The 56145-nt window shown below is 69.6% G+C and carries 58 protein-coding genes (1 of these 58 only partly in view); 27 read left to right on the forward strand and 31 right to left on the reverse strand.

The features are described from left to right. Positions 1-235 precede the first annotated feature (235 nt). Positions 236-1264 (forward strand): SIS domain-containing protein, encoded by a 1029-nt coding sequence (locus ACWCO2_RS03500; protein ID WP_450126113.1) that lies wholly within the window; start codon positions 236-238, stop codon positions 1262-1264. 60 nt (positions 1265-1324) lie between these two features. Here ACWCO2_RS03500 and ACWCO2_RS03505 read toward each other — a convergent pair whose 3' ends face one another. Both ACWCO2_RS03505 and ACWCO2_RS03510 read right to left on the reverse strand, forming a co-directional pair. Beyond that, complete coding sequence (locus ACWCO2_RS03505; RefSeq protein WP_450126114.1) at positions 1325-1954, reverse strand: CPBP family intramembrane glutamic endopeptidase; 630 nt, start codon at positions 1952-1954, stop codon at positions 1325-1327. Between the two features lie 266 nt (positions 1955-2220). Then, the gene (locus tag ACWCO2_RS03510; RefSeq protein ID WP_450126115.1) at positions 2221-3120 is read right to left on the reverse strand and encodes an alpha/beta hydrolase; all 900 of its coding nucleotides are present in this window, start codon (positions 3118-3120) and stop codon (positions 2221-2223) included. A 62-nt stretch (positions 3121-3182) separates the two neighbouring features. On the opposite strand from ACWCO2_RS03510, the gene ACWCO2_RS03515 reads away from it, so the two are divergent. From ACWCO2_RS03515 to yidC, 4 genes are all read left to right on the forward strand, one after another. Then, positions 3183-3737: a helix-turn-helix domain-containing protein gene (locus ACWCO2_RS03515; RefSeq protein WP_450126116.1), complete on the forward strand. Its 555-nt coding sequence runs from the start codon at positions 3183-3185 to the stop codon at positions 3735-3737. A 296-nt stretch (positions 3738-4033) separates the two neighbouring features. Then, positions 4034-4612, forward strand: a complete 579-nt coding sequence (locus tag ACWCO2_RS03520) for a DUF4232 domain-containing protein (protein ID WP_450126117.1) — start codon at positions 4034-4036, stop codon at positions 4610-4612. Between the two features lie 466 nt (positions 4613-5078). Then, the gene (locus ACWCO2_RS03525; RefSeq protein ID WP_450126118.1) at positions 5079-5852 is read left to right on the forward strand and encodes a hypothetical protein; all 774 of its coding nucleotides are present in this window, start codon (positions 5079-5081) and stop codon (positions 5850-5852) included. A gap of 267 nt (positions 5853-6119) precedes the next feature. Further along, positions 6120-7154 (forward strand): membrane protein insertase YidC, encoded by a 1035-nt coding sequence (yidC, locus tag ACWCO2_RS03530; RefSeq protein ID WP_450126119.1) that lies wholly within the window; start codon positions 6120-6122, stop codon positions 7152-7154. 160 nt (positions 7155-7314) lie between these two features. Here yidC and ACWCO2_RS03535 read toward each other — a convergent pair whose 3' ends face one another. After that, positions 7315-7947 carry a class F sortase gene (locus tag ACWCO2_RS03535; RefSeq protein ID WP_450126120.1) on the reverse strand — a complete coding sequence of 211 codons (633 nt, stop codon included), beginning with the start codon at positions 7945-7947 and terminating at the stop codon, positions 7315-7317. Next, positions 7944-9350, reverse strand: coding sequence for an MSCRAMM family protein (locus ACWCO2_RS03540; RefSeq protein ID WP_450126121.1), 1407 nt, complete (start codon positions 9348-9350; stop codon positions 7944-7946). The genes ACWCO2_RS03535 and ACWCO2_RS03540 overlap by 4 nt, the downstream gene beginning before the upstream one ends. 422 nt (positions 9351-9772) lie before the next feature. On the opposite strand from ACWCO2_RS03540, the gene ACWCO2_RS03545 reads away from it, so the two are divergent. Next, positions 9773-10561: a Bax inhibitor-1/YccA family protein gene (locus tag ACWCO2_RS03545; RefSeq protein WP_450126122.1), complete on the forward strand. Its 789-nt coding sequence runs from the start codon at positions 9773-9775 to the stop codon at positions 10559-10561. Between the two features lie 201 nt (positions 10562-10762). Here the strand turns inward: ACWCO2_RS03545 and ACWCO2_RS03550 are convergent, their stop codons facing one another. Both ACWCO2_RS03550 and ACWCO2_RS03555 read right to left on the reverse strand, forming a co-directional pair. Further along, positions 10763-11983 (reverse strand): acetyl-CoA C-acetyltransferase, encoded by a 1221-nt coding sequence (locus tag ACWCO2_RS03550; RefSeq protein WP_450126123.1) that lies wholly within the window; start codon positions 11981-11983, stop codon positions 10763-10765. 172 nt (positions 11984-12155) lie between these two features. Then, positions 12156-13076: an SGNH/GDSL hydrolase family protein gene (locus tag ACWCO2_RS03555; protein ID WP_450126124.1), complete on the reverse strand. Its 921-nt coding sequence runs from the start codon at positions 13074-13076 to the stop codon at positions 12156-12158. A gap of 239 nt (positions 13077-13315) precedes the next feature. Between ACWCO2_RS03555 and ACWCO2_RS03560 the strand changes: the two genes are divergently transcribed. The 3 genes from ACWCO2_RS03560 to ACWCO2_RS03570 all read left to right on the forward strand — a co-directional run bounded on the left by ACWCO2_RS03560 (position 13316) and on the right by ACWCO2_RS03570 (position 17095). After that, positions 13316-14683: a cystathionine beta-synthase gene (locus tag ACWCO2_RS03560; protein WP_450126125.1), complete on the forward strand. Its 1368-nt coding sequence runs from the start codon at positions 13316-13318 to the stop codon at positions 14681-14683. A gap of 102 nt (positions 14684-14785) precedes the next feature. Next, a complete protein-coding gene (locus ACWCO2_RS03565) occupies positions 14786-15850 on the forward strand; it encodes a hypothetical protein (protein WP_450126126.1) in 1065 nt (354 codons plus the stop codon). A 105-nt stretch (positions 15851-15955) separates the two neighbouring features. Continuing rightward, complete coding sequence (locus tag ACWCO2_RS03570) at positions 15956-17095, forward strand: cystathionine gamma-synthase (RefSeq protein ID WP_450126127.1); 1140 nt, start codon at positions 15956-15958, stop codon at positions 17093-17095. A 268-nt stretch (positions 17096-17363) separates the two neighbouring features. On the opposite strand, the gene ACWCO2_RS03575 is transcribed toward ACWCO2_RS03570, so the two are convergent. Beyond that, positions 17364-17606 (reverse strand): hypothetical protein, encoded by a 243-nt coding sequence (locus ACWCO2_RS03575; protein WP_450126128.1) that lies wholly within the window; start codon positions 17604-17606, stop codon positions 17364-17366. 184 nt (positions 17607-17790) lie between these two features. Between ACWCO2_RS03575 and ilvA the strand changes: the two genes are divergently transcribed. Beyond that, entirely contained in the window at positions 17791-19002 is a 1212-nt protein-coding gene (gene ilvA, locus ACWCO2_RS03580; RefSeq protein ID WP_450126129.1) for a threonine ammonia-lyase, read from the forward strand. Positions 19003-19075: 73 nt separating this feature from the next. On the opposite strand, the gene hppD is transcribed toward ilvA, so the two are convergent. Next, positions 19076-20221: a 4-hydroxyphenylpyruvate dioxygenase gene (hppD, locus tag ACWCO2_RS03585; protein ID WP_450126245.1), complete on the reverse strand. Its 1146-nt coding sequence runs from the start codon at positions 20219-20221 to the stop codon at positions 19076-19078. A gap of 215 nt (positions 20222-20436) precedes the next feature. Between hppD and ACWCO2_RS03590 the strand changes: the two genes are divergently transcribed. Further along, on the forward strand, positions 20437-20925 hold the full coding sequence (locus tag ACWCO2_RS03590; RefSeq protein ID WP_450126130.1) for an Lrp/AsnC family transcriptional regulator: 489 nt from the start codon (positions 20437-20439) through the stop codon (positions 20923-20925). Positions 20926-21037: 112 nt separating this feature from the next. On the opposite strand, the gene greA is transcribed toward ACWCO2_RS03590, so the two are convergent. Both greA and ACWCO2_RS03600 read right to left on the reverse strand, forming a co-directional pair. Continuing rightward, on the reverse strand, positions 21038-21526 hold the full coding sequence (gene greA / locus ACWCO2_RS03595) for a transcription elongation factor GreA (protein WP_450126131.1): 489 nt from the start codon (positions 21524-21526) through the stop codon (positions 21038-21040). Positions 21527-21717: 191 nt separating this feature from the next. Beyond that, on the reverse strand, positions 21718-22155 hold the full coding sequence (locus ACWCO2_RS03600) for a DUF4307 domain-containing protein (RefSeq protein ID WP_450126132.1): 438 nt from the start codon (positions 22153-22155) through the stop codon (positions 21718-21720). Positions 22156-22345: 190 nt separating this feature from the next. Here ACWCO2_RS03600 and mca point away from each other — a divergent pair, with 190 nt between their 5' ends. Next, on the forward strand, positions 22346-23227 hold the full coding sequence (mca, locus tag ACWCO2_RS03605) for a mycothiol conjugate amidase Mca (RefSeq protein WP_450126133.1): 882 nt from the start codon (positions 22346-22348) through the stop codon (positions 23225-23227). Beyond that, the gene (locus ACWCO2_RS03610) at positions 23224-23556 is read left to right on the forward strand and encodes a hypothetical protein (protein WP_450126134.1); all 333 of its coding nucleotides are present in this window, start codon (positions 23224-23226) and stop codon (positions 23554-23556) included. Before mca ends, ACWCO2_RS03610 begins: the two co-directional genes overlap by 4 nt. Before the next feature lie 52 nt (positions 23557-23608). On the opposite strand, the gene ACWCO2_RS03615 is transcribed toward ACWCO2_RS03610, so the two are convergent. Genes ACWCO2_RS03615 through ACWCO2_RS03630 form a run of 4 tightly spaced genes read right to left on the reverse strand, consistent with a single transcriptional unit; the run spans position 23609 to position 26124 of the window. Then, positions 23609-23743 carry a hypothetical protein gene (locus ACWCO2_RS03615; RefSeq protein WP_450126135.1) on the reverse strand — a complete coding sequence of 45 codons (135 nt, stop codon included), beginning with the start codon at positions 23741-23743 and terminating at the stop codon, positions 23609-23611. 6 nt (positions 23744-23749) lie between these two features. Then, positions 23750-25129 (reverse strand): xylulokinase, encoded by a 1380-nt coding sequence (gene xylB, locus ACWCO2_RS03620; RefSeq protein WP_450126136.1) that lies wholly within the window; start codon positions 25127-25129, stop codon positions 23750-23752. 33 nt (positions 25130-25162) lie between these two features. After that, positions 25163-25981: a DeoR/GlpR family DNA-binding transcription regulator gene (locus tag ACWCO2_RS03625; RefSeq protein WP_450126137.1), complete on the reverse strand. Its 819-nt coding sequence runs from the start codon at positions 25979-25981 to the stop codon at positions 25163-25165. 5 nt (positions 25982-25986) lie between these two features. Continuing rightward, positions 25987-26124 (reverse strand): hypothetical protein, encoded by a 138-nt coding sequence (locus ACWCO2_RS03630; protein WP_450126138.1) that lies wholly within the window; start codon positions 26122-26124, stop codon positions 25987-25989. A gap of 229 nt (positions 26125-26353) precedes the next feature. On the opposite strand from ACWCO2_RS03630, the gene ACWCO2_RS03635 reads away from it, so the two are divergent. From ACWCO2_RS03635 to ACWCO2_RS03645, 3 genes are all read left to right on the forward strand, one after another. Then, complete coding sequence (locus ACWCO2_RS03635; RefSeq protein WP_450126139.1) at positions 26354-26860, forward strand: DUF4232 domain-containing protein; 507 nt, start codon at positions 26354-26356, stop codon at positions 26858-26860. A 212-nt stretch (positions 26861-27072) separates the two neighbouring features. After that, positions 27073-29085 carry a thioredoxin domain-containing protein gene (locus ACWCO2_RS03640; protein ID WP_450126140.1) on the forward strand — a complete coding sequence of 671 codons (2013 nt, stop codon included), beginning with the start codon at positions 27073-27075 and terminating at the stop codon, positions 29083-29085. Between the two features lie 42 nt (positions 29086-29127). Further along, positions 29128-29628, forward strand: coding sequence for a GNAT family N-acetyltransferase (locus tag ACWCO2_RS03645; RefSeq protein ID WP_450126141.1), 501 nt, complete (start codon positions 29128-29130; stop codon positions 29626-29628). A 44-nt stretch (positions 29629-29672) separates the two neighbouring features. On the opposite strand, the gene trhA is transcribed toward ACWCO2_RS03645, so the two are convergent. Next, complete coding sequence (trhA, locus tag ACWCO2_RS03650) at positions 29673-30350, reverse strand: PAQR family membrane homeostasis protein TrhA (RefSeq protein WP_450126142.1); 678 nt, start codon at positions 30348-30350, stop codon at positions 29673-29675. A gap of 116 nt (positions 30351-30466) precedes the next feature. Between trhA and ACWCO2_RS03655 the strand changes: the two genes are divergently transcribed. Beyond that, on the forward strand, positions 30467-31243 hold the full coding sequence (locus tag ACWCO2_RS03655) for an isoprenyl transferase (protein WP_450126143.1): 777 nt from the start codon (positions 30467-30469) through the stop codon (positions 31241-31243). A gap of 61 nt (positions 31244-31304) precedes the next feature. On the opposite strand, the gene ACWCO2_RS03660 is transcribed toward ACWCO2_RS03655, so the two are convergent. Continuing rightward, positions 31305-31547 (reverse strand): hypothetical protein, encoded by a 243-nt coding sequence (locus tag ACWCO2_RS03660; protein ID WP_450126144.1) that lies wholly within the window; start codon positions 31545-31547, stop codon positions 31305-31307. 293 nt (positions 31548-31840) lie between these two features. Beyond that, positions 31841-32083, reverse strand: a complete 243-nt coding sequence (locus tag ACWCO2_RS03665; protein WP_450126145.1) for a hypothetical protein — start codon at positions 32081-32083, stop codon at positions 31841-31843. 247 nt (positions 32084-32330) lie between these two features. Here ACWCO2_RS03665 and ACWCO2_RS03670 point away from each other — a divergent pair, with 247 nt between their 5' ends. Together ACWCO2_RS03670 and ACWCO2_RS03675 are read left to right on the forward strand one after the other, a co-directional pair. Then, a complete protein-coding gene (locus tag ACWCO2_RS03670; protein ID WP_450126146.1) occupies positions 32331-33542 on the forward strand; it encodes a DUF885 domain-containing protein in 1212 nt (403 codons plus the stop codon). 512 nt (positions 33543-34054) lie between these two features. Further along, the gene (locus tag ACWCO2_RS03675) at positions 34055-35365 is read left to right on the forward strand and encodes a PhoH family protein (RefSeq protein ID WP_450126246.1); all 1311 of its coding nucleotides are present in this window, start codon (positions 34055-34057) and stop codon (positions 35363-35365) included. A 49-nt stretch (positions 35366-35414) separates the two neighbouring features. On the opposite strand, the gene ACWCO2_RS03680 is transcribed toward ACWCO2_RS03675, so the two are convergent. From ACWCO2_RS03680 to ACWCO2_RS03710, 7 genes are all read right to left on the reverse strand, one after another. Further along, the gene (locus ACWCO2_RS03680; RefSeq protein ID WP_450126147.1) at positions 35415-36854 is read right to left on the reverse strand and encodes a GuaB1 family IMP dehydrogenase-related protein; all 1440 of its coding nucleotides are present in this window, start codon (positions 36852-36854) and stop codon (positions 35415-35417) included. Between the two features lie 309 nt (positions 36855-37163). Further along, positions 37164-37718 carry a hypothetical protein gene (locus ACWCO2_RS03685; RefSeq protein WP_450126148.1) on the reverse strand — a complete coding sequence of 185 codons (555 nt, stop codon included), beginning with the start codon at positions 37716-37718 and terminating at the stop codon, positions 37164-37166. 158 nt (positions 37719-37876) lie between these two features. Then, on the reverse strand, positions 37877-38290 hold the full coding sequence (locus ACWCO2_RS03690; protein WP_450126149.1) for a DUF4288 domain-containing protein: 414 nt from the start codon (positions 38288-38290) through the stop codon (positions 37877-37879). Positions 38291-38302: 12 nt separating this feature from the next. Continuing rightward, entirely contained in the window at positions 38303-39811 is a 1509-nt protein-coding gene (locus ACWCO2_RS03695) for an ATP-dependent DNA ligase (RefSeq protein WP_450126150.1), read from the reverse strand. A gap of 104 nt (positions 39812-39915) precedes the next feature. Further along, complete coding sequence (locus ACWCO2_RS03700) at positions 39916-40191, reverse strand: hypothetical protein (protein ID WP_450126151.1); 276 nt, start codon at positions 40189-40191, stop codon at positions 39916-39918. A gap of 69 nt (positions 40192-40260) precedes the next feature. Continuing rightward, positions 40261-41655 (reverse strand): class II fumarate hydratase, encoded by a 1395-nt coding sequence (locus ACWCO2_RS03705; RefSeq protein ID WP_450126152.1) that lies wholly within the window; start codon positions 41653-41655, stop codon positions 40261-40263. A 160-nt stretch (positions 41656-41815) separates the two neighbouring features. After that, positions 41816-42574: a S1 family peptidase gene (locus tag ACWCO2_RS03710; RefSeq protein WP_450126247.1), complete on the reverse strand. Its 759-nt coding sequence runs from the start codon at positions 42572-42574 to the stop codon at positions 41816-41818. Between the two features lie 199 nt (positions 42575-42773). On the opposite strand from ACWCO2_RS03710, the gene ACWCO2_RS03715 reads away from it, so the two are divergent. Next, the gene (locus ACWCO2_RS03715) at positions 42774-43754 is read left to right on the forward strand and encodes an NAD(P)/FAD-dependent oxidoreductase (RefSeq protein WP_450126153.1); all 981 of its coding nucleotides are present in this window, start codon (positions 42774-42776) and stop codon (positions 43752-43754) included. A gap of 111 nt (positions 43755-43865) precedes the next feature. Here the strand turns inward: ACWCO2_RS03715 and ACWCO2_RS03720 are convergent, their stop codons facing one another. After that, a complete protein-coding gene (locus ACWCO2_RS03720; protein ID WP_450126154.1) occupies positions 43866-44612 on the reverse strand; it encodes a S1 family peptidase in 747 nt (248 codons plus the stop codon). Positions 44613-44815: 203 nt separating this feature from the next. Next, positions 44816-45853: a class II fructose-bisphosphatase gene (gene glpX / locus ACWCO2_RS03725; RefSeq protein WP_450126155.1), complete on the reverse strand. Its 1038-nt coding sequence runs from the start codon at positions 45851-45853 to the stop codon at positions 44816-44818. Between the two features lie 179 nt (positions 45854-46032). On the opposite strand from glpX, the gene ACWCO2_RS03730 reads away from it, so the two are divergent. Continuing rightward, the gene (locus tag ACWCO2_RS03730) at positions 46033-46617 is read left to right on the forward strand and encodes a DUF4245 domain-containing protein (RefSeq protein WP_450126156.1); all 585 of its coding nucleotides are present in this window, start codon (positions 46033-46035) and stop codon (positions 46615-46617) included. 404 nt (positions 46618-47021) lie between these two features. Here the strand turns inward: ACWCO2_RS03730 and ACWCO2_RS03735 are convergent, their stop codons facing one another. The 4 genes from ACWCO2_RS03735 to ACWCO2_RS03750 form a co-directional block, all read right to left on the reverse strand. Then, positions 47022-47276 (reverse strand): exodeoxyribonuclease VII small subunit, encoded by a 255-nt coding sequence (locus ACWCO2_RS03735; protein ID WP_270948896.1) that lies wholly within the window; start codon positions 47274-47276, stop codon positions 47022-47024. Continuing rightward, a complete protein-coding gene (locus tag ACWCO2_RS03740) occupies positions 47273-47680 on the reverse strand; it encodes a hypothetical protein (protein ID WP_450126157.1) in 408 nt (135 codons plus the stop codon). The genes ACWCO2_RS03735 and ACWCO2_RS03740 overlap by 4 nt, the downstream gene beginning before the upstream one ends. 14 nt (positions 47681-47694) lie before the next feature. Then, positions 47695-48921: an exodeoxyribonuclease VII large subunit gene (xseA, locus tag ACWCO2_RS03745; RefSeq protein ID WP_450126248.1), complete on the reverse strand. Its 1227-nt coding sequence runs from the start codon at positions 48919-48921 to the stop codon at positions 47695-47697. A gap of 159 nt (positions 48922-49080) precedes the next feature. Continuing rightward, entirely contained in the window at positions 49081-49518 is a 438-nt protein-coding gene (locus tag ACWCO2_RS03750; RefSeq protein ID WP_450126158.1) for a lipid droplet-associated protein, read from the reverse strand. 188 nt (positions 49519-49706) lie between these two features. Between ACWCO2_RS03750 and ACWCO2_RS03755 the strand changes: the two genes are divergently transcribed. Beyond that, positions 49707-50726, forward strand: a complete 1020-nt coding sequence (locus ACWCO2_RS03755) for a 4-hydroxy-3-methylbut-2-enyl diphosphate reductase (protein ID WP_450126159.1) — start codon at positions 49707-49709, stop codon at positions 50724-50726. Positions 50727-50807: 81 nt separating this feature from the next. On the opposite strand, the gene ACWCO2_RS03760 is transcribed toward ACWCO2_RS03755, so the two are convergent. Next, the gene (locus ACWCO2_RS03760) at positions 50808-51734 is read right to left on the reverse strand and encodes a DUF6542 domain-containing protein (protein WP_450126160.1); all 927 of its coding nucleotides are present in this window, start codon (positions 51732-51734) and stop codon (positions 50808-50810) included. A gap of 240 nt (positions 51735-51974) precedes the next feature. Between ACWCO2_RS03760 and ACWCO2_RS03765 the strand changes: the two genes are divergently transcribed. The 5 genes from ACWCO2_RS03765 to ACWCO2_RS03785 form a co-directional block, all read left to right on the forward strand. Continuing rightward, complete coding sequence (locus ACWCO2_RS03765) at positions 51975-53564, forward strand: sugar ABC transporter ATP-binding protein (RefSeq protein WP_450126161.1); 1590 nt, start codon at positions 51975-51977, stop codon at positions 53562-53564. Next, complete coding sequence (locus ACWCO2_RS03770) at positions 53561-54592, forward strand: ABC transporter permease (RefSeq protein ID WP_450126162.1); 1032 nt, start codon at positions 53561-53563, stop codon at positions 54590-54592. Before ACWCO2_RS03765 ends, ACWCO2_RS03770 begins: the two co-directional genes overlap by 4 nt. Before the next feature lie 23 nt (positions 54593-54615). After that, a complete protein-coding gene (locus tag ACWCO2_RS03775) occupies positions 54616-55623 on the forward strand; it encodes a substrate-binding domain-containing protein (protein ID WP_450126163.1) in 1008 nt (335 codons plus the stop codon). Between the two features lie 80 nt (positions 55624-55703). Continuing rightward, the gene (locus tag ACWCO2_RS03780) at positions 55704-55835 is read left to right on the forward strand and encodes a hypothetical protein (protein ID WP_450126164.1); all 132 of its coding nucleotides are present in this window, start codon (positions 55704-55706) and stop codon (positions 55833-55835) included. A 271-nt stretch (positions 55836-56106) separates the two neighbouring features. After that, positions 56107-56145: the 5' end (the start) of a glycoside hydrolase family 172 protein gene (locus ACWCO2_RS03785; RefSeq protein WP_450126165.1), read on the forward strand. Its footprint extends 2265 nt past the window's final position; only the first 39 of its 2304 coding nucleotides appear in the window; it begins with the start codon at positions 56107-56109; the stop codon falls past the right edge of the window.

Raw genomic sequence — 56145 nt, forward strand, 5'->3', positions numbered from 1 at the left:
GGACCGTGACGCAAACCAGCCACAAGAAACGGCGAAACGCGAGATCACTCCCGGACGGGACCACCACTGTGATTCGCGGAGAGGCGGAACGGGCATGAGTGGCTCTGTGTCAGGCCCGATCCTGCGCGACGGCACCTCAGGGGACCGTGACGCAAACCAGCCACAAGAAACGGCGAAACGCGAGATCACTCCCGGACGGGACCACCACTGTGATTCGCGGAGAGGCGGAACGGGCATGACCACGACGGAAGCAGGGCTCGGCACCTGGATGGCCGCGGAGATCGCCGAGCAGCCGCGGGTGCTGGCCGACCTGGCGCGCCGCGCTGGGGAGTTCCAGGCGGTCGCGGAGCAGCTCGTCCGCGCCCGGCCGAAGTTCGTGCTGTTCGCGGCGCGCGGCTCCAGCGACAACGCGGCGCTGTACGGCAAGTACCTGGTGGAGGTGCTGCTCGGACTGCCCGCCGGTCTGGTGTCGCCGTCGACCACCACGCTGTACGGCGCCGAACCGGACCTCACCGACGTCGCGCTGATCACGGTCAGCCAGAGCGGCGGATCCCCAGACCTCGTGGAGGTCACCGAGCAGGCGGCCCGGCGCGGGGCATTCACGGCGGCGGTGACGAACACGCCGGACTCGCCCCTCGGTGCTGTCGCGCGGCACAGCCTGGACATCGGTGCGGGCCGGGAGCGCGCGGTCGCGGCGACCAAGACGTACTCGACGACGCTGCTCGCGCTGAACCTGCTGTTCACCGCTGTTCGCGGCGTGGCTTCGGAGTCGCCCGACCGCATCGGTGAGCTCGCGCAGGCCAGCCTGGACGACAACGCCGAGCGGGTCGTCGAAGCCGCGCACCGGCTGCGCTTCGCGGATCGGGTGATCACCACGGCGCGCGGGTATTCGCTGGCGACCGCGCAGGAAGCCGCGTTGAAGCTCGCGGAGACCAGCTACCTGGTCACCCGCGCTTACAGCGGTGCGGACCTGTTGCACGGCCCGATCGCGGCGGTCGGACCGGAGACTGCCGTGCTGGCGGTGCAGGGAGCTGGTCCGGGCGGTGCGGCGATGGCCGAACCGCTGGCCCGACTCGCCGCGCAGAACGCAGACATCCTGCGGATCGGTCCTGGCGCCGGGCTGCGCATCCCGGAGGTGCCGGAGGAGTTGTCCCCGATCCTGGAGGTCCTGCCGCTGCAACGCCTGGCGTGGGAGCTGGCGACCGCCCGCGGCTACAACCCGGACAGCCCGGCTGGCCTACGCAAGGTCACCGAAACCCGCTGAAACTCCCGCGTCGCTGGACCGCCGCACACATCGGTCCAGCGACGCGGGTTCCACCTGGTCCTACCGGAGCGCCGGGGCGGGTCCCTGGTGCGCCGGTTCGGCCGTGGCGCTGACCTTCTTCCGGTCGCGGTGCACGATCAGCAGCAACAGTACGACGACGGCCTGCACGCCCACGATGAGCGCCTGCGGCAGCAGCTCGCTGACACCCACCAGCGACATCGTCGCGTTGGTGCCGAAGTGGACCGCGACCGCACCGAGGACACCAGCGCGTTCGTAGGCGTAACCGGCCAGCATCGCCATCGGGATCACGCTGAGCAGGTAGGTCAGGCTGCTCAAGGTGAACAGGCCGAAAGCGGCCTGGACGGTCCCGGTGACGAAGAACAGCGGCAGGTGCCACACCGACCAGATGACGCCCAGCAGCAGTCCGGCGAGGAGACGGCCCATCTTGCCGCGCAACCGCGGGTGCATGGTGCCCCGCCAGCCGAACTCCTCGCTCAGCGGACCGACGACGAGCATGAGGGCGACGAACGGCAACGGGCCGCCAGCCATCTGGATCAGGGTCTGCGCCGAGGTCGCGCTCACGGCCGGACCACCCAGCTGCTGCGCGAGCAGCGCCGCGCCCAGCACGGTCCCGGCGGCCAGCGCCAGCAGGAGTGGTGTCCAGAGCAGGCCTATCAGCGGCAGCCGCACCGCGTGCGCAGGGTGCGGGCAGGCGCCGGAACGCGCGTCGCAGCCGGATCACGATCGCGCCCATCATCGGGCCGAAAGCGCCGAGCAGGTAGGGGATGACGGTCGGCGAGCTCATGGCAGGCCCGCCCATCGCGATCGCGACGCCCCAGGACGCCCAAGCGGTCGTGAACGTGACGGCCAGGAAGAGGAGGATGCCGCTCTTCTGGCGGGCAGGACTTTGAGCGGTCACAACACTTTCCCTTTCGAAGTGGCGGGTGATGGTTCGGTCAGGCCGCGCTGAGCCGGTGGGCGAGCCAGCCGGACACCTGAGCCAGCAGCTCGGCGTCGACCGGGCGGCGCAGCAGTCGGCGGTAGGCGAACACCGAGGGCCGCCCGGGATCCCGGCGCAGCAGGTGGGTGAGGTCGGGGATCCGGTGGACCTCCACCTCGCCGAGCACCAGCCGGTCGATCTCGTCCAGGTCGGCCGGGTCGACCTGGATGTCCTTGCCACCAGTGATCGCCAGCACGGGGACGTCGATGTCGGCCAGTGCCGGGCGCGGATCGTGGGCGAGCATTTCCCGGAACCACCGGGCGTTCACCGGTAACCCGTGCACCCGCGCCGCGTTCGCGGTGGTCGCTTTGATCCGGTTCAGGTGCCGGTTCCCCAGGTTTCGCAGCAGCGGTCGCACGGGGGCGGGGAGATCGCGGGCGATCATCCCGCCTTGCCAGCGAAGTGCGTCCTCTCCGAGGCGGGCGAACCCGGCCAGCAGCACCACCGCCCGGACCAGCGGGTCCGAGCCGAGGGACATGGCGTGCACCGCACCTTCGCTGTGTCCGATGACGCCGATGGCGTCTGCTCGGACGTCGGCATGTCCGGCCAGGGCGCGCAGCGCGGCGGCGGCATCGCGGGTGTTGTCGGTGAATCCGGTCGTCCGCCAGTCGCCGGGTGTCGCGCCGACGCCGCGCCGGTCGTAGCGGAGGGTCGCGATGCCCTCCTTGGCGAGCGCGGTGGCCAGTGGTGCGCCGAGCTCCATGCGGAGCCCGCCGGCGTTGGCGTCGCGGTCCAACCGCCCGGACCCGTGCAGCAGCAGGACTGCCGGGTGCGGGCCGGGACCTGCGGGCAGGGTCAGCGTGCCTGCCAGGGGGAGTCCGTCGTCCGCGGTGGCCGTCATCTCGATGTCCCGCAAGGACCAACCTCTCTCATTGTTCTCAACTTTGAGAACGTTATCAGGCATGAGACCATTGGTCCATGGCCACTGCAGACCTCCTTCTCCATCCCGTCCGGGCGCGGATCCTGCAGACGTTGTTCGGCACAGATCCGCTGACCACCGCCCAGCTGCGCGAACGCCTGCCCGACGTCGCCCCGGCGACGATGTACCGACACGTGGCGGTGCTCGCGGAAGCGGGTGTGCTGGAAGTGGTGGAGGAGAAGCGGGTGCGCGGCACGGTCGAGCGCAGCTACCGGGTGTGCAAGGAACAGGCGGTGGTGGACCCGGCGGCGCGGGAGACGATGGCGCTCGAAGACCACCGGCGTGCGTTCACCGCGTTCTCTGCGTCGCTCATGGCGGACTTCGAGCGCTACCTCGGCAGCGACGGGGCGAACCCCGCCACCGACGGCGTCGCCTACCGGCAGGGCCCGGTGTGGTTGACCAAGGAGGAGTTCACCGAGCTGATAGAGGAGCTCGACGCGGCGATCGTCGCGCGGACCGGCAACGCCCCGGCCCCCGGCCGGGTCCGCCACGTGTTCAGCCTCATCGCCATACCGGACAACGCGGCGGAACCGCCTGGCGACGGCGCGGATTGATCAGGAAGGCGTGCCCCCGGTGGCTCGGCGGGGCCAGCTGGACAGTGGCGATCACCAGGAGGAAAGCCGGTGCGGTAGGTGAGGTGCACGTCCAGCGGGACCGCGTCGAAGGTGGGCACCACGTTCGCCCAGCCTTAGAAGAACGCAACGCACCGGACAGCACGCCGGTGAACAGCAGTGCGGCGCTCGTTGCGAGCGCCAGTTTCGGATTGCGAGGCATGCCTGCAGGTTCCGCGACCGCGCTCGCAAACCGCACTCGAGGTGGTTCCGGCGGGCGGCTGTGGAAGAGTCGAGCCGTGAGAACGGTTCCCGTCAGGTTCCCAGCGTTGTTCGGCCGACTCGGCGTGGTGCTCGGCGGCGTCGCAGTGCTCGCCGCGTGCACCGGCCCTGATCCTGCACCGCCGCCACCGCCACCGCCGTCTGCGACCAGTGAAGCCGCGAGTTGCCCGGAATCCGGCGTCGAGATCACCGCTGGTCCCGTGGACGCCGCCATGGGCCTGCGCGCGATGGGCATCGTGCTGACCAACTGCGGCACCGAGGACCGCACCGTGAACGGTTTCCCGGTGGTCCGGGTGCTGGACGCCGACCGGCGGCCGTTGGACGTCGTGGTCGGCAACGGATCGGAGCCGGTCAGCTCGCCGGACAGCTACGACGCGCCGCCCGAGCCGGTGACGCTGCGGCCCGGCGACCAGGTGACCGCGCGGGTTCTGTGGCGCAGCGAGGTGACGGACTCGACGGCACCCGCAGTCGACGGCCGCTACCTGGAGATCGCTCCGGCGCCCGGCGAACCGGCCCAGCTGGTCGAGCCGGACGGCGGGATCGACCTGGGCACCACTGGTCGGCTGGCCGTGAACCCGTGGGCGGTCCGCTCCTGATCCGGCTGGCCGAGTAGTTCGGACGACTGTTGGCGCAGGTCGGCTGGGTTGTTCGGGCGGATTGTGGGGTGCGTCACGGGCGGTGTTCCGGGGTGGGGGTTCCGCGCGAGGTGCGCGCCCGAGACAATGCGCGGTCATGGCCAATGAGCGCGCAGAGCCTCCAGCCGGCCGGCCGGGCCCCGGACCGTCCGGACCGCCGCAGGGACCGGTTCCCCCGGGTCGTCCGCCGCAGGCGCCTCCCGGGCAGGTGCCGCCCGGTCAGCCCCGGCAAGGGCAGCCGCCGCAGGCCCAGGAGACGAGGATGCTGGGAACGGTCGGTCCGGGTCAGCCAGGTCCACCTCCTGGTGCAGGTCCACAAGGCCCACCGCCCGGTGCTGTTCCGCAGGGCCCACCGCCGCCCGGTGCAGGCCCGCAGGGCCCACCGCCGCCCGGTGCAGCTCAGCAGGGGCCTCCCGGAGCGGGACCGATGCCGACCAGCGCCCCTCGCCAGGGCATGCCGCCTGGAGCACCGCCGCCCGGCGCTGGTCAGCAAGGTCCGCCACCCGGTGTCGGGCCGCAGGGCGCGCCGCCGCTGAACGCCCAGCAGGGACCGCCGCCGAACCAGTACCCGGCGACGCGGGTCCAGCAGCGCTTGGACGGACTCGACGAGCCGGCTTCCCACCCCGACGCTGACCGCAACCCCGGCGCCCGCGATTCGGATCCGTACGACGAGGGCCGTCGCGACGAGGCGCGGTACCGCGACGCTTACGACGACGGCTACCGGGCCGCCTACTACGACCACTACGACCAAGGGCGCGACGAGCGCTACCAGGACGACTACTACGACGACCGGCACCGGGACAACCGCCACCAGGACGACCGGTACGACGACCGCTACCAGGACGAGCCGCCCCAGGAACGCCGCCGGGACCGGCAGCCGCGGGAGGAGCGCTACCGCGACGACGACCGCGAGTCCCGCTTCAGCGGACCCAGCGCGGACACCATCGGCCGCCTGATCGGCGTGTTCACCGGCCTTATCGCGCTGATCTTCGTGCTGCACGTCATCTTCGTGGTCACCGGGGCGAACCAGGACAACAGCTTCGTCTCGTTCACCTACGGGACCGCGAAGTTCTTCGTGTTCGGGCTCGGCGACGTGTTCCAGCCCGGCGACGCGACGATCGGCGTCGTGCTCAACTACGGCCTCGCCGCGCTGATCTACCTGTTCGGCGGCCGGATCATCGCGCGTGCTCTGAAGCGCTAAACCCCCGTGAGCACTTCGGGCTGCCATCGGAGCTCGAAGTGCTCACGGGTCGTCTTTGAGATCGCGGACACCGCAGGTGGGCTGGCTTGATCCGCCCAGTGACTCCCTGTGCTATAAGTCGCCCTTTTGGGGGGCAACGGTTGGGCGGCACCCGGGCATGGCACCCTTGGGTTGGCCGACCCTGCGCGGTTCGGCTGACTGTGTACGCCCCGGTAGCGCCGGACAGGCGGGCCACGTTCAGGGTGGTCCAAGACCAGGAGTCACTGAGTGGAAAGCTTCTTCTCCTTCATCCTCTACCCGGTGTCGGCGATCTTGTGGTTCTGGCACAAGGTCTTCGGCGCCGTGCTCGGTGAGGACAACGGGTTCGCCTGGGCGCTCGCCGTGTTCTTCCTGGTCTTCACACTGCGCGTAGTGCTGCTCAAGCCCGCCATCAGCCAGATCCGGGCCGGGCGCAAGATGGCGAAGTTCGCGCCGCAGATCAAGAAGCTGCGCGAGAAGTACAAGAACGACCGCCAGCGCATGGCGCAGGAGATGCAGAAGCTGCAGTCCGAGCACGGGGTGAACCCGCTCGGCGGCTGCCTGCCCGCGCTGCTGCAGATCCCGGTCTTCCTGAGCCTCTACCACGTCTTGCGGGGCTTCACGCCGGGCGCGCAGAGCAACTTCGTCTTCGACCAGGCGGGCGTCGAGTCGTTCGTCAACGCCAACATCTTCGGCGCCAAGCTGTCGAACTGGATCACCCAGCCCGAAGCTGAGCTCGCGCTGTTCGGCACCGACCGCACCTCGATGATGATCGTCGGCATCCCGCTGATGCTGGTCGCGTCGGTGGCCACCTTCTTCACCATGCGCCTGTCGGTGAAGAAGCAGACCGACGCGGCGATGGCCAACCCGCAGTCGGCGGTGATGGCCAAGTTCATGATGTACATCGCCCCGGTCGGCGCGATTATCTCCGGTTGGTTCCTGCCGATCGCGGTCCTGCTGTACTGGCTGGCCAACAACGTCTGGACCCTGGGCCAGCAGCACTTCCTGACCAAGAAGATCGACCGCGAGCAGGAAGCGGAGAAGGCCAAGGAGATCGAGGCCAAGAAGGCCGCCCCGCGGCCGAAGCCGGGTCAGAAGCCGGTCCGCCAGGACGTTAAGGACGGCGAGGAGGAGACCGCGTCGACGGCCACCGCCACGGCGACCTCCAACAAGCCGGTGGCCAAGACCAACAACGGCCAACGCCCCGGCGGCAAGCCGAACGTCAAGAAGAACCGCCCGGGCAAGACGGCAGCCTCGGCCAAGAAGGGCAAGAAACGACGCTGACCAGGTGACGGAACCGTCGTCGGTCGCGCGGGATAACCACAGTTTCAATTGAAACTGCAAATCTCCCCCACAGCGGATCACAGTTTCAATTGAAACTGTGGAATGGAGTTGCGAAGGGGCCGGTGGATGTGATCCACCGGCCCCTTCTCGTCGTTCCGGCTCAGGCCGGGGTGGCGATGACGATGCGGTTCTCGTCGTAGCCGAGGTCGCCGCCGACGTAGCGGCCGCCGCAGGTCACCAGGACCAGGCGGTGGTCACCGCCCTGGCCGAACAGGTCGCCGGCCCGGGACGGCAGGTCGTCCTTGTCCACCGTGACGACCTCCGACACCTGGTAGCGCCACTCCTTGCCGCTGTCGTCGACCACGGTCACCGGCTGGCCGGGAGTGGAGTCCCACAGCTCGGCGAACGGTCCGACCGAGCCCTTCCAGTTGACGTGCCCGGCCAGCACCGTCGCGCCCTTCGGGGCGTCGAGCCCGGCGCCCCACCAGGTCGCCTCGTCGACGCCGTCGGGCACCGGCAGCGTGCCGGACCGGTCGATCTCCTTGCGCACGAGATCGGCCGTGCCGCCCTGCGGCAGCCGGACGGTGCCCGGCGGTTGTCCGGCCGGGACGTGCACCGGCTGCACGGGCAGATCGCGCGGAGCCGCGGCGGCCGCCTGACCTGGTGCAGGGCGGTCCGCGGCGGTGGTGGCGGCGGGTTCGGTGAACAGGTTCCCGGCGACCAGCACGGCAGCCGCGACCAGGGCGATCACCGCGGCCGCCACCACGAGGAACAGGGAACGGCGCCGGGTCACTGCTTCCGCGCCCCGATCCGCCGGCGCAGCGCGAAACCGGTCCCGCCGATCACGGTCACGGCGGTCAGGCCGGCGAGGCCGAGCAGTCCGGCGGGCACGCCAGACTCGGGCGTCGGGTCACCGGCCGGGATGCGGACCGGCACGGTCGGCGTGTTCGGCTTGTTGACCAGGCTCAGCTCCAGCGTCTGACCGCCCTCGACGGTGCCGGTCACCGACGGCGGGTTGGCCTCGTCGAAAGCCTCCTCGTAGCCCGGCGCGGGCTTGACCTCGACGATCTTGATCTCCTGCGGGGTCCGCAGGTCGGCGATCTCCGCGGTGCCGTCGTCGCCAGTGACGACCACGGCGGGCTCGCCGTCCTCGCCGACCAGCGGCGTCCCGTCCTGGCGCACGGCGGGGGAGCCGTCGGCGGCGGTCACGCGCAGCGAGACGCCGGCGATCCCGGCCTGGCTCTCCGAGTCGGTCTTGCCGACCTTCACCACGCCCGGCGCGGTCACCGCGGTGGTCTCGGCCTCGACGGAGAGCTCCTGCTCGCCGCCGGTGGACACCACGCGCTGGGTGGTGTCGGGCTGGTTGACGGCCTGCCGCACGTACGGCCGCTCGGCCGGGGCGGACAGCTTCCCGGTGATCTTCGGGTTCGGCCCGGTCGGGGTCACCTGGAGAGTCAGCGGGCCGCCGTCCTCCGGTGTGGTGACCGTGCCGTCGTCGCCGACGCCCTCGATCTCGACGTCGGTGGGGGAGAGCTGCACCGGCACGCCGCCGATGCCCTTGCCGTCGGTGCGCTGCACGGTCAGCGTCCACTCAGCGGCCTGGCCGATGGTCTGCTCACCCTCCGGGGAGGTCAGCTCCGCTTCCCACGGGCCGCGGTTCTCGCCGGCCTCGGCCTTGAACGACTCGACCTTGGCCCTGGTGCTCTCCGGGAGCTTGGCGAGGTGGTCGTCGGCGTCGTAGGCGATCCGGGTGAAGTCGTTGCCCGGGTCCAGGTCGGCCTGGCTGCGCGGCGCCGCGGTCCAGGAGTGCAGCAGGTGCGCCAGCGCGGCGGCCTCGTCGGGCGACTGGGTGTTGCCGTAGCGCAGCAGCAGGTAGGAGATGTCGGCCGCGACGTCGGCGGGGATCGCGGTGCCCCACTTGGTCTTGAGTTCGTCGCCCGGCTGGTACTCCTCGCCGCTGTCCGGCGCGGTCAGCGCGAACTGCACGCACCACACCTGCTGGCCGTTGACGAGGTAGGACCCCAGCCAGTCGCGATCGGGTTCCGGGTTGTTCCGGTACGGCTGTCCGGGTCGGGTCTCGTGGCCGACCGCCTCCTGCGGATCGGCACTCGCGGCTCCGGGGACGGCCAGCAGGCTCCCCCCGGTGAGCACGGCGGTGCCCAGCACCGCCGCTACCCAATTCTTGAACATGCGCATGCGAGCTCCAGTTCTGGTGGAAGTGATCCGGCGCCGCGCGTTCGTTCTGCTGAACCCCGACCAGGAATCGCGCGGGTGCCCAGCGCGATACTTCCGATCACCGAGCGTGGCAACAAGAGGTCATACGGTGGAATGCGGGTGATCACGCGGTGTCGAGAATCGGGCGTTCGCGATGGGTTCTGATCACCCGTTGAGCCGAGTCGAGTGGCAGCGGTCACCCGTCCGTGATCACCTGTTGTACCGGTGCGGAAAAGTTGGCGACCCGACGTGATCGATATCGCGGAAATCGATATCGAGTAGTTTCCGAGGGCGATGGGGAAATTGCCGATCGGCCGGTAAAGTCGGCTTTACTGAACCGGGAACTGATCAGCGCTCCTGAGCGTTGTCCCGAATGACGGCGCAAGCACGCCCAGGAGGATGAGTTGCGCACAACGAGCAACCCCGCGTTCCGCAACCTGCCGACGACCGGCGGTTACGCGAACTTCAACTACGGCCAGGGGCAGGCCCCCTCGCCCTTCGGCGAGGCGCCGGCGGCGCCGCAGGTCTCTCGTCTGATGACGATCGACGACGTGGTCACCAAGACCGGGATCACCCTCGCCCTGGCGGTGGTCGCCGGCACGCTGACCTATCTGGTGGGCCCGTCTGCCGTCGCGCTGGCGCTGCCGGCCGCGATCGTCGGTCTGGTGATCTCGCTGGTCATCATCTTCAAGAAGAAGGTCAGCCCGGCGCTGGTCATCGCCTACTCGGCGGTCGAGGGCGTGTTCCTCGGCGGGATCAGCTACATGTTCGCCGCGTGGGTCGGCAACCCGGGCATCATCATGCAGGCCATCGCGGGCACCATCGGTGTCTTCGCGGCCATGCTGGTGGTCTACAAGACCGGCGCCATCCGCGTCACTCCGAAGCTGACCAAGTGGATCATCGGCGCGGCCGCCGGTGCCGCCGTGCTGATGCTGGTGAACCTGATCGCCAGCTTCTTCACCGCGGGCGGCCTGGGGCTGCGCGACGGTGGCATGCTGGCCATCGGCTTCAGCCTGCTGTGCATCGGCATCGCGGCGTTCAGCTTCCTGCTGGACTTCGAGGCGGCCGACAGGGCGATCAAGAGCGGCGTGGACGCCAAGTTCTCCTGGTACATCGCCTTCGGCCTGATGACCACCCTGGTCTGGCTCTACCTGGAGATCCTCCGCCTCCTCTCGTACTTCCAGCGAGACTGAGCCTCCAGCACTGAACGAGAACGGGGCGCCGCCGTCCGAAGTGGACGACGGCGCCCCGTTCGCGTATGGGCACTGCCAGTCGATGTTCCGCTCAGGTCGTCGTTCGGCCTGGTGGATTCCCGTGAGTACTTTGGGTCGCTGTAGCAGCCCAAAGTACTCACGGGTCCTGACCAGGCCGAACGCCCTAGCCTGGCGGAAGTCTCAGCTGAGGCGCTCCAGAACCATGGCCATGCCCTGGCCGCCGCCGACGCACATGGTCTCCAGGCCGAACTGCTTGTCGTGCCACTGGAGGGAGTTGATCAGCGTTGTGGTGATGCGGGCACCGGTCATGCCGAACGGGTGGCCGACCGCGATCGCGCCACCGTTGACGTTCAGTTTCTCCAGCGGGATGCCCAGGTCCTGGTAGGAGGGGATCACCTGGGCGGCGAACGCCTCGTTGATCTCCACCAGGTCGATGTCGCCGATGCCCATGCCAGCGCGCTTCAGCGCCTGCTTCGACGCCTCCACCGGGCCCAGGCCCATGATCTCCGGCGACAGACCGGAGACGCCCGTGGACACGATCCGCGCCAGCGGGGTCAGGCCCAGCTGCTTGGCCTTGGTGTCGCTCATGATCACCAGGGCGGCGGCGCCGTCGTTGAGCGGGCAGCAGTTGGCCGCGGTGATCCGGCCGTCCGGGCGGAACACTGGCTTGAGGCCGGACACGCCCTCCTTGGTCACGCCCGCGCGCGGGCCGTCGTCGGCGTCGACGACCTTGCCGTCGGGAGTGGTGATCGGCGTGATCTCGCGGGCCCAGAAGCCGTTGGCGATCGCCTTCTCGGCCAGGTTCTGCGAGCGGACGCCGAAGTCGTCCATCTCGTCGCGGCTGATGCCCTTGACCCGCGCCAGGTTCTCCGCGGTCTGGCCCATCGGGATGTAGACGTCCGGCACCAGGTCCAGGGTGCGCGGGTCGGTCCACGAGTCCGCGCCCTGCTCGGCGGTCTGCTGGGTGCGGGCCTGCGCGTCGTCGAACAGCGGGTTCCGGGTGCCCTCGAGGCTGTCGGAGTTGCCCTTGGCGAACCGGGAGACCATCTCGACGCCGGCGCTGATGAACACGTCGCCTTCGCCGGCCTTGATCGCGTGCAGCGCCATCCGAGTGGTCTGCAGGCTCGACGAGCAGTAGCGGGTGATGGTGGTGCCGGGCAGCTGGTCGTAGCCGAGCAGCACCGAGACCACGCGCGCCATGTTGTAGCCCTGCTCGCCGCCGGGCAGGCCGCAGCCGAGCATCAGGTCGTCGATCTCGTTCGGATCGAGCTCGGGAACCTTGTCCAGCGCGGCGCGGATGACCTGTGCGGTGAGGTCGTCCGGGCGGAGGTCCTTCAGCGACCCCTTGCCGGCGCGGCCGATGGGGGATCGCGCGGTGGCGACGATGACTGCTTCGGGCATGGGAACTCCTTTGTTCGCGGTCGTGGGCGCGAATAGGTGATCCGCCGCGCGGGCCGCGCGGGATGACCTACTGGTCGGTCACTTTAAGGCCGGTAGCCCCATTTTGGCGGTGATGGCAGTCACGGGACAAGCGCAAGACCGACCGGTTGGTATGGGATTGGGCACTTGTGCTTCAGTGCGAGCGGCGGTGCAGGTGGCGGTTCAAACCGGCCACGATGCGACTGGTCGGGCGACGGGCCTCGGCTGCCTTGGACCGGGTCGGCGCAGCAGGCATCGGCCCGCCCTTCCACTCGCCTATCGCCGCGCACATCGCAGGCAGCAGGATCGCCGCCGCAGCCTCGTACCCGGCCGCCGACGGGTGGAAGCGGTCCGGGCTGAAGAACTCGCTCGGCCGGGCCAGGAACTCCGGCGACAGCAGGTCGGCCAGCGGAACGGCGCGCCCACCGGACGCCTCCACCACCCGCCGCTGCGCACGGCCGAGCGCCAAGCTCCACCGCCGTGCGACCGACCGCAGCGGCTGCGGGATGGGCCGGATCGCACCCAGGTCAGGGCAGGTGCCGACGACCACCGCCACATCGGCCTCGACCAGCCGCCGCACCGCGTCGCCCAGCAGTTCGGCGCACGCCGAGACCGCCAGCTTCGAGGTGACGTCGTTGGCCCCGACGATGATCAGCGCCAACCGCGGAGGCCGCGCCAGCACCGAGTCGACCTGCGCGGACAGCTCCTGCGAGGTCGTGCCGACGATGGCGCGGGTGGTCAGCGCGACCGGTCGGTCCAGCTCTTCGGCGAGCCCGCGCGCCAGCCGCACCCCGGGCAGCTCGGCCGGGAAGTCCACACCCAGCCCGGCTGCGGACGAATCACCGAGCACTGCGAACTCCAGCGGCTCGACGTCGAGCAGCTCGTACCGCGGCACCGGGCCGGTGCCGTCGGGCAGGTGGACGCCGTCGGCGCGCACCGGGTTGTTGCTCGGCGGGCCGATCATCCGCCGCGCGTACCTGGACTGACCGTTGAGCAACCCGTAGGCGGCGCCGGAGAGCCCACCGGCCGTGCCGGCCGCCAGCAGGGCGAGTCGGAGTGCCTTCGCTGCGATCATGCGGCCCTCCCTGAACCGGGCCGCTCCGGGATCCACCGGGCGGCCGCGTCGAACGGGATGGGTCATGGTCACCCGGGTTCGCCCCGCCGTGAGGCGAACTCTCCCGTCATCCACAAGACGTCGGGGAACGCGAAATCGTTCCCGATCGGCGTGTCGCCCGGAAGGTCCGGTGAGTTTCCCGGTGACCAGCCGATTAGGCTCGACGCAACACAGCAGTTCGGAAGGATTGAGGACCGGACGTGGACTACGTCGAGCATGTCACCGACCTGGTGGGCAACACCCCCTTGGTGCGGTTGAACGCGGTGGCAACCGGCCGGGCAAAGGTGCTGGCCAAGGTCGAATACCTGAACCCGGGCGGCAGCGTGAAGGACCGCATTGCGCTGCGCATGATCGAGGCTGCCGAGGCCTCCGGCGAGCTCAAGCCCGGCGGGACCATCGTGGAGCCGACCTCCGGCAACACCGGCGTCGGCCTGGCCATGGTCGCCCAGCGCAAGGGCTACCGCTGCGTCTTCGTCTGCCCGGACAAGGTCAGCGAGGACAAGCGCAACGTCCTCAAGGCCTACGGCGCGGAGGTCGTGGTCTGCCCGACCGCGGTTCCGCCGGAGCACCCGGACTCCTACTACAGCGTCTCCGACCGCCTGGTCGAGGAGATCGACGGCGCCTGGAAGCCGGACCAGTACTCCAACCCGGCCAACCCGGAGTCCCACGTGCACTCCACCGGCCCGGAGATCTGGGCGCAGACCGACGGCAAGGTGACGCACTTCGTCGCCGGCGTCGGCACCGGCGGCACCATCTCCGGCACCGGGCAGTACCTGAAGAAGGTCTCCGGCGGGCAGGTGCGCGTCGTCGGCGCCGACCCGGAGGGCTCGGTCTACTCCGGCGGCAACGGCCGTCCGTACCTGGTGGAGGGCGTCGGCGAGGACTTCTGGCCGACCACCTACGACCAGGAGATCTGCGACGAGATCGTCGCGGTCTCCGACGCCGACTCGTTCGAGATGACCCGGCGGCTGGCCCGCGAGGAGGCGCTGCTGGTCGGCGGTTCCTGCGGGATGGCGGTCGCGGCGGCGCTGCGGATCGCGGAGACCGCGGACCCGGACGACGTGATCGTGGTGCTGCTGCCCGACGGCGGCCGCGGCTACCTGACCAAGGTCTTCAACGACTCCTGGATGGCCTCCTACGGCTTCCTGTCGCCGGACCACGCAGGTGGTTCGGTCGGCGACGTGCTGCGCCGCAAGGACGGCACTATCCCGGACCTGGTCCACGTTCACCCGAACGAGACCGTCGCCGAGGCGGTGGCGATCATGCGCGAGTTCGGCGTCTCGCAGATGCCGGTCGTGCGCGCGGAGCCGCCGATCATGGCCGCGGAGGTCGCCGGTGCGGTCAACGAGCGCGACCTGCTGGACGCGCTTTTCGCCGGCCGCGCGAACCTCGCCGACCGGATCGAGGAGCACATGTCCAAGCCGCTGCCGACCATCGGTGCAGGCGAGGAGGTCAGCGCCGCGATGACCGCGCTGGCCGGAGCCGACGGCGCGATGGTGCTGATCGACGGAAAGCCCGCCGGAGTCGTCACGCGTCAGGACGTTCTCGGATTCATCGCTGGGCGATGACGACTTGTTACGGAATGGCACTACGCTGCTGATCCATCAGATAGCGTGTGCTGGCGAATGCGCAGGCTTTCGCTTCATGCCCCGAGGGAGTAGGACAACCCGATGAGCTCTCCGCAGCCGCCGGACGGCGGTCAGCAGGGTTCGGATCCCATCTCGAACCGGATGGACCCGCAGGACCCCAACCAGGCTGGCAGCGACGCGACTCAGGTCGTGAAACCGGTGCAGCCGCAGGGACAGCCGACGCAGCCGCCGTCTGATTCGACGCAGGTCGTGCCGCCGTCGATGCAGCCCCCGCAGCCCATGTACCAGCAGCCCGGCCTGGCCGGTGCAGCTGAGGCGACCGCGATGGTGCCGCCGTCGATGCAGCCTCCGCAGCCCATGTACCAGCAGCCGGGCACCCAGAGCCAGCCGGGCGGTTTCCCAGCCCAGCCGGGCACGCCCGGTGGCGGCTTCCCGGCCCCGCAGGCCCAGCCGGGCTTCGGCGCCCAGCCGCCCCAGGCCGCCTACGGCCAGCCGGGTCAGGCCCCTTACGGCCAGCCGGGCCAGCAGGGCCCGGGCAACCCCGGCCTCGCCAAGACCCTCGCCATCCTCGCCATCGTCTTCGGTTCGCTGGGCATCCTGTTCGGCATCATTGCCGTCATCAGCCTGGCCGCGTTGTCGAGCCTGGCCGCGGAGTACGGCGCCGACGCGCCGATCGGCATGGGGTACGTGTTCGCGATCGTCGGCGTCATCGCCTCGATCGTGTACCTCGTCGGCGGCATCCTGCTGCTGAAGCGCAAGCCGATCGGTCCGCTGCTGATCGGTGGCGCGGCTGCAGCCGGCGTGCTGAGCAACCTGGTCAGCATGTTCATCTCCCCGGGCGTCAGCGGTGTCTTCGGCATCCTCTTCGGCGTCGCCCTCGCGGTCCTGGCGTTCCTGCCGGCCACCCGCGAGTGGGCCGCCGGTGGCGCGCAGGTTCCGGCCGCCGCTGGCTACGGTGCGCCGCAGGGCTTCGGCCAGCCGGGGCAGCCCGGTCAGCCGGGCCAGTTCGGCCAGCCGGGCCAGTTCGGCCAGCCGCAGCAGGGCTTCAGCCAGCCGCAGCAGGGCTTCGGCCAGCCCGGCCAGCAGCCGGGCCAGCAGCCCGGTGGCTTCCCGCCGCCCGGCGGCCAGCAGCCGCCCCAGTGGTGACGAGCTGAGCTAACGCGAGGCGGCCCCCGACCGGACTGGTCGGGGGCCGCTTCGCGTTTCGGGGTCGAGTCGGCGTATGGGCCGTTGGGTCGTACGCTGCTCCTCATGAGTGATGGCTTTGCTACCCGCGCGATTCATGCGGGGCAGGAGGCGGATCCGACGACCGGTTCGGTGATCGTGCCGATCCACGCCACGTCGACCTACGCCCAGGACGGGGTCGGCGGCATGCGCGGGGGTTACGAGTACTCGCGCACCGGCAACCCGACCCGCACCGCGCTGGAGCAGTGCCTGGCCGAGCTGGAAGGTGGTCGCCACGGACGTGCCTTCGCCTCAGGCATGGCCGCCACCGACGCGGTGCTGCGCGCGACCCTGCGTCCGGGTGACCACTTGGTCATCCCGGACGACGCCTACGGCGGCACGTTCCGGCTGGTGGACAAGGTCCTGACCAGCTGGGGCGTGGAGTACACCCCGGCGCAGGTGTCCGATGTGGACGCGGTGCGGGCGGCGATCCAGCCGAACACCAAGGTGATCTGGGTCGAGACGCCCACCAACCCGCTGCTCAACATCGCCGACATCGCCGCGCTGGCGCAGGTGTCCCGGGAGGCCGGCACGAAGCTGGTCGTGGACAACACCTTCGCCTCGCCGTTCCTGCAGCAGCCGCTGGAGCTCGGCGCGAACGTCGTGGTGCACTCGACGACCAAGTACCTGGGCGGGCACTCCGACGTGGTCGGCGGTGCCGTGATCACCTCCGACGACGAGCTCGCCGAGCAGATCGCGTTCCTGCAGAACGGTGCGGGCGCGGTGCCGGGTCCGTTCGACGCGTTCCTCACGATGCGCGGCGTCAAAACCCTCGCGGTCCGCATGGAGCGGCACAGCGCCAACGCGGAGCGGATCGTCGCCGCGCTGGCCGGTCACCCCAAGGTTGCGAAGGTCCTGTACCCGGGCCTGGCGGAGCACCCGGGCCACGAGGTCGCGGCCAAGCAGATGCGGCACTTCGGCGGGATGGTCTCGTTCCTGCACGCCGACGGCGAGGAGGCCGCGCTGGAGGTCTGCGCACGCACCCGGCTGTTCACGCTGGCCGAGTCGCTGGGCGGCGTCGAGTCCCTGATCGAGCACCCGGGCCGCATGACGCACGCGAGCACCGCGGGTTCGATGCTGCAGGTCCCGGCCGAGCTGGTCCGCCTCTCGGTGGGCATCGAGGAGGCCGACGACCTGGTCGAGGACATCCTCCAGGCGCTGGGCTGATCTTCAGAGCCTGCCTTCGAACTCGGTTTGCTTTCCGGTGCGGGTGGCGGAACCTCAGCGTCCGCCTGGCTGCGGGATCCCGTTCTTATGTATGTCCAATACACGGCGAACGGGCTGTCCTCGCCAGGTGAACGCTGAGAACCCGCGGCGGCGCAAGCGCCGAGGGTGGGCTAAACGCCTCCGGCGTTTCAAAGCAAGAGATCAAAGCAGGTACGTCAGACGCTCGCACGGGCCGTCCATCCGACCGGGTGGGCGGCCCGCGGCGTTTCTAGCGCGCCAGCGCGGGTTCGCCGCTGCCCAGGTCGGCCGGGGGACGGGGGCTGATCGGGAGGTCGTCGGGTTGCAGGCAACCGCCGATCAGCTCGACCACGTCGTCGCGCACCCGGTAGGCGCCGGGGTCGTCGCACCCGGATTGCAGCACCGCGAAGACCGCCGCGCCGGACAGCGCAGCCGCCGTGGCCACGCCGGTGACCAGCGGAAGGACGCGGTTCGTCGGAGCCAGCTGCGACATGCGTCCTCCTGTCCGGTGGATCTGCGTGGTGGTCCAGGGGCGCGGTGCTCCGCAGCCGGAAGTGCTCGACGGTCGCGCCCGGCCCCCTCCGCGACGCTGCGCCCGGTGCGTTGACCGACCGCCCCTCGAGGGTACCGAACGTGTTGCTCGAGTGACCGCCGATTCGCGGTGGCACGATTGGCGCATGCGGCTGGTCGACCTGGACCGGATCCGGGCCGCTGACGTCGAACTCGCCGGGATCGCGCGGCGAACCCCGCTCGAGCACTCCCGCGTGCTCGGCGAGCACTGCGGCGGTGATGTCTTCCTGAAGTGCGAGAACCTCCAGCGCACGGGCTCGTTCAAGCTCCGCGGCGCCTACGTGCGGTTGCGGGCGCTGGACGAGGCGCAGCGCGCGGCCGGGGTGGTCGCGGCCAGCGCCGGGAACCACGCGCAGGGCGTCGCGTTGGCCGCATCGCTGCTCGGGATTCACGCGACCGTGTTCATGCCGGAGCGCGCTCCGCTGCCGAAGCTGGCGGCTACCAAGGCCTACGGCGCCGACGTCCGGCTGCACGGCGCGGTGCTCGAAGAAACCCTCGCTGCGGCGCGGGAACACGCCCGCCGCACCGGCGCTGAGTTCATCCACCCCTACGACCACCCGGACATCGTCGCTGGTCAGGGGACTGTTGGTCTGGAGATCCTGGCGCAGCTGCCGGAGGTTCGCACCATCGTCGTGCCGACCGGGGGAGGTGGGCTCGTCTCCGGTATCGCCGCTGCGGTGAAGGCCGAGCACCCGCAGGTCAGGGTGCTGGGGGTGCAGGCGGAGCAGGCGGCGGCGTGGCCGGTTTCGCTGGCTGCGGGCAAGCCGGTGCGGTTGGTCGAAACCCAGACGATGGCCGACGGCATCGCGGTCGCCGAACCCGGCCCGGTGCCGTTCGCGCACGTATCGGAGCTGGTCGACGGGGTCCTCGCGGTCAGCGAGGAAGGGCTGTCGAGGGCACTGCTGCTGTGCTTGGAGCGGGCGAAGCTGGTGGTCGAACCGGCGGGCGCGGCGGCGGTTGCAGCGCTGCTGGAGCACCCCGAGCAGGTCGTCGGTCCGACGGTGGCGGTGCTGTCCGGCGGGAACATCGATCCGCTGCTGCTGCTCCAGCTCATCCAGCACGGCATGACCGCGGCGGGCCGCTACCTGTCGCTGCGCATCCGCATCCCGGATCGCCCCGGCTCCCTCGCAGGTCTGCTGGCCAAGCTCGGAGAGCTGACCGCGAACGTCCTGGACATCGAGCACTCGAGGATCTCCGGTGCCCTGGCCCTCGGCGAAGTGGAAGTCGAGATCTCCCTGGAAACCCGAGGTCCGGAACACCGAGAACACGTGATCCACGAGCTCGAAGCCGCCGACTACACCATCCTCGCCAACCGCTGAGGTGACCACAGTTTCAATTGAAACTGTGGTCACCCCTGCCTGCGGATTGCAGTTTCAATTGAAACTGTGGCGATCAGAGGTTGCCGCGGAGCTCCTGCTCGCGCTCGATGGCTTCGAAGAGGGCCTTGAAGTTGCCCTTGCCGAAGCCGAGGGAGCCGTGGCGTTCGATCATCTCGTAGAACACCGTCGGGCGGTCGCCGATCGGCTTGGTGAAGATCTGCAGGAGGTAGCCGTCCTCGTCGCGGTCGACCAGGATGCCGTGCTCCTTCAGCGTCTCGATCGGCACCCGCACCTCACCGATGCGCGCCCGCAGCTCCGGATCGTCGTAGTAGGCGTCCGGCGTGTTCAGGAACTCAACCCCGGCGGCCCGCATCGCGGTGACCGTCTTGATGATGTCGCCGGTGGCCAGCGCGATGTGCTGGCAGCCGGAGCCCCGGTAGAACTCCAGGTACTCGTCGATCTGAGACTTGCGCTTGCCCACGGCCGGTTCGTTGAGCGGGAACTTGACCCGGTGGTTGCCGTTGGCCACCACCTTGCTCATCAGCGCCGAGTAGTCGGTGGCGATGTCGTCGCCGACGAACTCGGCCATGTTCACGAAGCCCATGACCCGGTTGTAGAACTCCACCCAGGTGTCCATCTGGCCGAGCTCGACGTTGCCCACGCAGTGGTCGACGGCCTGGAAAAGCCGCTTCGGCGATTCCGCGGGCTTGACGTAGCTGCCCCGCTGCTCGACGTATCCGGGCAGGTAGGGGCCGGTGTAGCGGCTGCGGTCGAGCAGCGTGTGCCGGGTTTCGCCGTAGGTGGCGATCGCGGCGGTGCGGACCGTGCCGTGTTCGTCGGACACGTCGTGCGGTTCTTCCAGCACGGTCGCGCCCTGCGCCCGCGCGTGCTCCACGCACTTGTCCACGTCGAGCACGTCCATGGCCAGGTCTACGACGCCGTCGCCGTGCCGCCGGTGGTGGTCGGCCAGCGGGCTGTCCGGGTCGACGGCGCCCTTGAGCACGAAACGCGCCGAGCCGGACTTGAGCACGAACGCCTTGTGGTCGCGGTTGCCGTTCTCCGGTCCGGAGTAGGCGACCAGTTCCATCCCGAACGCCACCTGGTAGAACAGCGCGCTCTGGGTGGCGTTGCCGACGACGAACACCACCGCGTCGAGCGCCTTGACCGGGAACGGGTCCTTCGCGTCGTCGTGCTCGACGAGACCGACGAGGCGGCGCATCTGGTCGAAGGTCACGTCGTCGAGCTGCTCGGTCTGGCTGCCGTGGTTGACGGTGCCGGTCACGATGTCCTCCCGTGTTTCGCTCCAGCGCTGATGAGCACAGCGTGCGCGGGACAGGGCATCCTGGGCAACAGCGGTTGATTTCGGTGCGCAATCTGATCAGTATTCGATCGGATCGACTGGTTGGATTGGTCAACCTGAGCAGGAGATGTGACGTGGCTCCCAATGTTGAGGGTCTGGACGCGCTGGACGCGCGCCTGCTGCTGTTGCTGGCCGACGAGCCGCGCTTGGGCGTGCTGGAGTGCTCCCGCCGGCTGGGCGTCGCGCGCGGCACCGTGCAGGCGCGGATGGACCGGTTGGTGCAGCGGGGAATCCTGCTGGGCTTCCCGCCGGATCTGGACCTGGCGGCGATGGGCTTCGGCCTGACGGCCTTCGCGGTCCTGGAGATCGCCCAGGGGCACCGGGCGCTGGTGGCCGAGCAGCTGGCCGCGATAGACGAGGTGTGCGAGGTGCACGCGACGACCGGGCAGGGCGACTTGTTCGTGCGAATGGTGGCCCGCTCCAACGCGGATCTGCAGCGCGTGATCGACGAAGTCGTCAGCGTTACCGGAGTCCGCCGCACATCAACGTCGATCGCTCTCTCCACCCCGGTTCCGCCAAGAGTCCGCCCACTCTTGGAACGGCTCGCGGAATCAGGGGAATAAAGCACCGCGGGCGCCCGAAGTGAGGCGCCCGCGGTGCAAGATTCATTGAGTTCTCAGCAGAACTCGCTTTTCTTTTGTCCTTTAGCGCAACCGCCCTCCGGTGGCGGAAAAGTCAGCCGCTGAAGGGCTCGGCCTTGACCAGGGTGACCTTCATGGAACCGCCGTTGGGCAGCTCGTACTCGCGGGTCTCGCCTTCCTTGGCGTCCAGCAGGGCCTGGCCCAGCGGGGAGTTCGGGGAGTAGACCTCCAGCTCTCCGTGCGCGCCCTCCTCGCGGGTGGCCAGCAGGAACTTCTCGGTCTCGTCCTCGCCGTCGTAGCGGACGGTCAGCACCGAACCGGGGCGGGCCACACCGGACTCGGTGGGCACGTCGCCGACCTTGGCGGTGCGCAGCAGTTCCTGCAGCTGGCGGATGCGGGCCTCGATCTGGCCCTGCTCCTCGCGGGCGGCGTGGTACCCGCCGTTCTCGCGGAGGTCGCCCTCCTCGCGGGCTTCGTTGATCTTCGCGGCGATCACCGGGCGGTTGGCCACGAGCTCGTCCAGCTCACCCTTGAGCCGTTCGTAAGCATCCTGGGTCAGCCAGGTCACCTGGGTCTCGCTCACGGTCACCACTCCTCGTCGACTGCGTCCCGCGACTCCTCGCGGGCCAATTGCATTTCCGCGCTATTTCTGGGCTCGATGGCCAAGTAACGGAAAAACACGGCCCTCGCGGGGCCGTGCTGCGCTCGACAATAGCACGAACCAACACGCCGAGGGGCTGCATTTTCCCAGCGCCCGGCGTGGAACGCCTGTCTTCACCCAGTTGGCCGCGTATGGGTGGACAAATATTCAGGAACGTTGTAGGTGCAGCCGTACACCTCCCCGGTGGCCGGTTGGGAGGACGTGCGCACCACAGTCTCCTGCCTGGTCACGCCATCCGCTGGATGGATGAGGACTTCCTTGCGGCCGATCTCCTCGCCGGACTTGGCCCGGGAGCGCACCACGCATTCGGCGGGGCGCTGCGGATCGTCGCGTCGGACCTCGACCACGACGCGGATGGAGTGGTCGTCGATGATCTCGAAGGAGACCTGCTTGCCCTCGATGGGAGCGGTGCCGAGATTCTTGTAACCGAGGACGGTTGCACCGAGGAGGGCGACGAACACGGCCGCGAAGACGAGCCAGCGGAGTGCGGGACGCGGTCGCTTTTTCGCGCGCGCCCCGTACCGGTCCTGCGGGATCTGCGGGTGCGTCACCGGCTCGGGAAGCCTTTCGCCTGCGGTCTGGCCGAGCCCTGCTTGTGGGGGCTGGCACTCAGTGCATCGGGCCCACCGGGAACAATGGAGCCCGACATCCACGTTAAGTATCCCTGGGGCGTCCTGCGGCCTGTGAGCGGGGCCGTGTTCAGGAGAGACGCTGCACGAGCATGGAGGGGACCACCGGGCGATGGCGGACAAGCTGCGGCTGATGACGGTGCACGCGCACCCGGATGACGAGTCCAGCAAGGGTGCGGCGACCACCGCGCGCTACGTGGCCGACGGTCACGAGGTGATGGTGGTCACCTGCACTGGGGGTGAAGCGGGAAGCATCCTCAACCCGGCCATGGACCGGCCGGAGGTGGTCGAGAACCTGACCGAGGTCCGCCGCCAGGAGATGGCCGCCGCGGCCGAGATCCTCGGCGTGCAGCACCGCTGGCTGGGCTTCGTCGACTCCGGCCTGCCGGAGGGCGACCCGCCCCCGCCGCTGCCGGAGGGCGTTTTCGCGACCACACCGCTCGAGGTGTCCACCCGTGAGCTGGTGAAGGTCATCCGCGAGTTCCGCCCGCACGTGGTGATCACCTACGACGAGAACGGCGGCTACCCGCACCCGGACCACATCCGGTGCCACGAGATCTCGGTGGCGGCCTTCGACGCCGCGGGTGACCCCGACCTGTACCAGGACGCCGGTGAGATCTGGCAGCCGCTGAAGCTGTATTACTCGCACGGCTTCTCCCGCAAGCGCATGCACCTGTTCCACGAGGCGCTGGTGTCGCGGGGCATGGAGTCGCCCTACGGCGAGTGGCTGGCCAAGTGGGACTCCTCGCGCCCGGACCCGGACGAGCGGGTCACCACGCGGGTCGAGTGCGCCGACTACTTCGAGCAGCGCGATGACGCCCTGCGCGCCCACGCGACCCAGATCGACCCGACCAGCAGGTGGTTCGCGGTGCCGCTGGACATCCAGCAGGAGCTGTGGCCGACCGAGGACTACGAGCTGGTCCGCTCCCTGGTCGACACCACGTTGCCGGAGGACGACCTGTTCTCCGGCGTGCAGGAGAAGGTGTGCGCATGACTGCCCTGGAAACCGCGGCCTACGTGATCTCGCAGGCCCCGGCACCGCCGAACGACCCGGGTGGCCAGGGCGAGGACTTCGGCAAGTCCTCCCCGGTTGCCCTGGTCTTGCTGATCCTGTTCGCGATCGCGGTGGTCTTCCTGATCCGCTCGATGACCAAGCACCTCCGCAAGCTCCCGGTCGTCTTCGACGAGGAGAAGGCGGCGGCAGCGGCTCCGGCGAGGATCAAGCGAGCCGAAGCAGCCCGCGAAGCCGAGTCCGCCAAAGCGGAAGCAGAAGCGGAACCCCCGCAGAGCGAGGCGAAACCGAGCAAAGACGAAACCCCCTAGCGGGGCCTGAAAGGGGGGCCGTCCGGCACAACCGGGCGGCCCCGCTCTCGTCTCACCCGTCGGAAGCAGCGATGCGCAGCTGCGGGAGCAGTTCGTGCGGCCAGGATTCGGCGATCCGCTCGACCACCGCGGCCGGGCTTCGCTGTCGTGAGTGCGCAGGCGTGCTCTGGGACGGCTGCGCACTCACGACGGATCAGTCGCCGTGGACTTGGGTGAAGGCTTCCTGGTGGTGGGTGCGGATGCGTTCGCCTGCCGAGGGATCGGTGACGTCCAGTTCTGTTGAGCCCGTCAGGGGCCAGGTTGGTTGGTTGCCGGTCAGGGCCCAGGCTGCTTGGCGGGCTGCGCCGAGGGCGACGTATTCCGCCGGGGCGGGGACCGTTACCGGGACGCCGAAGACCTGGGGTGCTGCGGCCTGGACTGCCTTCGACTGGGCTGCGCCGCCGATGAGGAGCACTCGGCGGACCTCGACGCCTTGTGCGCGGAGGGCTTCGACGCCTGCCGCGAGGCCGCCGAGCATTCCTTCGACCGCTGCTCGGGCCAGGTTCTGCGGGGTCATGTTGTCGCGGCGCAGGCCCATGAGGGTGCCGCTGGCGTTCGGCAGGGTCGGGGTGCGTTCGCCATCGAGGTACGGCAGCAGGACGAGGTCGTCCGCTCCCGGCGCGGCTTCGCACGCCAACCGGTCGAACTCGGCCATCTCCACACCCAGCAGCGCTGCCGTCGAGGTGAGCACCCGGGCAGCGTTGAGAGTGCACACCAGTGGCAGGAATCGTCCGGTGGCGTCGGCGAATCCGGCGATCGTGCCGGTGGGGTCGGAGCTCGGGTGGTCGGCTGAGGCGAACACCGTGCCGCTGGTGCCCAGCGACACCACGACATCACCGGGGCCGATCGCCAGGCCCAGCGCGGCGCCCATGTTGTCGCCGGTCCCGGCCGACACGAGCTTGCCGTCCGGGGTGTGACCCGCTGGTTCGGCCGGGCCGAGGACGCGGGGCGTGCGGGGGTTGCGGCCGCCGAAGGCGGTGGCCAGCACGTCCGGGCGGTAGCGGCCCTCGCAGGGCGACCAGTAGCCGGTACCGGAGGCGTCGCCGCGGTCGGTGACCAACTCGCCGGTCAGGCGCCAGGTCAGCCAGTCGTGGGGGAGCAGCACGTCGGTGACCCGGTCGGCCAGCTGCGGCTCGTGCTCGGCCATCCACCGCAGCTTGCTGACCGTGAAGCTGGCCACCGGCACGCTGCCGATCGCCTCCGCGCACGCCTGCACGCCGCCGAGCTCCTCGGCCAGGTCGAGCGCGGCCTGCGCGGAGCGGTTGTCGTTCCACAGCAGCGCCGGGCGGACCACCTCGCCGCCTTCGTCCAGCGCCACCAGACCGTGCTGCTGCGCCGCGACACCGATGCCGGCCACGTCGTCGAGCAGTCCGCCGGTGGCTGTGGTGAGCGCCTCCCACCAGTCGGCCGGGTCCGCAACCGTGCCGTCCGGGTGCGGGGCGCGGCCCTGCCGCACCACCTGACCGGTCTCGCTGTCGCACACCACGACCTTGGTGGACTGGGTGGAGGAGTCGACCCCGGCGACCAGGCTCATCGCGCGCCCTCCTCGGCGGCGCGGGCCGGGCTGTCAACTGAGCGCATCGCTTCCCCTGTCTGCCTCGGGTATCGGCACGACGCGCACCTCGGTGTCGAAACCGCGCAGCGCGTCCAGTTCCGCCTCCGGTGTGGCGGCATCGGTGATGACCAGGTCGTAGGCACCCACGTCGCCGTGCGCGAACGGGGAGGTCCGGCCGAACTTGGAGTGGTCGACCAGCAGCACGTTGCGCTCCGCGCGCCCGACGATGCGCTCCTTGATCTCGGCGTAGTCCCGGACCGGGTGGAACAGGTGGCCTTCGGTGACGGTCGTGGCCGACACGAACGACACGTCGGCGCGCAGCCCGGACAGCGCTTCCAGCACCTCCGGACCGGTGCACGAGTCGAACTCGGCGCGGTAGCGGCCGCCCAGCAGACCAACCTCGTGCCCGGCTCCGGCGAGGATCTTCGCGACGGTCAACGAGTTGGTGAACACCCGCAGCGACTCGACCTCGGCGACCCGGCGGGCCAGCGGGAACACCGTGCTGGAGTCGTCGATCAGCAGCGTCATGCCCGGCTCGACCTCGGTGACGGCCGCGGCGGCCAGCGCTTCCTTCTCGGCGACCTGCAGGCTGACCCGGAAGCGCGTCGCGGTCTCCAAGGTCAGCGACGGGTAGGCGGTCACCCGACCGCGCAGTTTGCGCACCAGCCGACGCTCGACGAGCGCGTCGAGGTCGCGGTGCATCGTCATCAGGCTGACCTCGAAGTGCCCGGCGAGATCGGTGATGCGGACCTCGCCGTGCTCGACGACCCGTCGCAGCACGTCCTGCCGCCGCTGCTCGACCACGGCGTCCGGTGGCCGTGCCCTGCCCACCACCGCTACTCCTGCGGTCGAACGACGGCCTTGACCGCCGTTTCGTCGCGGTCCTGCTCGACCTCGGGGAGCCCGAACCGGTGCGTGACCAGCCGGTCCAACCCGACGTCCCGCACACCCCGCATCGTCTTCGTCGACGTCAAAACCGCTCCCGAGGTCGCTCTCGCTCTTAACACATTTTCTGAGAAGTCCTCGTACTACTCAAGCACGTCCAGGTATCGGAAGGAGGACCCGGGACGCGCGGGGGAGCACCGGGTTGCTCAGCAGTGCGCAATCCAACGGTTCGTGCAACATCGGCAACCGTCGTGGTGCCGGGGCGTCTTTCGGGGTGCAAGGGGGACGAACGACAGCACTGACAAGGGGACTTCAACCATGAGCAAGCTCTTCCGCCGGAGTGTCATCGGTGCCTCGCTCGCGGTCGTCGCGGCGGGCGCGGTCGGATTCGGCGCCAGTCAGGCCGTCGCCAACCCGTCGGACCTGCCGCCGAGCGCTTGCGCGGACGGTGGCTTCACCGGAACCATCACGCCGGCCGACAGCACCGCGGGCCACACCCACTACAAGGTCACGCTCACCGCGAACGACGGAACCTCGGCGTGCACGCTGGCCGGTTCGCCCGCTGACCTGGTGTTCTTCCGCGGTGAGGCGCCCCTCGGCGTGGAGGTCCAGCCGTACGGGCAGCCCGAGGACGTCGCCTTCGGCCCCGGCGCCCCGGTCCACTTCGACATCCAGGTGCCCAACAGCGACGGTGGCGCCCCCGGCGACCGCGTGACCTTCCAGCTGCCGGTGCACGACGGTTCCGTTCCGGGCAACGGCACGGCGGTCGGCGGGATCGCCGTCGACGCCGGCACCCAGGTCGGCCCGATCCGGGCCGGCGCCTGACATCTCCCCAGAGGGCGGGGCCGGATCGCGACTGGCCCGTCTTTCGGCTCAGGTGCGGAGCGGTGTGGCTCGCTATCCCCAGTAGATGCGGTGATGACGCATCTGCCGTCCTCGCAGGTGCATGACCTCCACTGTTCGGTGACGGCCGACGCGTGATCGCGGTAGGGGACGCGCGGCGTGATGCCGTCGAGCAGAAGCGGCAGACTGGGGGCATGGCGAATCGACTCGCGGGCGCGACCAGCCCCTACCTGCTCCAGCACGCCGACAACCCGGTCGACTGGTGGCCCTGGTCGCCGGAGGCGTTCGCCGAAGCCCGACGCCGTGACGTGCCGGTTCTGCTGTCCGTCGGCTACGCCGCCTGCCACTGGTGCCACGTGATGGCGCACGAGTCCTTCGAGGACGCCGAGACGGCTCGGCTGATGAACGAGCACTTCGTCAACGTCAAGGTGGACCGCGAGGAGCGGCCGGACATCGACGCGGTCTACATGGAAGCCACCCAGGCCATGACCGGACAGGGCGGCTGGCCGATGACCTGCTTCCTCACCCCGGACGGCGAGCCGTTCCACTGCGGCACCTACTACCCGGCGTCGCCGATGTCCGGGATGCCGTCGTTCCAGCAGCTCCTGGACGCCGTGGCGCAGGCGTGGAACGGCCGCGGCGACGAGGTCCGCAAGGCCGCGAGCCGGGTGGTCGAGCAGCTGTCCGCGCAGCGCGCGCCGCTCCCGGAGTCCATCTTGGACGAAGAGGTGCTGGCCGGGGCGGTCTCCCGGCTGCACGCCGAGTTCGACGCCGCGCACGGCGGATTCGGCGGTGCGCCGAAGTTCCCGCCGTCGATGGTGCTGGAGTTCCTGCTGCGCCACCACGAACGGCTCGGCGAACCGGGCAGCGGGCACTCCGCGTTGGAGCTGGCCAAGGACACCAGCGAAGCGATGGCTCGCGGCGGCATCTACGACCAGCTCGCGGGCGGGTTCGCGCGCTACGCCGTCGACAACGCCTGGGTGGTCCCGCACTTCGAGAAGATGCTCTACGACAACGCCCTGCTGCTCCGCGCGTACGCGCACCTGGCGCGGCTCGGCGATCCGCTCGGTGAGAGGGTGACCCGCGAGACGGCCGAGTTCCTGCTGACCGATCTACGCACGCCGGAAGGCGGCTTCGCGGCATCGCTGGACGCCGACACCGAGGGCGCCGAAGGCCTGACCTACGTCTGGACGCCGGATCAGCTGCGCGAGGTGCTCGGAGCGGAGGACGGCGACTGGGCGGCGGAGCTGCTGGAGGTGACCGAGGCGGGCACCTTCGAGCACGGCACCTCGACCTTGCAGCTCAAGCGCGACCCTGACGATGCGGCCCGCTGGCGGCGGGTCCGCGACAGCCTCCGCGAAGCCCGCGACCGCCGCCCGCAGCCGGGTAAGGACGACAAGGTCGTCACCGCGTGGAACGGCATGACCATCACAGCGCTGGTGGAAGCCGCCGCAGCGCTCGACGAACCCAGTTGGCTGGAAGCGGCTTCGGCTGCCGCTGACCTGCTGCTCTCGCTGCACCTGGTGGACGGCCGCCTGCGCCGGACCTCGCGGAACGGGGCGGTCGGAACCGCCGCGGGCGTGCTCGAGGACTACGGCTGCTTCGCGGACGGCCTGCTCTCGCTGCATCAGGCCACGGCCGACCCGCGCTGGCTGGACGCGGCTTGCGAGCTGCTCGACACGGCGCTGGACCAGTTCGCCGACACCGAGTACCCGGGAACCTTCCACGACACCGCGGCCGACGCGGAAGCGCTGGTCCGCCGCCCCTCCGACCCGACCGACAACGCGAGCCCCTCCGGGGCCGCTGCGCTCACCTCCGCCCTGCTCGCCGCTGCCGCGCTCGCCGGCGCGGAGCGCACAGCGCGCTACCGCAGCGCTACGGAGCAGGCGCTGTCGCGCGCCGGACTGCTCGCGCAGCGAGCGCCCCGCTTCGCGGGCCACTGGCTCAGCGCGGCGGAAGCGCGCGCCCACGGGCCGCTGCAGGTCGCGGTCGTCGGCGCAGCCGACAACGCCGACCGGGCGGCGCTGCTCGCCGCAGCGCGGCGGCGCGCCCCAGGCGGAGCCGTGGTGGTCGCGGGGGAGCCGGAGGCGACCGGCGTGCCGCTGCTGGCCGGCAGGCCGCTGGTCGGCGGAGCCGCGGCGGCTTACGTGTGCCGCGGTTACGTCTGCGACCGCCCGGTCACCGAACCCGAAGATCTCCCACTCTAAAACCCGGTGGCCTGGGGCAGGCGGGTCTGATCCACTGAGCCGGTGAGGATCCGGAATGTCGGGGAAGCCGAGCTGGGGCGACTGCAGGAGATCGAGGTCTCCGCGGGGGAGGCGTTCCGGGAGATCGGCATGCCGGACATCGCCGACGACCCACCGCCGCCGGTCGACGCCCTGGCCGAGTACCAGCGAGCCGGGCGGGCCTGGGTGGCCGAGGTCGACGCCGAGGCGGTGGCCTACATCCTGGTCGAGCTGATCGACGGCAACGCCCACATCGCGCAGGTCAGCGTGCACGCCGACCACGCGCACCAGGGGATCGGCCGCCAGTTGCTGGAGCACGTCGAATCGTGGGCCCGGGAGCGCGGTCTACCTGCGCTGACGCTGACCACGTTCCGGACGGTGCCGTGGAATGCGCCGTACTACGCGCGGCTCGGCTTCCAGGAGATCGACGCCGCCACCCCGGAACTGGCCGCGCTCGTCGCCCACGAGGCGGAACTGGGCCTGGACCCGGCCAAACGGGTCTGCATGCGTCGACACGTGTCGTGAGCGGCGACGGCCGCAAGAGCCACCCATCGCCGCTCACGACCAGGTCAGGCGTAGAGGGCGAGCCAGATAGCGATGTGGTGGCAGATCGCAGCCGCCGAGACCGCCGCGTGGAAGAACTCGTGGTACCCGAAGGTCTTGGGCCACGGGTCCGGCCAGCGGCACGCGTAGAAGATCGCACCGGCGGTGTAGAGCAGACCGCCGACCACCAGCAGCACCAGTGCCGCGAGCCCGGCGTTGTGCAGCAGGTCGGGCAGCACGAACACCGCGACCCAGCCCAGCGCGATGTACACCGGCACGCCGACCCAGCGCGGCGCGTTCGGCCAGGCGAGCTTCAGGATCACGCCGCCCAGCGCGCCACCCCAGACGATCGCCAGCACCATGGCCCCCGTGGTCGGCTGCATCGCGACCATCGCGAGCGGGGTGTACGTACCGGCGATGAACAGGAAGATCATCGAGTGGTCGAGCCGTCGCATCCAGGTGCGGGCGCCGACGGTCTTCCACGTCTTGCGGTGGTAGAGGGCGCTGACGCCGAACAGGCCGAGCACGGTCGCCACGTAGATCGAGGTGCCCACCGCCGCGCGCGCGGACACGGTCGCGGCGGCGAGCGTGATCAGCGTGGTGCCGGAGGCGATCGACACCACCAGCGACCAGAAGTGGATCCAGCCGCGCATCCGCGGTTTGACGAACGCGGTCGGGCGGCGGGCGGAGAGGGCGCTAGTCACACCTCGAGGTTACGGGACCGTAAGTTTTCGCCGAGCGTGATCCGCACTGCATCCGCCCGTGCGCTCCGGGCTACCCGAGCACCGGGTCTGACCGGATCCGCGTACGCTCAGCCGACGTGGCGTTCAAGGTTCGGTTGAAAGAACTCATCTACGGCGTCTACGAGCGACGACTCCGCCGGAAGCTGGACGGTGTGCAGCATCCCCGGCACGTCGGCGTCATCCTGGACGGAAACCGCAGGTGGGCGAGGGAAGCCGGGCTGGACGCCGCGCGCGGCCACCAAGCCGGGGCTCGCAAGATCGCCGAGCTGCTGGGCTGGTGCGAAGAGGCCGAGGTCGAGGTGGTCACGCTGTGGCTGCTCTCCACCGACAACCTCAACCGCACCCCCGACGAGCTCAACGCGCTGATGGAGATCATCGCCGGAGTCGTCGACGAGCTGACCCATCCGGACACGCCCTGGCGGGTGCGGATCGTCGGTGCGCTGGACGTGCTGCCGACGGAGACCGCGGCGCGCCTGTCCGCCGCCGCGCTGCGCACCAAGGGCCGCACGGGCATGCAGGTCAACGTGGCGGTCGGCTACGGCGGCCGCCGGGAGATCGCCGACGCGGTGCGCAAGCTGCTGCAGTGGCACGCCGAGGCGGGCACCACCATCGAGGAACTGGCCGAGGTGCTGACGGTCGACCACATCGCCGAGCACCTCTACACCTCCGGCCAACCCGACCCCGACCTGCTGATCCGCACCTCGGGTGAGCAGCGGTTGTCCGGCTTCATGCTGTGGCAGTCCGCGCACTCCGAGTTCTGGTTCACCGAGGCCTACTGGCCTGCCTTCCGTCGCGTCGACTTCCTCCGCGCCTTGCGTGACTACGCGGTCCGCCACCGCCGCTTCGGCGGCTGACGTCGGACAAGCAGGAAGGCCAGGTCGCGAGCGACCTGGCCTTCCTGCTTGGGACTACTGCTCAGTGCTTGGGGTGGTCGATGATCGGGGCGTTCACGCAGTGGTTCAGCTGCGGGGACAGGATCGGCACGACCGCGCCGAGGACCGCGACGTTGTTGCCGCAGGCCTGGATCGGCAGGACGCTGGCGTTGTTGTCGTTCAGGATGTTGATGCCGTCGTTGTGCGCGCTGTCGGCGTTGGCGACGGGGGCGAGGGCCAGCAGACCGGCGGCAGCACCGGCGACAATAGCTGCCTTCTTCAGCATTTATTCACTCTCCTTCGAATACCGCGGGATTCGGAGCGCACGCCATCGGGTTCGACTAAAACCCAAGGCGGCTACCGAGTGTGGTGTCGACTCGCCGGAAACTCATCGCGGCAGGCCGAACACCTAAACTTTTAACCCAATTGTGTGACGCGGCGGATCAGCGGGTGACGGATGAATTGGTGGCATTCGGCGCTCCGGTTAACGGGCGCGCAAAAAGAAGCGTCGGGTGAAGGCCCGACGCCCTTTTTGCCACCGGATTCCACGCAGCAGCTCCGGTGATCCGCTCGCCTCGATCAGCCCTTGGGGTGGTCGACGATCGGAGCGTTCACGCAGTGGTTCAGCTGCGGGGACAGGATCGGCACGACCGCACCGAGCACGGCGACGTTGTTGCCGCAGGCCTGGATCGGCAGGACGCTCAGGTTGTTGTCGTTCAGGATGTTGATGCCGTCGTTGTCCGCGCTGTCGGCGTTGGCGACGGGAGCCAGGGCGAGCAGACCGGCAGCGGCACCGGCAACAATCGCAGCTTTCTTCAGCACTTCGTTGCTCCTTGTTGGATGGGATGACGCGAGCGCCCCCTTGATCCCTCGGCTACGCACCCCATACTTAGCCGACGGGAGAACACTCGGCGTGAAACATATACATCGAATCGGCCAAAACCTACCTCGTTACCACCATTGTGTGATTTATTTGCGCGGCGTCATCGGACTTATCGTTGCCCAGGCAAATTCATCGAGAACTCGAGCGGCGATCCGACCCCGCTTCGAGCAGGCGTAGTGTCCGGACGTGGACTCCGAATCGCTCGCGGCCGAATACGTCCTGCTCGGGCTCAGATTCGACCGGCTGGTTCGAGGCTTCGCAGACTCCTACACCGGTGACCCGGCCTTGCGGCGCAAAGTCGCCGCCGAATCGCCGCCGGACCCGGCGCGGCTCGCCGCCGATGCGAACCGCCTGCGTGCCGACGTCGCCACCGCTGATCTCGCCGAACCGCGCCGCCGCTTCCTCACCGCGCAGCTGACCGCGCTGGAGTGCTCCGGCCGCAAGCTGGCGGGGGCGGAACTGCCGTTCGTCGCCGAGGTCGAGGCGTGCTTCCAGGTGACGCCAACGATGGGGGATTCCGACGAGTATCGGACCGCGCACCGCGAGCTCGGCGCGCTGCTGCCCGGGCGAAGCTCGCTGGCCGAGCGGCTGCGCGCGGTCCGCCGTCGCGACCTGGTGCCGGGGGATCGGCTCGCGGTGGCGGTTGAAGCGGTCTCGAGCGCGCTGCGGGATCAGGTGCGCGCCCGGTTCGAGCTGCCGGTCGGCGAGACCGTCGAATACCGGATCGTGTCGGACAAGCCGTGGGTCGGGTTCAGCCACTACGCCGGCGGATTCCGCTCGAAGGTCGCGATCAACGCCGACATCGGGCACCGCGCGTCCACCCTGCCGCAGCTCGTCGCGCACGAGGCCTACCCCGGGCACCACACCGAGCACTGCCGCAAGGAGGCCGGACTCGCGCTGCGGGACGGGCAGGCCGAGCACACCATCTTCCTGATCAACACCCCGCAGTGCGTGCTCGCCGAAGGCCTCGCCGACCTGGGGCTGTACGCCGTGGTCGGGCCGGGCTGGGGGCATTGGGCGGCCGAGATCTTCGCCGACCTGGGTATCCGGCTGGACGGCGAGCTGGCGGAGCGGATCGACGCGGTGCTGCTCGACCTGCTGCCGGTCCGCCAGGACGCGTTGCTGATGCTGCACAGCGGCGCGGATGAGACCGACGTCGTCGCGCACCTGCAGCGGTGGCTGCTGATGCCGGAGCAGCGCGCCCGGCACCTGGTGCGGTTCATGCGCGATCCGCTCTGGCGGGCTTACACCGCGACTTACGTCGAGGGTTACCGGTTGCTGAGGCGGTGGTTGGACGAGCGCCCCGTGAACACATCGCGCACCGATCGTTACCGGCGGTTGCTTGACGAGCCGTTGGTGCCTGAATCGGTCCGCTCCGAACTCGTCACGCAGGTGTGAGGCCGGAATTCACGCGAACGGATCAGTGATGATCACTGGCAGTGTTGGGTCGCCGCCGAGGTGGGGCGCCGCTCTGACCTGCTGCGGTCGGCTTCTCCGCGGCGTTGGAACGGGCCGTGACCAGCACCGGTTTCCCGTGCAGATGAAGGGAAAACGACGATTCGCTGAATCACCTGTGTGGCTGCCTGCCGAGAAGCGATCGCGCAGGTAGCGTGCGCTGTTGACGGGCCGTTCTCTCCTGCAAGTCCGTACGCGGCCCGTCCGGGAGGCCCTGATCGTGGCGGTTGGCTGGAGCGGACGGTTACCCCGTCCACCTTGGTCGCGATGGGCCGGTGCACGGCCCTGCGGTCACGGCGGACGAGGCGGTCCGGCCGGCGCGCGACGGGGCCAGGCCCGGCCCGCCGACGAGCGGGTGTGCACGCCACGCCCGCGAGGGAGTAGCCGTGACCGCACGACGTTCCCAGCCAGAAGCGGAAGAAGCCCGAGCACTCAGCGGCGATTCCGCGCGCACCGTGCCACCCGGTAGAACCGAGGTCCGCACGTACGTGCTGGACACCTCGGTGCTGCTGTCCGATCCGTGGGCGATGTCCCGCTTCGCCGAGCACGACGTGGTGCTCCCGGTGGTGGTGATCAGCGAGCTCGAGGCCAAGCGCCACCACCCGGAACTGGGGTGGTTCGCCCGGGAGAGCCTTCGCGGGCTCGACGAACTCCGGATACGGCACGGACGGCTGGACCATCCGGTTCCGGTCGGAACATCAGGTGGACACCTGCACGTCGAGCTCAACCACTCGGACCCGCAGGTGTTGCCGCCCGGATTCCGCACCGACTCCAACGACGCCCGCATCCTGGCCTGCGCGCTGAACCTGGCCGCCGAAGGGCACCAGGTCACGCTGGTCACCAAGGACATGCCACTGCGGGTCAAGGCCGCGTCGGTGGCGTTGGACGCCGAGGAGTACCGGGCACAGGACGTGGTCCCGTCCGGTTGGACCGGCGTGGCCGACGTCGAGGTGCCGGGCGATTCGGTGGACGCGCTGTTCAAGGAGGGCGTCGCCGATCTCGACGAAGCGCGGGACCTGCCGCCGAACACCGGCGTCCGGCTGCTGGCCGGATCGCAGAGCGCGCTGGGCCGGGTGACCGCGGACAAGCAGGTCAAGCTGGTGCGCGGCGACCGGGAAGCGTTCGGTCTCCACGGCCGCTCCGCGGAACAGCGGATCGCCCTGGATCTCCTGCTCGACCCGGAGGTCGGCATCGTCTCGCTGGGCGGCCGAGCGGGAACCGGCAAGTCCGCGCTCGCGCTGTGCGCGGGCCTGGAGTCCGTCCTGGAACGCCAGCAGCACCGAAAGGTCGTGGTGTTCCGCCCGGTCTACGCCGTCGGCGGCCAAGAACTCGGCTACCTGCCAGGAACCGAGAACGAGAAGATGGCTCCCTGGGCCCAAGCGGTCTTCGACACCCTCGGTGCTCTGGCCGGTGAAAACGTCCTGGACGAGGTCATGGACCGAGGCATGCTCGAGGTCCTGCCCCTCACCCACATCCGAGGCCGCTCGCTCCACGACGCCTTCGTCATCGTCGACGAAGCCCAGTCCCTGGAGCGAAACGTCCTCCTGACCGTCCTCTCCAGACTCGGCGCGAACTCCCGCGTCGTCCTGACCCACGACGTCGCCCAACGCGACAACCTCCGAGTTGGCCGCCACGACGGCGTCGCCGCGGTGATCGAGAAGCTCAAGGGGCACCCCCTGTTCGCGCACGTCACCCTGACGCGCTCGGAACGCTCCCCGATCGCAGCTCTGGTCACCGAACTCCTGGAGGGCGATTTCACTCCCTGACGAACCGGTGAAGGGCACTTCTGAGCTGATCAGAGGTGCCCTTCGCGCATCACCAGCCGGTCGGGAGCGGGCGGCCTTCGGCGAAGCCGGCTGCGGACTGGATGCCGACCAGGGCCTGGGCGTAGAACTCCTCGAGGGTGCGGGCGCCTGCGTAGGTGCAGGACGAGCGCAGGCCCGAGGTGATCTGGTCCAGGAGGTCCTCGACGCCGGGGCGCTGCGGGTCCAGGCGCATCCGGGAGCTGGAGATGCCCTCTTCGAACAGGGCCTTGCGGGCCTGGTCGTAGACGCTGTCGGTGCGGGTCCGGGCCGACACCGCGCGCTTGGACGCCATGCCGAAGGACTCCTTGTAGGCCCGGCCGTGCTCGTCGCGCTGCAGGTCACCGGGGGATTCGTAGGTGCCGGCGAACCACGAGCCGACCATCACCGACGCCGCGCCCGCGGCCAGCGCCAGCGCGACGTCGCGCGGGTGCCGGACACCGCCGTCGGCCCAAACGTGCTTGCCGAGTTTGCGGGCCTCGGCCGCGCACTCGGCGACAGCGGAGAACTGCGGCCGGCCGACGCCGGTCATCATCCGCGTCGTGCACATCGCGCCCGGACCGACGCCGACCTTGATCACGTCGGCACCGGCTTCGACGAGGTCGCGCACGCCTTCGGCGGTCACCACGTTCCCAGCCACCAACGGCACCTGCGGCGACACCGAGCGGACCGCCTTGAGTGCGGTGATCATCTTCTTCTGGTGGCCGTGCGCGGTGTCCACGACCAGCGCGTCCACCCCGGACTCCAGCAGTGCGGCGGCCTTGACCGCGACGTCGCCGTTGACGCCGACCGCCGCGGCGACCCGCAGTCGGCCCTCGCCGTCGAGCGCGGGGGAGTAGATCTCGGCGCGCAGCGCACCGCGGTGGGTCATGATCCCGGCCAGGCGGCCGTCGGCGTCGACCGCGATCGCGACGTTGCGGGCATGCTTGTCCAGCTGCTCGAACACCTCGCGCGGCTTGGTCTCCAGCGGCAGCACGACGGGGTGCTCGTCGGCGACCTCGCCGACGCGCGCGAACCGGTCGACGCCCGTGCACGCGGCCTCGTCGACGACGCCGACCGGCCGGTTGTCGTCGTCCACGACGACCACGGCGCCGTGCGCGCGCTTGGGCAGGAGGTTGAGCGCGTCGGCCACGGCGTCGTCGGCGTGCACCACCAGCGGGGTGTCCCAAACCGGGTGCCGGGCCTTGACCCAGGAGACGATCTCGGCGACCACGGACGGATCAACGTCCTGCGGCAGCACGACGAGCCCGCCGCGCCGAGCAACGGTCTCGGCCATCCGGCGACCGGCCACGGCGGTCATGTTCGCGACGACGATCGGCAGGGTGGCTCCGGTGCCATCGCTGGTGGCCAGGTCCACGTCGAAGCGGGACTCGACCCCGGAGCGCCGCGGCGCCAGGAAAACGTCGTCGTAGGTCAGGTCAGTGGTGGGCTGCTGCCCGTTCAAGAAGTGCACGTCTGCCCACCATACGGCCTCAACTGCCCCCAGTCGCCCGCAAACGCCAGCCGCGCTAAGTTGACCGCAGCCATGCTCTGCTGGGGTGTGGAAGTAAGCCGGGACCCCCGCCGGAGGCGGGATCCCGGCCTCTGCGTTTCTGGGGCCGTCCAAACCAAGATCACCGAATCGGTTGATGGTCCTGCGGTTGATGAACTAGTGCGAGCCGTGTTTATACTGACCTTGGCTGCGCTCTGTTGGGGCGTGGAAGTACGCCGGGTGTGCCCGCTGTATTGTGGGACCCCGGCCTCTGCGTTTCTTGGGTGGATTTCATTTGATCTCGATGAATTGCAGTTGTGTCGTGCTGTCGAGCTGCTCCAGGTAATCGAGTTCGCCCCGCTGCGCCGTGAGCACAGATCCGCATGCGATGTCGGCGAGCCAGAGCAAGATCTCATGGTCGCCGAGTGCGAAGTTCACTTGGATTCGTGAGATCAACTTCTTGCGGCGGCACGCGTCCACCATGTCGATGTCGTGTCTGTCGTTGACGCGCTGCCTTGCTTCGAAGGTCACTGTGTTGACACCTGTGCATTCAAGTAGAGGCAACAGGCATTCGAGGCATTTTCGGCGAGCTCGCTCGGCGCCCTTTGTCCGTCCTTGGCCGATGACAGCCAAGTGTCTCACTGGTAGTGAGCTGAGAACTTTGGCGAACTTGCGGCGGTGTTCGGGGTCGGACCTGTGCCAGTGGAGCTTGCCAAGGCCCGCGTGCAGCTCTCGGAGCGTGCAGCGGATTTCTTCGGCATTGGTCAGGTCGACGATGCTGGCGGTGAGGATGTAGACGCCGATGGTGAGGTCGTAGGACTCGTCGACGTAGGCGTGGACGAACACGGGTGCAGTGAATCGGGAACTTCAGTTCGAGATCAAATCCGTACACCCGAAGGTGATTCAAAATCGCCGCTGATAGTTTCGCCGGCGGCTGCGCACCGAGGTGCGTGGAAGTACGCCGGGACTCCCCGCCGGATGGTGGGACCCCGGTCTCTGAGTTTTTACGCTTCTTCTTCCGTCAAGGGTTCGAAGGAGCTGTAGGCCTGGTAATTGCGGAAGAAGCGGCTGTAGATTTCCGTGCCGTCGTCGAAGGTCGCATCTTCGACGGGTTTTACCTCGACTACCTGCTTCAGCTTCCAGGTGATCTGTTCGTGGTTCTCGTTCTGGTAGCTGGTTTCCTGTTGCTTGCCGTGATCGGTGGCCTTTTCCGCGGCTTCTTCTTCCGATTCGGCCTTCAGCAGCACGAAGGATTCCTCGTACAGCGGCTGGTGGTCGGCGGCGTCCGACGTCGCTTCCAGGAGCAGGACCGCGACGTAGTAGTCCAGTTCGACGGCGCGCTCGTCCTGCTGGAATTCTCGAGGGTCGAGGGGGCCGATGTTGATCGATCCGATCGCGTCGAAGTCGTCACTGCTCATGCCCCCAGGATCTCACCCGCCGGGGAGCAGGGCGCGCACCGCCTCGATGCTGTCGGCCGACGCCGCGTCCTTGTCCGGGCGGTAGCGCAGCACGCGGGCGAAGCGCAGCGCGACACCGCCGGGGTAGCGAGGGCTGGTCTGCACGCCGTCTAGCTCGATCTCCACCACGAGTTCGGGCGCGATGTGCACGGTCCAGTCGTCGTGGTGGGTTTCCCGGCGCTGGAACTCCTCGGTCTGCCAGGCCAGCAGCTCGTCGGTCAGGCCCTTGAAGGTCTTGCCGACCATGATCGGCGGTCCGCCGTCCGGGTCGCGGGCGCCGAGGTGCAGGTTGGACAGGTAGCCGCGGCGTCGGCCGTGGCCCCATTCGGCGGCGAGCACGATCAGGTCGAGCGTGTGCTCGGGTTTCACCTTCCGCCACGCGCGGCCGCGCCGTCCGGCGGCGTAGCCGGAGTCGAGGTCCTTGACCATGACGCCTTCGTGCCCGTTGGCCAGCGCCTCCTCGAAGAGCGCGGCCGCGCTTTCAGCGGTCGCAGTGGCGGGAATCCGTTGCTGCGGAGCGACTTTCGCGAGTGCGTCGAGCCGGTCGCGCAGCGGTAGGTCGACCAGGTCGGTGCCGTCGAGGTGCAGGCAGTCGAAGAAGTACGGGTGCAGCAGGAGTTCTCGCGAGTTCTGCGCGCCGAAGCGGCTCATCGTCTCCTGGAACGGTCGTGGTCGGCCGCCGTCGTCGAGGGCGAGGGTTTCGCCGTCGAGCACCACCGATCGGCAGTTCAGGCCGCGCACCAGATCGACGAGTTCCGGGACGCTGCGGGTGATCTCGCGCAGCGTGCGGGTGTAGACGTGCACCTCGTCGCCGCTGCGGTGCACCTGGATGCGCGCACCGTCCAATTTGTACTCGACGGTCACTTCGCCCAGCTCGGCGAGCGCGGCGTCCAGGGACTCGGCGGGCGAAGCCAGCATCGGCCGTACCGGGCGCCCCACCTCCAGGCGGAACTCGCCGAGCGCCGGTTCGCCGCCGAGCAAAGCTGCCTCGGCGGTCGCGGGCAACCGGCCGGAGAGCATGAACGCGCGCCGCACTCCTTCGGCCGGCACGCGCGCGGCCGCGGCGATGGCCTCGATCATCACGCCTTCCAATGCGCCCTGCCGGAGCTCTCCGCCGAACAGCCGCACCAGGAACTCCTGCTCGGCAGTGGTCGCCTTGCCGAGCAGTCCGGTCAACGCCTCGGCGCGGCGCTGTCCAGAGCCCGAACCCTTGATCAGCCGCACTTCGTCGATCGCGGAGTCGACGTCGCCGATGGTCAGCGTCGGCTCGGGCGCCGGGTCGACGTCCAGCGCGGCCAGCGTTGACCAGCCCACGCCGGCTCGCCCGCCGGGCAGCTCACCGGTCAGCAGAGCCGTCGCCGGGCGGACCTCCTCGGCGTCGAGGCGGCCGAGGAGTCCGGCGATCGAGGCGGTCTTCGCCTTGCGGGAGCGAGTAGCGGCGACTTCGCACGAGGTCGTCACCACGTCCGCGAGCAGCACCATGCGTTCATGGTGCGCGCATCCACCGACAACCGCGATGACACCGACGGGCAGCGATGTGTTCCGCGGCACGGACTGGAACGGCGGTGGCGTTGCCGGACAGCTCTTCATCGAAGGCTCTTCGGGGCCGCAGCTTCCGGAAACAGGTGGCAGCGGGCAGGGCCCTCGTCGGGTGTGCCGACCTGCGGGCGGCGCTGTAACGGGTGCTGGCCGGGTGCCGGGGTGGAAGCGGTCGAGGAGACCTCGACGCGGGTGACGGTCGCGCACACCGCGCACGACGACGACCGGCTGACCTTCGGCCCGAGCACCGGCGAACTGCTGGCCGCCAGAGGTGCTGGCAGCGACGTGGAGTGCCCGAGGAGCTGGAGCGCGAGGACGTCCAAGACCTGCCCTGCGGGCCGTGAGCACTTCGGGCTGCCACAGCGACCCGAAGTGCTCACGGACCCGTCAGCTCACTTGCCAGTGGCCATGCGGAGGACGTCGAGCGCTTCGTCGAGCTGCTCGACGGTGAGCTTGCCGGAGTCGACGTGGCCGCGTTCCAGGACGACCTCGCGGATCGTCTTGCGCTCCTTGAGGGCCTGCTTGGCGACCGCCGCGGCCTCCTCGTAGCCGATGTAGCGGTTCAGCGGCGTGACGATCGCCGGCGAGCCCTCGGCGTAGGCCCGGGCCTGCTCGACGTTGACCTGCACGTCGGCGAAGACCTTGTCGGCCAGCAGGCGCGACACCGCGGCCAGCAGCCGCGCCGACTCGAGCACGTTGCGGGCGATCACCGGCAGCATCACGTTGAGCTGGAAGTTGCCCTGCAACCCGGCGAAGGCCACCGCCGCGTCGTTGCCGATCACCTGCGCGACGACCTGGAGGGTCGCCTCCGGGATCACCGGGTTGACCTTGCCCGGCATGATCGACGAACCGGGCTGCAGGTCCGGCAGCGCCAGCTCGGCCAGGCCGGTGCGCGGGCCGGAACCCAGCCACCGCAGGTCGTTGGCGATCTTGGTCAGGCTGACCGCGACGGTGCGCAGGTGCCCGGAGGTCTCCACCACCGAGTCCTGCGCGGCCTGCGCCTCGAAGTGGTCGCGCGCCTCGGTCAGCGGCAGGCCGGCGACCTCCGCCAGCTCCGCGGACACCGCCTCGCCGAAGCCGTCCGGCGCATTGAGACCGGAGCCCACGGCGGTGCCGCCGATCGGCAGCTCGCCCAGTCGCGGCAGGCCGCTGCGCAGCCGCTCGACGCCGTAGCGGACCTGCGACGCCCACGCACCGGCCTCCTGGGCCAGCGTGATCGGCACCGCGTCCATCAGGTGCGTGCGGCCGGACTTGACCACCTCGGTCCACTCGGCGGCGCGGGCCTCGACGGTGGCCGCCAGGTGCTCCAGGGCCGGGATGACGTCGGTCAGCACGGCCTCGGTGGCGGCGACGTGGATCGTTGTCGGGAAGGTGTCGTTGGACGACTGCGAGGCGTTGACGTGGTCGTTGGGGTGCACGTCGCGGCCCAGCCGGCGCGAAGCCAGGGTCGCGATGACCTCGTTGGCGTTCATGTTCGACGACGTGCCGGAGCCGGTCTGGAACACGTCGATCGGGAAGTGCGCGTCGTGCGCGCCTTCGGCGACCTCATCGGCCGCGGCGGCGATCGCCTCGGCGACGTCGGCGTCGAGCACCCCCAGTCGAGCGTTGACCCGGGCGGCGGCGGCCTTGAGCAGGCCGAGCGCGCGGATCTGGGCGCGTTCCAGACTGCGCCCGGAGATCGGGAAGTTCTCCACGGCCCGCTGCGTCTGCGCGCGGTACAGGGCGTCGGCGGGCACCCGCACCTCGCCCATCGTGTCGTGTTCGATCCGGTACTCCTGTTCACCCATGACAGGAGTGTCCCGCTGCGATGACCATCGGGGCAGCGTGGGCCGCCCCACTCATCGCCTGCGACCAGCCGAAAAGCCCAGCTGGAACGATGAAGGTGCCGCATCTCGCACAGCACGAAGGGCGCCTCTCGGAGAGAGACGCCCTACGTGCGCGAGCAGATCAGCCGATGGTGTCGCTGATCCAGGACTTGTAGGCCGTCGCGTCCGTGTAGATGGACGGGGCTGTGCCGCAGACCGGGACCAGGCTGCCCAGGCGGCTGGTGACGCCGGTGAGCTTCCAGTCGCCCGGCTGGCCCTCCAGCTGCGGGCCACCGGAGTCGCCGAAGCAGGCGTTGGCCAGCAGCTTCGAGCTGCCGGTGCAGATCTCGGTGTCGGCGTCGACCCCGCTGAGCGTGCACTGGCTGTCGGAGACGACCTTGGTGTCCAGCTCCTGCAGCTGCTCCGGTGGCTGGCCGCAACCGCGCACCGGGCAGGTCACGCCCCAGCCGACGATGCGCGAGGGCGTGCCCACGTCACCGGAGGCGTCGGCGATCTGGATCGGCTTCTCCGGCACCGCCTGGTCCAGCTTCAGCAGCGCGATGTCCCCGTTGGGGTTCTTGGTCTCGTAGTCCGGGTGCACCACGATCTCGGAGACGCCCGCCTCGGTGCCGCCGGTGGTGTGGTTCGGGCTGCCGATGCGCAGGCCGAGGTCGGCAGGGGTGACGTCCTGGACGCAGTGCGCGGCGGTGACCACCCACTGCTCGTCGATCAGCGACGCGCCGCAGCTGTGCTTGCCGGCCCGCTGCAGCGAGGCCATCCAGTCGTACTGCTCAGTGGCGTCGTGGCCCCCGACGATCAGCGCGCCCGGGTCGTCGGCTGCCGTCGCGGCTGGCGCGACACCCGCACCCAGCGCGAGCGCGGCGATGCCCGCGAGCAGCATTGACCTCTTCTTCACGAAAACTCCTCCCCGACGAGGTCCCCATTTCCGGTGAACGTATGGGCGGGGCAGCGGGGCGGGTACCGCCGACTGCCGCAGCGCTTTCGGCGGAGTGGCCCAGGATCTCGCCGCTGGCGCGGACATCGTGGACGGATCGGGCTAGCCTGGTTTCGTCCACGCGATCGATGACGAGGTGGTGGGCATGACCGGGGTGTCGCACGAGGTCGATCTGCTGATCGTCGGGGCGGGTCCGACGGGGCTGTTCGCCGCCTACTACGCGGGTTTTCGCGGGATGTCGGTGGCCCTGGTGGACGCGCTGCCCGAACCCGGCGGTCAGGTGACCGCGATGTACCCGGAGAAGATGATCTTCGACGTGGCCGGGTTCCCGGAGGTGCGCGGCCGGGATCTGGTCGCCGCGCTGGTGGAACAGGCCGATCAGTACGCCCCGCGCTACCTGCTCGGCAGGCATGCCGTTGAACTGTCCGACATGGACGGTGGGCTGCTGGTCGGGGTCGGCGATGAAGCGGTGCGCGCGGGTGCGGTTCTGGTCACCGCCGGGATCGGCGAGTTCAGCCCGCGTCCGCTGCCCGCCGGTGGTGACTGGGTCGGCCGTGGCGTCGTGCACTTCATCCCCGAGCTGTCCGTCCACAGTGGACGTGATGTGGTGGTGGTCGGCGGCGGGGATTCCGCGTTCGACTGGGCCCTGGCGCTGCAGCCGGTGGCGCGCAGCGTCGCCCTGGTGCACCGCCGGTCGCGGTTCCGCGCGCATTCAGGCCTGGTCAGCAAGGTCGAGGACCTGGGCGTCCCGCTGATCACCCCGGCCGAGGTGGTGGAGATCCGCGGTGACGACAGCGGAGTCCGCGAGGTTGAGATCGAGGTGGACGGGGCGGAGCGCCGAGTGCTGCCCGCGCAGACCGTGGTCGCCGCGCTGGGCTTCACCGCCGACCTGGGCCCCATCGAGAAGTGGGGACTGGAGCTCGAGAAGCGCGCGATCCTGGTCGACACGACGATGCGGACCAATCGGCCGCGGGTGTACGCGGCGGGTGATGTCGCGGCGTATCCGGGCAAGGTCAAGCTGATCGCAACGGGATTCGGCGAAGCAGCCACGGCGGTGAACAACATCGCCGTCGAGCTCAACCCGGAAGCCCACCTGTTCCCGGGCCATTCCTCGAACCTGACCTAGGGAACCGCCGGTTCGACCGCGGACGAATGGCGTTGGAAGTCCTGACCGCGTAAAAGCGAACGCGCAACCGGTGTGGGGGACCGGTTGCGCGTTCGCCGTCAGCGGGGCTGGTCAGCCGCCGGTGTTCTGGTTGACCCAGTCCGCGTAGGCGGTCACGTCGGTGTAGATCGACGGACCGGTGGCGCAGGTCGAGTCGTTGTTGCCGGCACGGCTCGTCGCGCCGATCAGCTCCCAGTTGCCCTGGGTGCCCTTGATCTGCGGGCCGCCCGAGTCGCCGTAGCAGGCGCCGGAGTCGCCGTTCGGGTTGTCCGTGCAGATCTCGCCCTGGCCGTCGATGTCCTGGCAGGTGTTGTCGTCGACGATCTGGGTGTCGAGCTCCTGCAGGGTCTGCGGGGCCGGGCCGCAGCCGGGCTCGGCGCAGGTCTGGCCCCAGCCGATGATCCGCGTGGCGGTGCCCGCGTCACCGGCGGCAGAGGCGATGTTGATCGGGGTCGCCTGCACCGCGTGGTCCAGCTGCAGCACCGCGATGTCGCCGGAAGGGTGCGTTTGGACGTTGGTGACCGAGGCTTCCTCGCCGCCGGTGGTGTGGTCGTTGCTGCCGATCCGGACGGTGAAGTCGCCGCCGCCTTGCACGCAGTGCGCCGCGGTCACCGCCCAGTCGGGCTTGATCAGCGAGGCACCGCAGATGTGCGAATCCTGCTGCTGCAGGGACACCATGAACGAGTACTCCTCGGTGGCGTCGTGGCCGCCGACGATGTACGGGTTGACGTCGTCGGGCTGGGCAGTCGCGGGCATGCCCAGTGCGCCTAACGCGCCGACGGCCGCGAGGGCGGCGATGAGAACCGAACGCTTCCGCATTTCCGTCGAATCCTCCCGAGGTCCCGGCTCCGCTGGCCGGCTGGGTACGGACGGTAAGGGGATTCGCTCCATCGACGTACCCACTAAGGGATGAGGTCGGAAATGAAGAAGCGGTGACCCGCTGCGAAACAGCAGGTCACCGCGTCAAGAACCGAGCTACCGCCGGTGTCCGGGGATATTTCCCAGTTTCCCGGAAGCGCCGATCAGGGCAGCAAGCCGTGGCGAGCGGAATCGTCGCCGTAGTCCACGTCGGCGTACTCGCGCAGCTTGGTCAGCCGGTGCTGGCCCTCGATGACGCGCACGGTGCCGGACTTGGACCGCATCACGATCGACTGCGTGGTGCACCGGTTCGCGCGGTAGTGCACGCCCTTGAGCAGCGCGCCGTCGGTGATGCCGGTGGCGCAGAAGAACATGTTGTCGCCGCGCACCAGGTCCGAAGTGGTCAGCACCTGGTTCACGTCGTGCCCGGCCTCGCGCAGCTTCGCGCGCTCGACGTCGTCGCGCGGCCACAGGCGGGTCTGGATCTCACCGTCGAGGCACTTCAGCGCGCAGGCGGAGATGATGCCCTCCGGGGTACCGCCGATGCCCAGCAGCATGTCCACGCCGCTGCGCGGACGCGCCGCCGCGATCGCACCGGCCACGTCGCCGTCGGAGATGAACTGGATGCGCGCGCCCGCCTCGCGGACCTCCTTGACGATCTGCTCGTGGCGCGGGCGGTCCAGGATGCACACCGTCACGTCCGAGACGTCGATGTGCTTTGCCTTGGCGACCCGGCGCACGTTCTCCGCGATCGGCGCGCTGATGTCGATGGACCCGGCGGCCTCCGGGCCGACGGCCATCTTCTCCATGTAGAACACCGCGGACGGGTCGAACATGGTGCCGCGCTCGGAGACCGCGAGCACCGCCAGCGCGTTCGGCATGCCCTTGCTCAGCAGCGTGGTCCCGTCGATCGGGTCGACGGCCACGTCGCACTCCGGGCCCTGGCCGTTGCCGACCTCTTCGCCGTTGAACAGCATCGGGGCTTCGTCCTTCTCGCCCTCGCCGATCACCACGACGCCCCGCATGGACACGGTGCCGATGAGCTTGCGCATCGCGTCCACCGCCGCGCCGTCACCGGAGTTCTTGTCGCCGCGGCCGACCCAGCGACCGGCGGCCATCGCGGCCGCTTCGGTCACGCGGACGAGTTCCATGGCGAGGTTGCGGTCCGGTGCTTCCCGGTGTCGTTCGGTGCTGGAGCTCATCGCGCCTCCCGGTCGTGATCAATCTTCGGGTTTTACTGCCCGAGCACAACGGGACCAGGCCCGCGCTCAGGCTCGCTGGCTCCGATCTTCGCAGATCGGCGGCCTGACCGGAGGCATCGCGTGGGCCAGCCCACTCCGGTCGTGCCTGCCCGACCGGCGGGAGTGCCGCTGGTGAGAGCATGGTGGTCGTGGCCGAACCCAGCAACCAGCAACCAGCGCCGTCGCGTCCGCCCCGGACCGTTTCGGCGATGGTGTTCGCGATCCTCCCGCTGGTCCTGATCGCCTTCGGGATGGCGGGCCTGCTGGGCCAGTGCTCGTTCAACCCCGGCGGCCCCTCGGTCGAGGTCCCGACCGTGAACGTGCCCGCCGAGCTGGACCGGGCGTCCGAGCGGGTGAACTTCCCGCTCGTCGACCCCGAGCTGCCGGCGAACTGGCGGTCCAACTCGGTGAACGTGCTGACGCTGCGCTCGCACGCCGAGGTCGTGCGCGTCGGCTGGCTGACCGGCGACGGGCACTACCTGCGCTTCTCCCAGTCGACGGCTGCCGAGGAAGAGCTGGTCACCGCCGACACCCTCCAGCCGCCGCAGGCGCTGGGCACGGTCGACGTCGGCGGACAGCAGTGGGTCCGCTACCAGAGCGTAGGCGAGGAACAGGCCTGGGCGACCGACCACAACGGCGTCCGCCTGCTGATCGCGGGAGACGCCGCGGAACCCGAGTTCCGAACCCTGGCCGAAGCAGCCCTGAAGGCTCCCACCAAGCCCTGACCCCGCCACGGGGTTCCGCAAATTCAATTGGAAATCAGACGTCCAATTTCAATGAGGTTTTTCCAGGCTCGTTGTGCGTGGCGGTGCGGGTGGCGGAACCTCAGACGCCGCCTGGCTGCGGGATCCCGTTTTTATGTATGACCAATACACGGCAAACGGGCTGTCCTCGCCAGGCGACGTCTGAGAACCCGCGGCGGTGCCGGTTGCGAGGGTGGGCTATGCGCCTGCGGCGCCTGCGACCCGCGACGCGCGGTGTCGGTCGTGCTTCGCGGTCACCAGCCGGACAGGATGAAAAAGGCTCATTGAAATCGCGTTGGGTTGTCCACTGGGGTCGGCGTGTCGGATGCGGACACGCCGATGACCCGAAACTTCCACTGAAATTGCGGTTCCCGGCAGGGGGAGGGTTACTCCTGTTCGACGGCGGCGAGGGCGCGTTCCACGCGCTCGCGGGCGCCCGCGAGGTGGCGCTCGCACACCGCCGCGAGGGCTTCGCCGCGCTCCCAGAGCGCTAGAGAGTCCTCGAGGGACAGGCCGCCGGCCTCCAGCTGCTTGACCACATCGGCCAGCTGGTCGCGGGCTTGCTCGTAGCCGAGCTCGGCGATCTCCGGGTAATCGGCCACCGGGTCGAAGTGCTCGTCCTGCTGCTCGTTCGCGGTCACGGGGTCGGACTCTCCACGTTCTTCTGCACGGACACCACCGCAGTGGCGATCGCCTGGTCGTAGCCGACGAACGCCTCGGCGAACTCGGCTCCGTCGCCATCGCGCACCGCGTCGTTGATGCGCAACTGCGCCTCCGCGACCCTACGTCGGTGCGCCGACACCTCCCACCACCCGGCCCCCACGTACCCGGAAGTGGCCTCGACCAGCGCGCGCAGCTGGGACGGCAGGTCCCGGCGCTCGGCGGACTGGCAGCCGCCGAGCAGCGCGGCCCAGCACCCGGCCGCAGCGGTGTCCGCCGCCTCGGCACGGCGCTGCACCTCACCTGCCTGCCGCGAACCGGTCGCCGCGGAACGCGCGACACCGACGGTCAGGGGGAGGAACGAGGGGTCCAACTCGGGGTGCACGGTCTCCGTCCTGTTCAGCCTGCTCGATCCGGCACGACGGCCTGGATCGCACCGTCAACGACCCGCACCCGCAATCGAGTTCCCGGCGGGGCTTCGTCGACCGATCGGAGCACGCCGTCCGCGCCGTCCTCGATGCGCTGCACGATCGCGTATCCACGAGCCAGCGTGGCTGCAGGGCCCAGGGTCGTCAAGCGCGATCGGGTGGCGGTCAGCGCGTGCTGCTCGGTGTTGAGCGCGGTCGTCATCGCCCGCCGGGCGCGGTCGCGCAACATGCCCACCTGCTCAGCGCGCTGCGCCAGCGGCCCGAGCGGATCGGCCAGCACCGGACGGCTGCGCAGCGCGTCGAGCAGCCGCCGCTCGCGGTCCACCCATCCGTGCAGGGCACGGCGGGCGCGGTCGCGCAGCTGGTGGATGCGCTGGGTCTCCTCGGCCACGTCGGGCACCACGCGCTTGCCCGCGCCGGTCGGTGTCGAGCAGCGCACGTCGGCGACGTGGTCCAGCAGCGGCGAGTCCGGTTCGTGCCCGATGGCGCTGACCACCGGCGTGCGGCAGGCCGACACCGCGCGGCACAACGCCTCGTCGGAGAACGGCAGCAGGTCCTCGACGCTGCCGCCGCCGCGGGCCAACACGATCACGTCGACCTCGGGCATCTTGTCGAGCTCCTGCAGCGCCTCGAGGATCTGCGGCACCGCGCTCGAGCCCTGCACGGCGACGTTGCGGATCTCGAACTGCACGGCCGGCCAGCGAAGCTCCGCGTTGGTCAGCACGTCGTGCTCGGCGGCGGAGGCGCGGCCGGTGATCAGTCCGACCCGGTTCGGCAGGAACGGCAGCGGCCGCTTCCGGGCCGGGTCGAACAGGCCCTCGGCCTTGAGCAGCTGGCGCAGCCGTTCGATGCGGGCCAGCAGCTCACCGATGCCGACCGCGCGGATCTCGTCGACCCGCAGGCTCAGCGTGCCGCGCCCGACGAAGAACGTCGGCTTGCCGTGCACCACGACCCGGCTGCCGTCGGTCAGCGGCGGATCCATCTTGCGGAGCATGGCGGCCGAGCAGGTCAGCGTCAGCGACACGTCGGCGGACGGGTCGCGCAGCTGCAGGAACGCGGTGGCGGCGCCGGGGCGCAGCGAGATCTGGGTGATCTGTCCTTCGACCCAGATCGAGCCGAGGCGGTTGATCCACTCGGCGATCTTGCGTGCGACGGTTCGTACCGGCCACGGCTCCTCGGGGCTCGTCGGGGAAGTCAGCTGCACTCCTCAGATCTCGTCAGGTCTACGTGGGTTCCGAACCACAGTTTCAATTGAAACTGTAAAATCCCTGAGGGCCGGACCACAGTTTCAATTGAAACTGTAGATCCGCAGGGCCGACCACGGTCTCGGCCGGAGGGTTCGGTCGGGAGCCCGGGGTCATTCGTTGCGGAGGCGATCCAAGCGGTTCTTCAGCATGCGGAGGAACTCCGGACGCTGCTCGTGCTGCTGCTCGCGGGCGAGCAGCTCGGCCAGTTCCGCTTCGCTGAACGAGCGGAGCCTGCCGCGCAGCTGGGGCAGCGTCAGCTCGTCGTACTCGGCGACCAGGGAGGGTTCCTCCGCCGGAGCCTCCGGTTCGTCCTCGTCGAAGATCGCCCAAGCGGGCTGCTCCTCCGGAGTGCGCAGCACGGCAAGCGCCTCGTCGCCCTTGATCGCCAGCTCGGTAATCTGCTGCTGGACCCGCATCGACGCCTGAAGTGCCTGGCTGGCCACGGTGACCGGCAGCCCGAGCAGCGTGGTCGGCAGGTGACGGGCCTGTTCGACGGCGGTGGCGGCCAGCCCCGCGGCGACTCGCACCGGCAGCGGAAACGATGACATGTGCCCAGCCTGCCGCACTTGCCCCCGGGAAGCCATCACCTCACCGCACTACTGTGATCAGCCCCGCGGCCCGGCGGACCTGATCTGCGTCAGGCCGACCGGCTGAGGTTCCGCTACCTGCACCGTCACGAAAGATGACATGAAGACAGGTTCTGAGTGTTGCGGGCCTGGTCCGTACCCTTGGGGGCATGACGACCTCGCCCGAGGCCACTGACCTCGTTGACCAGGACGCCGGGCCGACCAAGCGCATTCTGCTAGCCAAGCCGCGTGGGTACTGCGCAGGTGTCGACCGCGCGGTGGTCACCGTCGAGAAAGCGCTCGAGACCTACGGCGCACCGATCTACGTGCGCAAGGAGATCGTGCACAACCGGCACGTGGTGGACACGCTGTCCGAGCGCGGCGTGATCTTCGTGGACGAGACCGACGAGGTGCCCGAGGGCGCGCTCGTGGTGTTCTCGGCGCACGGCGTGTCCCCGGCTGTGCACGAGGAGGCCGCCAAGCGCAACCTCCGCACCATCGACGCGACCTGCCCGCTGGTCACCAAGGTGCACAAGGAGGTCCACCGATTCGCCCGCGAGGACTACGACATCCTGCTGATCGGGCACGAGGGCCACGAGGAGGTCGAGGGCACCGCCGGTGAGGACCCGGACCGCGTGCAGCTGGTCGACAAGCCCGAGGACGTCGACAAGGTGCAGGTCCGCGACCCGAACAAGGTCGTGTGGCTGTCGCAGACCACGCTCAGCGTGGACGAGACGATGGAGCGGGTGGACCAGCTCAAGGACCGGTTCCCGGACTTGCAGGCGCCGCCGAGCGACGACATCTGCTACGCCACCTCCAACCGCCAGCACGCGGTGAAGGTGATGGCGCCGGAGTGCGACCTGGTGATCGTGGTCGGCTCGCAGAACTCGTCGAACTCCAAGCGCCTGGTCGAGGTCGCCCTGCAGGCCGGTGCGTCGGACTCGCACCTGGTGGACTTCGCGTCGCAGATCGACGAGGCCTGGCTGGAGGGCGTCACCACGGTCGGCGTGACCAGCGGTGCCTCGGTGCCGGACGTGCTGGTCATGCAGGTCCTGGACCACCTCGCGGAGCGCGGCTGGAACCAGGTCGACGAGGTCACCACGGCCAACGAGAAGGTCACCTTCGCCCTGCCGCGGGAACTCCGCAAGGACCTGGACAGCAACCCGGACAAGCCCCGGGGCGTCCGCTGACCCCAGATCCGGTTACGAGCCTGACGTGAAAAAGGCACCTGGCAGATCCGCCGGGTGCCTTTTTCAGGTCTGCAGAAGTTCCTACCCGTGCCGCTCGTCCCGTCGCGGACTCCGGGCTCGCCTCGGCGGCTCGCCCTGTGGCGGCTCCGCCGGCCGCGGCCGTCCCGGCGCCTGCCGCGGGGCTGTGCCCCGCCGCGGCGGCACGGCCCGCTCCGCGCGCTCCGCCGGCCGGCCTTCCGCCCCGCGTGGCCGCCCGGGCGCGGCTTCGCCTCGCGGCTGCTCCTCCCTGCGGGGCCGTCCCGGCGCTTGCGCCCGTCCGCGCTCGCCGCGCTTCGCGCGCTCGGGCCGCTCCGCAGGCTCGGGCCGCTCCCCACGCTCGGGCCGCTCCGCACGCTCAGGCCGCTCACCGCGTTTCGGACGTCCGTCCTCACCTCGGGTCTTGCGCTCCTCGGGGCGACGCTTGCGCTCTTCGCCAGCGGGCTTGCGGGGCGGGCTGGTCGGGCGCCGCTTCTTGGTGGCCGCGTCGGGATCGGTGTCCTCGAGGCGTTTGCCGGGCTTTTCCGTAACGAACATGCGAACGAGTCCGATACCCAGGGCGACGATCGTGGCCCCGGCCATGATCGGGAAGCTGCTGATCAACGGGCGTGCGATCGAGAGCGCCTTGCCGGTGAAGCCCGATCCGGCGGCCGAGCCGGACCCGGTGATCAGCACCAGCAGTGGCATGACGATGACCAGGATCAGCGGCGGCTGCACCATCGGACCGAAGACGTTGCGCCGCTTGACCAGCAGCACACCCAGCACGCTCCCGACGAAGAAGCACGCCTTGAACAGGATGCCGGGTTGGCTCCAGATCAGGATGTCCAGCACGGTGCCGATCGCGGTGGGCACTGCCGCCAGTAGCACGGCAACCCAAAGCGGCACTCCGGCCGAACGGAAGGCAGAGCGCACAGACCAGGGAGGGACGCCGTTGCCGGGGGAGGAGCTCTGGCTCTCGCGGATCGCGGTCACGAGTCACAACGTTAACGGTCCAGTACGCCGGACGTAGAGCCCTCTTCCAGAACTTGCGGATAACCCCACGTTGGGTTCCGGCGATTCTGGCGCTGCGATGACCGGAATGCGATGTTCGTGCCGTTGATTGGGCGCGCCATCGCTTGGCCGGGTGTGTGAACCTTGACACAGGTAGCGTGAGCATTTTAGCGTCCGAGCAATCGTTTTCTCACGTTCCGCGAACGGCGTGACGGGGGGCCTATGAGCACGGCGCCACCGCTGGTCGAAATGGCCGGCATCAGCAAGCGCTACGGGGGTGTGCTGGCGTGCGACGACGTGGACCTGTCGGTCCTCGCCGGTGAGGTGCACGCGCTGCTGGGGGAGAACGGCGCCGGCAAGAGCACGCTGATGAAGGTGCTGTCCGGCGACGTCACCGATCACGCTGGATCGATTTCGATCGAGGGCCGGCAGGTGCAGTTCGGCAAACCGGCCGACGCTCAGCACGCCGGGGTCGCGATGATCCACCAGGAGCTCGACCTGGTCCCGGCGCTCAGCGTCGCGGAGAACCTCCACCTCGGGCGCGAGCCGCGCAACCGCTTCGGCGCGGTCGATCGGCGGAAGATGGCCGACCGAACCCGGGAGCTGCTGCGCCGCACCGGCATGGAGCTGGACCCGCAGCGCCCGGTCGGTGAACTGCGCGTCGGCGAGCAGCAACTGGTCACCATCGCCCGCGCGCTGCTGCTGGACGCGAAGGTGCTGATCATGGACGAGCCGACCTCGGCGCTGTCCAGCACCGAGGTGGAGCGGCTGTTCGCGGTGATCGCCGAGCTGCGCCGCGGCGGCACCGGCATCGTTTACATCTCGCACCGGATGGACGAGATCGGCCGGGTGGCCGACCGGGCCACCGTGCTGCGCAACGGCCACAAGGTCGCCGAGTTCGACGCCCGGGAGCTGACCGCCGAGCAGGCCGCCGAGGCGATGGTGGGCCGCTCGGTGAAGACCAGGTTCCAGACCGAGCAGCACGAAGTGGGCGAGGAGCTGCTGGCGGTGTCGGGCTTCGCGGTGCGCCCGCGCCGGCCGAAGGTGGGCCGCCGGGAACCCGCGGGCATCGATCTGACCGTGCGACGCGGGGAGATCGTCGGGCTCTGCGGGTTGCTCGGCGCAGGACGCACCGAACTGCTGGAAACGCTGTTCGGGGCGGGGTCCTCCGGCACGTGGGAGGGGGAGGTGACCCTCGACGGGCGCCAGGTGCGGCCGAGGGGTCCGCGCCGTGCGCTGCGCGAGGGCATCGCCTTCGTGCCGGAGGACCGCAGGACTTCCGGGCTGGTCCTGGAGCACTCGGTGCTGGCCAACACGGTGCTATCGGTGCTCGACAAGCTGGGGCCGCTGGGGCTGGTCCGCCGCCGCAAGGAGGTGGCCACCACCGAGAGCAGCGTGCAGCGGCTCAAGGTCAAGCTCGGCCGGATCCTCGACCCCGTGGGCACCCTGTCAGGTGGCAATCAGCAGAAGGTCGTCTTCGGCCGGATGTTGCTGACCGAACCTCGGCTGCTCCTGCTGGACGATCCCACCCGCGGCGTGGACATCGGCGCGAAGGCGGAGATCTACCAGCTGCTCGGCGAGATCGCCGAGCGCGGCATCGGGGTGCTGCTGGCGTCCTCGGAGCTGCCGGAGCTGGTCGGCGTCTGCCACCGGGTGGTGGTGCTGCGCGGTGGCCGCAGCGTCGCCGAGTTCGACACCGCGAAGGCCGGTGAGGCCGAACTGCTGGCCGCCGCGATGGGCGAGCGGTCGGGTGATGGGTCCGGGCCGGTGGTCGGCACCGGGCCGCAGAGCACCGGGGGAGGCGCGAGGTGAATAACCAGACGGCGGAGCGGCCTTCGGCGGCCGTGCCGCAGAAGCGGACGAGCACCGTCGAGACGCTGTTCCGGTTCCAGAGCTTCTTCGGGCTGGTCGCGGTGTTCCTCGCCGCGGTGATCTTCTCGCCCCGCAACGACGAGGGGCAGATCCTCTTCCTGACCAGCGACAACCTGTTCAACATCGTGCGCGCGGTGTCCGAGATCGGGATCATCGCGGTCGGGTTGACCTTCGTGATCCTGATCGGCGGCATCGACCTGTCGGTGGGTTCGGTGCTCGGCCTGGCTGCGGTCGGTTCGGCCGTGCTGATGGTGGAGAACGGCCTCGGGGTGTGGGCGGCCGTCGCGTTGGTGCTGATCGCGGGCATCGTCTTCGGCATGCTGCAGGGGACCGCGGTCGCCCTGCTGGGGGTGCAGGCGTTCATCGTCACGCTGGCCGGGTTGCAGATCGCGCGTGGGCTGGCGCGCATGTGGTCCGGCGGCGAAACCGTGCAGATCTCCTACGGCAATGGGCCGGGGCAGGCGCCGGCGCTGTTCTCGCTGCTGGGCGAGCGCACGTTCGGCGGTGTGGTGCCGATCCCGGTGCTGATCTTCGCCGTGGTGGCGGTGGCCGCGATCCTGTTCCTGCGGACCAGCGCGTACTCGCGGCACCTCTACGCCATCGGCGGCAACGAGAAGGCCGCGCGGCTGTCCGGTGTGCCGGTGAACCGGGTCAAGATCATCGCGTTCGCCATCTCCGGGTTCTGCGCCGCGCTGGCCGGGATCGTGCACGCCGGGCAGCTCAACGCGGGCAGCCCGAACGACGGCATCGCCTACGAGCTGGACGGGATCGCCGCGGTGGTCGTCGGCGGCACAAGTCTCGCCGGTGGCCGCGGCTCGGTCATCGGCACCATCGCCGGTGCGCTGCTGCTCGGCATCCTGAACAACATCCTGAGCCTGAACAGCGTCAACACCGATCTGCAACTGCTCATCAAAGGTCTGGTGATCGTCGCGGCGGCCGCGCTGCAGCGACTGCGTCCCACGTCGTGAACCAACATCCGGGAGGAAGCACGATGCGCAAGACAACGAGGTCGTTGGTCGCAGTCGTTTGCGCCGCATTCGCGCTCGCCGCTGCCGCCGGTTGCGGCACCACCAGCGAGAACAGCGGGCAGGTGCAGCAGCAGGATCCCACCAAGAACTGCAAGGGACCGGGCGGCAAGTACACGATCGGGATGAGCCAGGCCAACCTCGCCGAGCCCTACCGGGTCCGGATGGACGACGACATCCGCAACGAGGCCGGCAAGGTGCCGCAGTTCGACGTGCAGTTCTCCGACGCGGCCAAGGACAACGCCAAGCAGATCAGCGACGTCGAGAACTTCATGACCAAGCAGGTCAACCTGCTGATGATCTCGCCGAACGAGGCCACCCCGCTGACCGACATCGTGAAGAAGGCCTACAACAAGGGAATTCCGGTCGTGGTGCTGGACCGCAAGGTCGACGGCGACGCCTACACCACCTACATCGGCGCGGACAACGTGCAGATCGGGCGCCAGGCCGGTGAGTACTTCAAGAACGTGCTGCTGCCGCAGGGCGGCAAGATCGTGCAGATCAAGGGCCTGTCCGGCTCGACCCCGGCCGCGGAGCGCGAACAGGGCTTCAAGGAGGGCATCGCGGGCTCGAAGATCGAGATCGTGGACACCGCGGACGGCGAGTGGGAGCGCTCGGTCGGCCAGGAGAAGATGGACGCGCTGCTCAAGGCGCACCCGGACATCCAGGCGGTGTACTCGCAGAACGACCCGATGGCCGAAGGAGCTTACCTGGCCGCGCAGGCCGCCGGGCGCAAGGACCTGAAGTTCGTCGGCATCGACGGGCTGCCGATCCCCTCCGGCGGCATCAAGGCGGTCGAGGAAGGCCGTCTGCAAGCCACCAACCTGTACCCGACCGGTGGCGCTGAAGCCGTCGAGGCGGCCAAGAAGCTCCTGATCGACTGCCAGCGGGTGCCGAAGACGCAGACCCTGCCGACCGAACTGGTCACCAAGGACAACGCCGCCGAGGTCTACGCCCGGCTGAACCAGAGCTGATCCGCCGATCCGGTCGCCGCGCTCCGGTGCGGCGACCGGATTCGCGCCCACGCACCCGAAGTCGGGGTGAACTGCGGCTCATGCCGTCCGATGTGGATGCTTGCCGCGCCGAACCAATTTTATTGGCGGCGCGGCTTTTTGCTGGAATCGGGCAATACACCTGGATGGAGGTTGTCGGCGAGATCGCGCCCGGTGACCATCAGATCGGGTGAATTAGCGTTCTTGATTCCTCGACACCGCAGTAATTTGGCTTCCTTCCCGGAGATCTCTTCCCTACGCTTTCGCGGAATGCGCGAGTGATCTTCCGCTGTGGAGCCGAAGGAAACTCGACCAGTAGTCGCGCACCATCATCGGAACAGCTGCACCGCAGTCCACTGAGGACAGTGATGCGTGGGGAGGCCGAGCACGATGAGAGTCCGCTCAGCAACGCCGCGGTCGAGCGGGAGATCCCGTGTCCGCGGAGTCGGAGCCTACCTGGGAGTCGTGGCGCTCGCGGCGGCTGCCGTGGTCGCCAACGCCGGC

This window comes from Saccharopolyspora sp. NPDC002376 (assembly GCF_053593195.1).

Bases quoted from the DNA above. Each gene is read 5' to 3' on its own strand.
- ACWCO2_RS03500 (WP_450126113.1), top strand. From the start codon at position 236: ATGACCACGACGGAAGCAGGGCTCGGCACCTGGATGGCCGCGGAGATC.
- ACWCO2_RS03515 (WP_450126116.1), top strand. From the start codon at position 3,183: ATGGCCACTGCAGACCTCCTTCTCCATCCCGTCCGGGCGCGGATCCTG.
- ACWCO2_RS03525 (WP_450126118.1), top strand. From the start codon at position 5,079: ATGCCGACCAGCGCCCCTCGCCAGGGCATGCCGCCTGGAGCACCGCCG.
- ACWCO2_RS03540 (WP_450126121.1), bottom strand. From the start codon at position 9,350: ATGCGCATGTTCAAGAATTGGGTAGCGGCGGTGCTGGGCACCGCCGTG.
- ACWCO2_RS03550 (WP_450126123.1), bottom strand. From the start codon at position 11,983: ATGCCCGAAGCAGTCATCGTCGCCACCGCGCGATCCCCCATCGGCCGC.
- ACWCO2_RS03555 (WP_450126124.1), bottom strand. From the start codon at position 13,076: ATGATCGCAGCGAAGGCACTCCGACTCGCCCTGCTGGCGGCCGGCACG.
- ACWCO2_RS03565 (WP_450126126.1), top strand. From the start codon at position 14,786: ATGAGCTCTCCGCAGCCGCCGGACGGCGGTCAGCAGGGTTCGGATCCC.
- ACWCO2_RS03570 (WP_450126127.1), top strand. From the start codon at position 15,956: ATGAGTGATGGCTTTGCTACCCGCGCGATTCATGCGGGGCAGGAGGCG.
- ACWCO2_RS03575 (WP_450126128.1), bottom strand. From the start codon at position 17,606: ATGTCGCAGCTGGCTCCGACGAACCGCGTCCTTCCGCTGGTCACCGGC.
- ilvA (WP_450126129.1), top strand. From the start codon at position 17,791: ATGCGGCTGGTCGACCTGGACCGGATCCGGGCCGCTGACGTCGAACTC.
- hppD (WP_450126245.1), bottom strand. From the start codon at position 20,221: ATGCGCCGCCTCGTCGGTCTCGTCGAGCACGACGACGCGAAGGACCCG.
- mca (WP_450126133.1), top strand. From the start codon at position 22,346: ATGGCGGACAAGCTGCGGCTGATGACGGTGCACGCGCACCCGGATGAC.
- ACWCO2_RS03610 (WP_450126134.1), top strand. From the start codon at position 23,224: ATGACTGCCCTGGAAACCGCGGCCTACGTGATCTCGCAGGCCCCGGCA.
- xylB (WP_450126136.1), bottom strand. From the start codon at position 25,129: ATGAGCCTGGTCGCCGGGGTCGACTCCTCCACCCAGTCCACCAAGGTC.
- ACWCO2_RS03635 (WP_450126139.1), top strand. From the start codon at position 26,354: ATGAGCAAGCTCTTCCGCCGGAGTGTCATCGGTGCCTCGCTCGCGGTC.
- ACWCO2_RS03640 (WP_450126140.1), top strand. From the start codon at position 27,073: ATGGCGAATCGACTCGCGGGCGCGACCAGCCCCTACCTGCTCCAGCAC.
- ACWCO2_RS03660 (WP_450126144.1), bottom strand. From the start codon at position 31,547: ATGCTGAAGAAGGCAGCTATTGTCGCCGGTGCTGCCGCCGGTCTGCTG.
- ACWCO2_RS03690 (WP_450126149.1), bottom strand. From the start codon at position 38,290: ATGAGCAGTGACGACTTCGACGCGATCGGATCGATCAACATCGGCCCC.
- ACWCO2_RS03695 (WP_450126150.1), bottom strand. From the start codon at position 39,811: ATGGTGCTGCTCGCGGACGTGGTGACGACCTCGTGCGAAGTCGCCGCT.
- ACWCO2_RS03705 (WP_450126152.1), bottom strand. From the start codon at position 41,655: ATGGGTGAACAGGAGTACCGGATCGAACACGACACGATGGGCGAGGTG.
- ACWCO2_RS03710 (WP_450126247.1), bottom strand. From the start codon at position 42,574: ATGCTGCTCGCGGGCATCGCCGCGCTCGCGCTGGGTGCGGGTGTCGCG.
- ACWCO2_RS03715 (WP_450126153.1), top strand. From the start codon at position 42,774: ATGACCGGGGTGTCGCACGAGGTCGATCTGCTGATCGTCGGGGCGGGT.
- ACWCO2_RS03720 (WP_450126154.1), bottom strand. From the start codon at position 44,612: ATGCGGAAGCGTTCGGTTCTCATCGCCGCCCTCGCGGCCGTCGGCGCG.
- glpX (WP_450126155.1), bottom strand. From the start codon at position 45,853: ATGAGCTCCAGCACCGAACGACACCGGGAAGCACCGGACCGCAACCTC.
- ACWCO2_RS03730 (WP_450126156.1), top strand. From the start codon at position 46,033: ATGGTGGTCGTGGCCGAACCCAGCAACCAGCAACCAGCGCCGTCGCGT.
- ACWCO2_RS03750 (WP_450126158.1), bottom strand. From the start codon at position 49,518: ATGTCATCGTTTCCGCTGCCGGTGCGAGTCGCCGCGGGGCTGGCCGCC.
- ACWCO2_RS03755 (WP_450126159.1), top strand. From the start codon at position 49,707: ATGACGACCTCGCCCGAGGCCACTGACCTCGTTGACCAGGACGCCGGG.
- ACWCO2_RS03765 (WP_450126161.1), top strand. From the start codon at position 51,975: ATGAGCACGGCGCCACCGCTGGTCGAAATGGCCGGCATCAGCAAGCGC.
- ACWCO2_RS03775 (WP_450126163.1), top strand. From the start codon at position 54,616: ATGCGCAAGACAACGAGGTCGTTGGTCGCAGTCGTTTGCGCCGCATTC.
- ACWCO2_RS03780 (WP_450126164.1), top strand. From the start codon at position 55,704: ATGCCGTCCGATGTGGATGCTTGCCGCGCCGAACCAATTTTATTGGCG.